The organism is Cytobacillus sp. SAFR-174 (genome assembly GCF_051964675.1).
Lineage (GTDB): Bacteria > Bacillota > Bacilli > Bacillales > Cytobacillaceae > Cytobacillus.
The window spans coordinates 1-56,146 of sequence record NZ_JBQCMZ010000017.1; the positions used below are offsets into that span (position 1 = coordinate 1).

Annotated in this window: 65 protein-coding genes (1 of these 65 cut by a window edge); 10 read left to right on the plus strand and 55 right to left on the minus strand. The window is 41.0% G+C overall.

The features are described from left to right. Positions 1-167: 167 nt before the first annotated feature. The 6 genes from ACTHRG_RS16620 to ACTHRG_RS16645 all read right to left on the minus strand — a co-directional run bounded on the left by ACTHRG_RS16620 (position 168) and on the right by ACTHRG_RS16645 (position 5,290). Positions 168-923 carry a CAP domain-containing protein gene (locus ACTHRG_RS16620; protein WP_076261068.1) on the minus strand — a complete coding sequence of 252 codons (756 nt, stop codon included), beginning with the start codon at positions 921-923 and terminating at the stop codon, positions 168-170. Positions 924-1,372: 449 nt separating this feature from the next. Next, positions 1,373-1,831, minus strand: coding sequence for a FixH family protein (locus ACTHRG_RS16625; protein ID WP_076261066.1), 459 nt, complete (start codon positions 1,829-1,831; stop codon positions 1,373-1,375). 18 nt (positions 1,832-1,849) lie between these two features. After that, entirely contained in the window at positions 1,850-3,253 is a 1,404-nt protein-coding gene (locus tag ACTHRG_RS16630; RefSeq protein ID WP_076261063.1) for a sensor histidine kinase, read from the minus strand. Then, the gene (locus ACTHRG_RS16635; protein ID WP_076261060.1) at positions 3,250-3,924 is read right to left on the minus strand and encodes a response regulator transcription factor; all 675 of its coding nucleotides are present in this window, start codon (positions 3,922-3,924) and stop codon (positions 3,250-3,252) included. Before ACTHRG_RS16635 ends, ACTHRG_RS16630 begins: the two co-directional genes overlap by 4 nt. A gap of 1 nt (position 3,925) precedes the next feature. Then, a complete protein-coding gene (locus tag ACTHRG_RS16640) occupies positions 3,926-4,906 on the minus strand; it encodes a YncE family protein (protein ID WP_076261058.1) in 981 nt (326 codons plus the stop codon). Between the two features lie 117 nt (positions 4,907-5,023). After that, entirely contained in the window at positions 5,024-5,290 is a 267-nt protein-coding gene (locus ACTHRG_RS16645; RefSeq protein WP_076261080.1) for a hypothetical protein, read from the minus strand. 117 nt (positions 5,291-5,407) lie between these two features. Between ACTHRG_RS16645 and ACTHRG_RS16650 the strand changes: the two genes are divergently transcribed. Further along, the gene (locus tag ACTHRG_RS16650; RefSeq protein WP_009332565.1) at positions 5,408-5,650 is read left to right on the plus strand and encodes a hypothetical protein; all 243 of its coding nucleotides are present in this window, start codon (positions 5,408-5,410) and stop codon (positions 5,648-5,650) included. 35 nt (positions 5,651-5,685) lie between these two features. Here ACTHRG_RS16650 and ACTHRG_RS16655 read toward each other — a convergent pair whose 3' ends face one another. From ACTHRG_RS16655 to ACTHRG_RS16665, 3 genes are all read right to left on the minus strand, one after another. Continuing rightward, positions 5,686-6,519: a hypothetical protein gene (locus ACTHRG_RS16655; protein WP_076261055.1), complete on the minus strand. Its 834-nt coding sequence runs from the start codon at positions 6,517-6,519 to the stop codon at positions 5,686-5,688. Positions 6,520-6,649: 130 nt separating this feature from the next. After that, positions 6,650-7,570 (minus strand): CobW family GTP-binding protein, encoded by a 921-nt coding sequence (locus ACTHRG_RS16660; RefSeq protein WP_076261052.1) that lies wholly within the window; start codon positions 7,568-7,570, stop codon positions 6,650-6,652. Next, positions 7,563-7,964 carry a hypothetical protein gene (locus tag ACTHRG_RS16665; protein ID WP_076261049.1) on the minus strand — a complete coding sequence of 134 codons (402 nt, stop codon included), beginning with the start codon at positions 7,962-7,964 and terminating at the stop codon, positions 7,563-7,565. The genes ACTHRG_RS16660 and ACTHRG_RS16665 overlap by 8 nt, the downstream gene beginning before the upstream one ends. Positions 7,965-8,078: 114 nt before the next feature. Here ACTHRG_RS16665 and ACTHRG_RS16670 point away from each other — a divergent pair, with 114 nt between their 5' ends. Beyond that, positions 8,079-8,696 carry a class I SAM-dependent methyltransferase gene (locus ACTHRG_RS16670; protein WP_440231659.1) on the plus strand — a complete coding sequence of 206 codons (618 nt, stop codon included), beginning with the start codon at positions 8,079-8,081 and terminating at the stop codon, positions 8,694-8,696. 36 nt (positions 8,697-8,732) lie between these two features. Here ACTHRG_RS16670 and ACTHRG_RS16675 read toward each other — a convergent pair whose 3' ends face one another. From ACTHRG_RS16675 to ACTHRG_RS16685, 3 genes are all read right to left on the minus strand, one after another. After that, the gene (locus ACTHRG_RS16675) at positions 8,733-9,659 is read right to left on the minus strand and encodes an LCP family protein (protein WP_286149045.1); all 927 of its coding nucleotides are present in this window, start codon (positions 9,657-9,659) and stop codon (positions 8,733-8,735) included. A 165-nt stretch (positions 9,660-9,824) separates the two neighbouring features. Next, positions 9,825-11,303: a S41 family peptidase gene (locus tag ACTHRG_RS16680; protein WP_076261041.1), complete on the minus strand. Its 1,479-nt coding sequence runs from the start codon at positions 11,301-11,303 to the stop codon at positions 9,825-9,827. Between the two features lie 144 nt (positions 11,304-11,447). Beyond that, positions 11,448-11,654 carry a heavy-metal-associated domain-containing protein gene (locus ACTHRG_RS16685; protein WP_076261038.1) on the minus strand — a complete coding sequence of 69 codons (207 nt, stop codon included), beginning with the start codon at positions 11,652-11,654 and terminating at the stop codon, positions 11,448-11,450. Positions 11,655-11,909: 255 nt separating this feature from the next. Here ACTHRG_RS16685 and ACTHRG_RS16690 point away from each other — a divergent pair, with 255 nt between their 5' ends. After that, entirely contained in the window at positions 11,910-12,158 is a 249-nt protein-coding gene (locus ACTHRG_RS16690; RefSeq protein ID WP_286149044.1) for a hypothetical protein, read from the plus strand. Positions 12,159-12,178: 20 nt separating this feature from the next. On the opposite strand, the gene ACTHRG_RS16695 is transcribed toward ACTHRG_RS16690, so the two are convergent. Together ACTHRG_RS16695 and deoD are read right to left on the minus strand one after the other, a co-directional pair. After that, complete coding sequence (locus tag ACTHRG_RS16695) at positions 12,179-13,051, minus strand: M15 family metallopeptidase (RefSeq protein ID WP_076261034.1); 873 nt, start codon at positions 13,049-13,051, stop codon at positions 12,179-12,181. 176 nt (positions 13,052-13,227) lie between these two features. Further along, complete coding sequence (gene deoD, locus ACTHRG_RS16700; protein WP_076261031.1) at positions 13,228-13,932, minus strand: purine-nucleoside phosphorylase; 705 nt, start codon at positions 13,930-13,932, stop codon at positions 13,228-13,230. 153 nt (positions 13,933-14,085) lie between these two features. Between deoD and ACTHRG_RS16705 the strand changes: the two genes are divergently transcribed. After that, positions 14,086-14,214 carry a hypothetical protein gene (locus tag ACTHRG_RS16705; RefSeq protein WP_268745125.1) on the plus strand — a complete coding sequence of 43 codons (129 nt, stop codon included), beginning with the start codon at positions 14,086-14,088 and terminating at the stop codon, positions 14,212-14,214. A gap of 15 nt (positions 14,215-14,229) precedes the next feature. Continuing rightward, entirely contained in the window at positions 14,230-14,379 is a 150-nt protein-coding gene (locus ACTHRG_RS16710) for a hypothetical protein (protein ID WP_175609146.1), read from the plus strand. 51 nt (positions 14,380-14,430) lie between these two features. On the opposite strand, the gene ACTHRG_RS16715 is transcribed toward ACTHRG_RS16710, so the two are convergent. Further along, positions 14,431-14,739 carry a YodL domain-containing protein gene (locus ACTHRG_RS16715; RefSeq protein WP_076261029.1) on the minus strand — a complete coding sequence of 103 codons (309 nt, stop codon included), beginning with the start codon at positions 14,737-14,739 and terminating at the stop codon, positions 14,431-14,433. Positions 14,740-15,030: 291 nt separating this feature from the next. Between ACTHRG_RS16715 and ACTHRG_RS16720 the strand changes: the two genes are divergently transcribed. Next, complete coding sequence (locus ACTHRG_RS16720; RefSeq protein ID WP_440231661.1) at positions 15,031-15,894, plus strand: glycerophosphodiester phosphodiesterase; 864 nt, start codon at positions 15,031-15,033, stop codon at positions 15,892-15,894. Positions 15,895-15,966: 72 nt separating this feature from the next. On the opposite strand, the gene ACTHRG_RS16725 is transcribed toward ACTHRG_RS16720, so the two are convergent. Then, positions 15,967-16,737 carry a sporulation protein gene (locus ACTHRG_RS16725; protein ID WP_076261026.1) on the minus strand — a complete coding sequence of 257 codons (771 nt, stop codon included), beginning with the start codon at positions 16,735-16,737 and terminating at the stop codon, positions 15,967-15,969. Positions 16,738-16,987: 250 nt separating this feature from the next. Further along, complete coding sequence (locus ACTHRG_RS16730) at positions 16,988-17,161, minus strand: YozD family protein (RefSeq protein ID WP_009332582.1); 174 nt, start codon at positions 17,159-17,161, stop codon at positions 16,988-16,990. A gap of 164 nt (positions 17,162-17,325) precedes the next feature. On the opposite strand from ACTHRG_RS16730, the gene ACTHRG_RS16735 reads away from it, so the two are divergent. Beyond that, a complete protein-coding gene (locus tag ACTHRG_RS16735) occupies positions 17,326-17,487 on the plus strand; it encodes a hypothetical protein (RefSeq protein ID WP_175609145.1) in 162 nt (53 codons plus the stop codon). Between the two features lie 24 nt (positions 17,488-17,511). On the opposite strand, the gene ACTHRG_RS16740 is transcribed toward ACTHRG_RS16735, so the two are convergent. From ACTHRG_RS16740 to ACTHRG_RS16810, 15 genes are all read right to left on the minus strand, one after another. Continuing rightward, positions 17,512-18,207, minus strand: coding sequence for a hypothetical protein (locus ACTHRG_RS16740; RefSeq protein WP_076261024.1), 696 nt, complete (start codon positions 18,205-18,207; stop codon positions 17,512-17,514). Between the two features lie 392 nt (positions 18,208-18,599). After that, positions 18,600-18,821, minus strand: coding sequence for a YozE family protein (locus ACTHRG_RS16745; protein ID WP_076261018.1), 222 nt, complete (start codon positions 18,819-18,821; stop codon positions 18,600-18,602). Between the two features lie 123 nt (positions 18,822-18,944). Next, the gene (locus tag ACTHRG_RS16750) at positions 18,945-19,238 is read right to left on the minus strand and encodes a YokU family protein (protein WP_076261015.1); all 294 of its coding nucleotides are present in this window, start codon (positions 19,236-19,238) and stop codon (positions 18,945-18,947) included. A 58-nt stretch (positions 19,239-19,296) separates the two neighbouring features. Then, positions 19,297-20,679 carry a lysine 2,3-aminomutase gene (gene ablA / locus ACTHRG_RS16755; RefSeq protein WP_076261012.1) on the minus strand — a complete coding sequence of 461 codons (1,383 nt, stop codon included), beginning with the start codon at positions 20,677-20,679 and terminating at the stop codon, positions 19,297-19,299. A 155-nt stretch (positions 20,680-20,834) separates the two neighbouring features. Next, positions 20,835-22,277: a sigma-54 interaction domain-containing protein gene (locus ACTHRG_RS16760; RefSeq protein ID WP_076261009.1), complete on the minus strand. Its 1,443-nt coding sequence runs from the start codon at positions 22,275-22,277 to the stop codon at positions 20,835-20,837. A gap of 87 nt (positions 22,278-22,364) precedes the next feature. Then, complete coding sequence (gene ablB, locus ACTHRG_RS16765; RefSeq protein WP_076261007.1) at positions 22,365-23,222, minus strand: putative beta-lysine N-acetyltransferase; 858 nt, start codon at positions 23,220-23,222, stop codon at positions 22,365-22,367. A gap of 117 nt (positions 23,223-23,339) precedes the next feature. After that, the gene (locus ACTHRG_RS16770; protein WP_076261004.1) at positions 23,340-24,761 is read right to left on the minus strand and encodes an aldehyde dehydrogenase family protein; all 1,422 of its coding nucleotides are present in this window, start codon (positions 24,759-24,761) and stop codon (positions 23,340-23,342) included. A gap of 12 nt (positions 24,762-24,773) precedes the next feature. Further along, entirely contained in the window at positions 24,774-26,105 is a 1,332-nt protein-coding gene (gene gabT / locus ACTHRG_RS16775) for a 4-aminobutyrate--2-oxoglutarate transaminase (protein WP_076261002.1), read from the minus strand. Between the two features lie 2 nt (positions 26,106-26,107). Beyond that, positions 26,108-27,385, minus strand: a complete 1,278-nt coding sequence (locus ACTHRG_RS16780; RefSeq protein WP_076260999.1) for a peptidase — start codon at positions 27,383-27,385, stop codon at positions 26,108-26,110. Positions 27,386-27,424: 39 nt separating this feature from the next. Continuing rightward, complete coding sequence (locus ACTHRG_RS16785; RefSeq protein WP_076260996.1) at positions 27,425-28,087, minus strand: 3-oxoacid CoA-transferase subunit B; 663 nt, start codon at positions 28,085-28,087, stop codon at positions 27,425-27,427. Then, positions 28,072-28,764, minus strand: a complete 693-nt coding sequence (locus ACTHRG_RS16790; protein ID WP_076260993.1) for a CoA transferase subunit A — start codon at positions 28,762-28,764, stop codon at positions 28,072-28,074. Before ACTHRG_RS16790 ends, ACTHRG_RS16785 begins: the two co-directional genes overlap by 16 nt. 2 nt (positions 28,765-28,766) lie before the next feature. Next, the gene (locus ACTHRG_RS16795; protein ID WP_076260990.1) at positions 28,767-30,125 is read right to left on the minus strand and encodes an aspartate aminotransferase family protein; all 1,359 of its coding nucleotides are present in this window, start codon (positions 30,123-30,125) and stop codon (positions 28,767-28,769) included. A 246-nt stretch (positions 30,126-30,371) separates the two neighbouring features. Then, positions 30,372-31,349 (minus strand): S66 family peptidase, encoded by a 978-nt coding sequence (locus ACTHRG_RS16800; protein ID WP_076260987.1) that lies wholly within the window; start codon positions 31,347-31,349, stop codon positions 30,372-30,374. A gap of 123 nt (positions 31,350-31,472) precedes the next feature. After that, positions 31,473-32,939 carry an NAD(P)/FAD-dependent oxidoreductase gene (locus ACTHRG_RS16805; RefSeq protein ID WP_076260984.1) on the minus strand — a complete coding sequence of 489 codons (1,467 nt, stop codon included), beginning with the start codon at positions 32,937-32,939 and terminating at the stop codon, positions 31,473-31,475. 217 nt (positions 32,940-33,156) lie between these two features. Next, positions 33,157-33,321: a YjcZ family sporulation protein gene (locus tag ACTHRG_RS16810; protein ID WP_076260981.1), complete on the minus strand. Its 165-nt coding sequence runs from the start codon at positions 33,319-33,321 to the stop codon at positions 33,157-33,159. Positions 33,322-33,514: 193 nt separating this feature from the next. On the opposite strand from ACTHRG_RS16810, the gene ACTHRG_RS16815 reads away from it, so the two are divergent. Continuing rightward, positions 33,515-34,609, plus strand: coding sequence for an SGNH/GDSL hydrolase family protein (locus ACTHRG_RS16815; protein WP_076260978.1), 1,095 nt, complete (start codon positions 33,515-33,517; stop codon positions 34,607-34,609). 84 nt (positions 34,610-34,693) lie between these two features. On the opposite strand, the gene ACTHRG_RS16820 is transcribed toward ACTHRG_RS16815, so the two are convergent. From ACTHRG_RS16820 to rsgA, 4 genes are all read right to left on the minus strand, one after another. Beyond that, positions 34,694-35,191, minus strand: a complete 498-nt coding sequence (locus ACTHRG_RS16820) for a PTS sugar transporter subunit IIA (protein WP_076260976.1) — start codon at positions 35,189-35,191, stop codon at positions 34,694-34,696. Between the two features lie 18 nt (positions 35,192-35,209). Beyond that, a complete protein-coding gene (gene msrB, locus ACTHRG_RS16825; RefSeq protein WP_076260973.1) occupies positions 35,210-35,650 on the minus strand; it encodes a peptide-methionine (R)-S-oxide reductase MsrB in 441 nt (146 codons plus the stop codon). After that, the gene (gene msrA / locus ACTHRG_RS16830) at positions 35,650-36,186 is read right to left on the minus strand and encodes a peptide-methionine (S)-S-oxide reductase MsrA (RefSeq protein ID WP_076260970.1); all 537 of its coding nucleotides are present in this window, start codon (positions 36,184-36,186) and stop codon (positions 35,650-35,652) included. The genes msrB and msrA overlap by 1 nt, the downstream gene beginning before the upstream one ends. Positions 36,187-36,325: 139 nt before the next feature. After that, entirely contained in the window at positions 36,326-37,384 is a 1,059-nt protein-coding gene (gene rsgA, locus ACTHRG_RS16835; protein ID WP_076260968.1) for a ribosome small subunit-dependent GTPase A, read from the minus strand. Positions 37,385-37,706: 322 nt separating this feature from the next. Here rsgA and ACTHRG_RS16840 point away from each other — a divergent pair, with 322 nt between their 5' ends. Continuing rightward, on the plus strand, positions 37,707-38,480 hold the full coding sequence (locus ACTHRG_RS16840) for a DUF4397 domain-containing protein (RefSeq protein ID WP_076260965.1): 774 nt from the start codon (positions 37,707-37,709) through the stop codon (positions 38,478-38,480). Positions 38,481-38,546: 66 nt separating this feature from the next. On the opposite strand, the gene ACTHRG_RS16845 is transcribed toward ACTHRG_RS16840, so the two are convergent. The 9 genes from ACTHRG_RS16845 to ilvA form a co-directional block, all read right to left on the minus strand. Continuing rightward, positions 38,547-39,128, minus strand: a complete 582-nt coding sequence (locus tag ACTHRG_RS16845) for a YpmS family protein (RefSeq protein ID WP_076260962.1) — start codon at positions 39,126-39,128, stop codon at positions 38,547-38,549. Then, positions 39,118-39,957 (minus strand): SGNH/GDSL hydrolase family protein, encoded by an 840-nt coding sequence (locus ACTHRG_RS16850; protein ID WP_076260959.1) that lies wholly within the window; start codon positions 39,955-39,957, stop codon positions 39,118-39,120. Before ACTHRG_RS16850 ends, ACTHRG_RS16845 begins: the two co-directional genes overlap by 11 nt. Positions 39,958-40,079: 122 nt before the next feature. Then, positions 40,080-40,661: an SCO family protein gene (locus tag ACTHRG_RS16855; protein ID WP_076260957.1), complete on the minus strand. Its 582-nt coding sequence runs from the start codon at positions 40,659-40,661 to the stop codon at positions 40,080-40,082. 127 nt (positions 40,662-40,788) lie between these two features. Continuing rightward, positions 40,789-41,787 carry a nucleoside hydrolase gene (locus ACTHRG_RS16860; protein WP_440231669.1) on the minus strand — a complete coding sequence of 333 codons (999 nt, stop codon included), beginning with the start codon at positions 41,785-41,787 and terminating at the stop codon, positions 40,789-40,791. 137 nt (positions 41,788-41,924) lie between these two features. Beyond that, on the minus strand, positions 41,925-42,773 hold the full coding sequence (locus ACTHRG_RS16865) for a DegV family protein (RefSeq protein ID WP_076260951.1): 849 nt from the start codon (positions 42,771-42,773) through the stop codon (positions 41,925-41,927). A 140-nt stretch (positions 42,774-42,913) separates the two neighbouring features. Then, positions 42,914-43,159, minus strand: coding sequence for a DUF2535 family protein (locus tag ACTHRG_RS16870; RefSeq protein WP_076260948.1), 246 nt, complete (start codon positions 43,157-43,159; stop codon positions 42,914-42,916). A gap of 89 nt (positions 43,160-43,248) precedes the next feature. Continuing rightward, positions 43,249-43,986 carry a twin-arginine translocase subunit TatC gene (gene tatC, locus ACTHRG_RS16875; RefSeq protein WP_076260946.1) on the minus strand — a complete coding sequence of 246 codons (738 nt, stop codon included), beginning with the start codon at positions 43,984-43,986 and terminating at the stop codon, positions 43,249-43,251. A gap of 86 nt (positions 43,987-44,072) precedes the next feature. After that, on the minus strand, positions 44,073-44,270 hold the full coding sequence (locus ACTHRG_RS16880; protein ID WP_035331398.1) for a twin-arginine translocase TatA/TatE family subunit: 198 nt from the start codon (positions 44,268-44,270) through the stop codon (positions 44,073-44,075). A 144-nt stretch (positions 44,271-44,414) separates the two neighbouring features. Further along, on the minus strand, positions 44,415-45,683 hold the full coding sequence (gene ilvA, locus ACTHRG_RS16885; protein WP_076260943.1) for a threonine ammonia-lyase IlvA: 1,269 nt from the start codon (positions 45,681-45,683) through the stop codon (positions 44,415-44,417). 172 nt (positions 45,684-45,855) lie between these two features. Here ilvA and ACTHRG_RS16890 point away from each other — a divergent pair, with 172 nt between their 5' ends. Beyond that, positions 45,856-46,092 (plus strand): hypothetical protein, encoded by a 237-nt coding sequence (locus ACTHRG_RS16890; RefSeq protein ID WP_048009397.1) that lies wholly within the window; start codon positions 45,856-45,858, stop codon positions 46,090-46,092. Between the two features lie 41 nt (positions 46,093-46,133). Here the strand turns inward: ACTHRG_RS16890 and ACTHRG_RS16895 are convergent, their stop codons facing one another. The 10 genes from ACTHRG_RS16895 to ACTHRG_RS16940 form a co-directional block, all read right to left on the minus strand. After that, a complete protein-coding gene (locus ACTHRG_RS16895; RefSeq protein WP_076260940.1) occupies positions 46,134-46,865 on the minus strand; it encodes a lysophospholipid acyltransferase family protein in 732 nt (243 codons plus the stop codon). Positions 46,866-46,980: 115 nt separating this feature from the next. Next, the gene (locus ACTHRG_RS16900; RefSeq protein ID WP_076260937.1) at positions 46,981-47,466 is read right to left on the minus strand and encodes a dihydrofolate reductase; all 486 of its coding nucleotides are present in this window, start codon (positions 47,464-47,466) and stop codon (positions 46,981-46,983) included. After that, positions 47,463-48,257 (minus strand): thymidylate synthase, encoded by a 795-nt coding sequence (locus ACTHRG_RS16905; RefSeq protein WP_076260934.1) that lies wholly within the window; start codon positions 48,255-48,257, stop codon positions 47,463-47,465. The genes ACTHRG_RS16900 and ACTHRG_RS16905 overlap by 4 nt, the downstream gene beginning before the upstream one ends. A gap of 90 nt (positions 48,258-48,347) precedes the next feature. After that, complete coding sequence (locus ACTHRG_RS16910) at positions 48,348-49,049, minus strand: anthrax toxin lethal factor-related metalloendopeptidase (protein WP_076260932.1); 702 nt, start codon at positions 49,047-49,049, stop codon at positions 48,348-48,350. Between the two features lie 232 nt (positions 49,050-49,281). Beyond that, complete coding sequence (locus ACTHRG_RS16915) at positions 49,282-49,893, minus strand: TerD family protein (protein ID WP_035331391.1); 612 nt, start codon at positions 49,891-49,893, stop codon at positions 49,282-49,284. Between the two features lie 52 nt (positions 49,894-49,945). After that, a complete protein-coding gene (locus ACTHRG_RS16920) occupies positions 49,946-51,052 on the minus strand; it encodes a toxic anion resistance protein (protein WP_076260929.1) in 1,107 nt (368 codons plus the stop codon). A gap of 2 nt (positions 51,053-51,054) precedes the next feature. Beyond that, positions 51,055-52,698 (minus strand): YceG family protein, encoded by a 1,644-nt coding sequence (locus ACTHRG_RS16925; RefSeq protein WP_440231662.1) that lies wholly within the window; start codon positions 52,696-52,698, stop codon positions 51,055-51,057. Between the two features lie 535 nt (positions 52,699-53,233). Further along, positions 53,234-54,031, minus strand: coding sequence for an HAD family hydrolase (locus ACTHRG_RS16930; protein ID WP_076260924.1), 798 nt, complete (start codon positions 54,029-54,031; stop codon positions 53,234-53,236). After that, a complete protein-coding gene (locus ACTHRG_RS16935; RefSeq protein WP_076260921.1) occupies positions 54,028-55,137 on the minus strand; it encodes a cysteine protease StiP family protein in 1,110 nt (369 codons plus the stop codon). Before ACTHRG_RS16935 ends, ACTHRG_RS16930 begins: the two co-directional genes overlap by 4 nt. Beyond that, positions 55,130-56,146 carry the 3' portion of a phosphoribosyltransferase family protein gene (locus tag ACTHRG_RS16940; RefSeq protein WP_286149042.1) on the minus strand. Its footprint extends 357 nt past the window's final position, so only the last 1,017 of its 1,374 coding nucleotides appear in the window; its start codon lies off the right edge, out of view — the gene reads right to left on this strand; it ends in the stop codon at positions 55,130-55,132. Before ACTHRG_RS16940 ends, ACTHRG_RS16935 begins: the two co-directional genes overlap by 8 nt.

Here is a 56,146-nt window from a genome sequence, read left to right on the forward strand (position 1 = left end):
TCCAGAAATGGCCTAGAAGATGACCTCGGAGAGGTCTATAATCCTCTGAAAATGATTCAAATCCAGTAAAAAATCAAAAAAGGGGTTCGGAATGAGACTATTCCGAACCCCTTTTGTCTACAAACTGAAAGACAGCCTAAAGAGGCTGCCTTTGTTTCGTTCAAATATTATTTCCCGATGAACATTTGTGTCCAGTAGTTACCGTCAGCAACATGGCCAACACCAAGGTGTGTAAAGTTGGCATTCATAATGTTTTTACGGTGGCCTTCACTATTCATCCAAGCTTGTACAACTTCTTCAGGAGACTGCTGGCCCATAGCAATGTTTTCGCCTGCTGTTGTGTATGAGATGCCGAATTGCTTCATCATATCGAATGGTGAACCGTAAGTTGGGCTGTTATGGTCAAAGTATCCTTTAGACTGCATATCACGTGATTTTTCACGAGCTACTTTGCTTAGTTCTTCGTCCAATTTAAGTGCAGGCACTCCAGCTTTTGCACGTTCCTGGTTTGTTAATTCAAGGACTTTTTTCTCGTAAGCACTTACTGCAGAAGAAGCAGGTGCTGCTTCTTTTGTCTGCTCTGCAGGTGCTTGCTGCTGTGCAGGTGCTTTTGCTGCTTCTTGTGTTTTGGCAGGTGCTTTTGCAGGCTGTTCTGCTGGAGCTGGAGCTGCTGGAGCTGCTGGCTTTTGAGCTTCCTGTTTATTTACTTGTGCATTTCCCCAATTAATATTGTAGTCTTTAAGGTGTTTTTGAAGAATGTTATTGATTTGTTCCTGGCTTAGGTTGCCAGATTGAGAGATTGCAATTTTTTTAGCTTGTTCAGGAGTAGGACAATTTGAAGCTGCGTCCGCTTGGTTTGCTCCTGGTGCTGATACTAATAATGCTGCTGCCGCTGCTACTGAGTAAATAACTTTCTTATTCATATATATAAATCCTCCCTGTGTTTGTTTTCTTTGTTGTGTGGTGCTGTGTGACTTGCACAATCATCATAACACAGGGTTTTTCGTAATATTTTTGGTCAGATTTTACAAATTCTTGAATGTAGCATATCCGATAGACTTAGAAACTAGTAAAAATCAGCCTGCAAGTTTTCATAAATACTTATTTTATTGGGTTTATGTATACTTGAAAATGGGTAAATAACCTTCTGTATTTTTTTGTCTATATTGGAAGCTTCCTTTATCATGTACCATTTATATACTAAAAGATCAGTATTGACAGGTTTTTAGGCTGATACTATTTTTTACTTTTATTACATCAATGTAACAAATATGATAGGTATATGTACCCGAGAATGGGTATATATGCCCCTGAAGGAAAAATTACTGCAGGATTACTCGATTCCAAAACAAAAAGCAGCCTATGCTGCTTTTTAATGGCTGCCATGATCATCGTCATCCATATTTTCTTCCTGGCTGCCTGATTCTTTTTCAGGTGGACTGGGCTTGCCGATAACAAATTCTTTTTTAGGCATATTATGCATCCTGCGCGCCGTTACATGTGAATATATATAATAGGTGCCTTCTTCTTTAAAGCTTTTCTCCAGGCGATAGATCCCGTTTTCAGCATGTTCAACAAGAATTTTTTCGTGTTCTTCGGCATTCGCTCTCCAGATCTCAAACTTGACTTCGTCTGCATCTGTAACCTCTTCTTCTCCATATGTAACTTTTGCTTCAAAAACAACCGGTTCATTCACTTTTGCTTTTTCAGGGTTTATCGATAACTCGACATCCAGGAATTGCGGCTCTTCTTCAGATGCATTATTATTGCTGCAGGCTGCCAGGCTAATAATTATCATTACCGCAAGCCAAATAAACATTAGTTTTTTCATCATTAATCTCCTCTAAATTTACTTTATTTCGAGCAGCGGAAGCATGATTCTAACTGTCGTCCCCTTATTTAATTCACTGAACACAGTCAGCTCTCCTTGATGAAGCTTAACCAGCTTTTCTGCAATTGCCAGACCAAGCCCTGTGCCTCCATCTGATCTTGTTCTGCCTTTATTCACTCTATAAAACCGTTGTTTGATTTTGCTCAAATGTTCTTCTGAAATCCCTATGCCTGTATCCTCTATTTCTATCAGGCATTGATCTCTCTCTTGAGATAAACGGATGCTGATTCTGCCTTTTGCTGTATATCTGATGGAATTGTCCATAATATTTTGGATAACCTGCTCAATCCTGCCTTCATCACCGTTAATAATTACTTCAGGATCCAGGCGATATTGCAGATCCACATTTTTTTCACGGAGGACCGGCTTGTATTTTTCAATAGCGTCCTCTATTAACTGTGCCAATGGCAGCGGCATTTTTTCGAGTTTGTATACGTCAGATTCAAGTTTGGATAAATCAAGCAAATCTCCAACGAGACGTTCCATCCTTCCTGATTCTCTAAGTATCAGCTGTAAGTATTTTTTTCTGTCCTCCCCGGATTTTTCCATTCCGGAAATGAGCGCCTCACTGTAGCCTTTTACATAGCTGATAGGGGTTCTTAACTCATGAGATACATTCGCGAGAAAATCCCTTTTCTTTTCGTCTTCTTTTCGTATAGATGAGGACATATAATTGAAGGCATTGGCCAGCTGGCCAATTTCGTCCTTTGAATCAATGTTTAAATGAATATCATAGCACCCCTTTGAAACATGTTCAGCTGCATCCTTCATATCCAGTAAGGGCTTTGTCAATTTTTTAACCAGCATCGTTCCTAAAATGATGCTGATAACAGTAAAGACCGCCGCAGCTGCGAGCCACAGATAGGCAAAATCCCGGGTGAACTCTGAAATCTTCGCTAGGGGAACATATAAATAAATAATGCCTTGAAGCCGATTATCATCAAGAAGCGGAATAATGACACCCATAATTTTCCGGTCAAACCTTTTTTCATAGCCCAGTTTTTCAACTGTAATGCCTTTGAGAAGCTCTTCACGCTCTGATTTGCCAATTAGTGTCTGATAGTCAATTTCAAAGGGCAGACAGGCACTAAGCTCTCTGGGATTACTGACTATAAAAACCTCTGTTTCGGATTTTGAATTATACCAATCGATTTTTTTCCTGAGATCCTCTGTCAATGCCCCTCCATGGTACTCTGACGCCAGGCTTCTCCCTTCAGTCAGCAGGGAATCCCTTACATTTTCCACATAAATCTTTTCATAAAATAAGTAAGACAAAAAATAGGAATATAAGATCGTAATAATAATCGCAGCTGTTACGGTCAGCCACATTTTTTTAGCCAGGCTATTGGTCAGGAATTTCATTCATCCGGCACCTCGAATTTATAGCCAACTCCCCAGACTGTTTGAATATAGTCTCCAAACCCAAGCTTCATTCTCAGCGTTTTTATATGAGTATCCACTGTTCTTAAACTGCCTGTATAATCAATGCCCCATATATATTCAAGAAGCTGTTCCCTGCTTAATGCCTGGTTTTTATGTTCGATAAAAAACAGCAGCAATTCATATTCTTTAAGAGTAAGCGTGACATGCTTTCCCTCAACTGAGACTTTTCTCGCTTTCATGTCAATTGCGATCTTTCCAATTTGAATAGAATCCATATCACTTTTTAAGCCGCCTGTTCTTCGAAGGACAGCATTGATTCTGGCGACAAGTTCTCCAGGACTGAAAGGTTTGACAATATAGTCATCCCCTCCTAACTGCAGGGCTTTCACTTTATCCCATTCCTCTCCCTTAGCAGAGAGAAATATAATTGGCACATTTAATTTTTCCCTTATTCGGGAACAAACTTCAAATCCATCCTCCCCAGGCATCATGATATCCAGAATAACTAAGTCCATCACATTATTTTCAAGTATCCCATATGCTTCAAAGCCGCTTTCTGCTGAAAAGCACGCAAATCCTGAATTCCCAAGATACATCTCAATTAAATGCCTCATATCTGCTTCATCATCTATAATCAGGATATTCAGCATGTCATTTCACACTCTCCCTAATGACTATTTTAAAAGGACCCTCTCCAACCTTGATACTTTTAAGGGTTTTTAAATTTTCCGGCTCCAGTATATGCAAGTCATTGCTGTCATAGCCGGCCACTAATAGTTTATGTGCTGCAAATGCCATTTCAAAAGGATTTGCCGCAATCGAAACAGAGGCTCTTTCTTCCCCTGATTCATTCATTTTATATAACATATTTGATCCATGGCTTAGGACATACACTTGATTTTCTTGTCCCAGAAAATTAATCGGCATAGAAGCAGCTGGAATTTTCTTTTTTAACTTTCCCGTTTCTTCATCATATACATGTATATTTTGTTCAATCTCTACACCTTCTCCATGTCCGCCAATCCAGATTTCACCGTTTTTCTCATTAAGCCACGCACCGGCTGCTGAAGGATGGATCGTAAATTCCCCGCTTTTTTCTTTTGATTCAAGGTCGATAATTCCCATTTTTTTATGATTGAAGCTTAGAACAAATAACTTATTCTTTTCACGGGATTCCAGCAGGGTAAGCGGATCTATCTCAGATTCCACCTGTTTTTCTTCTTCTCCATTTGAATGAAAGAACCTAATTTTGTTTAAATGCTGATCTGCAAAAACGATTTCATTCGTTTCAAGCAGGATTCCATTTACGATTCCTTCTCCTGTTTCCCAGCTGTCAATCAGTTTACCTTCCTTTAAGGAATAAAGATCAGCCGTTTCAAGCTGTTTTCCATAAAGAAGGATGGAATCATTGTCCGGGAGAATTAAAGCGCCTGTGTAAGGTTTCTCCATAGTCCATTCTGCCGCCAGCTTCTTTTTTTCCAGGTCGACAAAAGATATGGTCATATCCTTGATATTTACTGTGGCAGCAAAGCTAATATCCTCGGGTATTGCAGGCTGTTTCTTTTCTGAGCAGGAAGTAAGGATGGCCGCTATAATACATAAAAAGAAAAGCCAATACATTTTTTTTGACATACAATTTCTCCTCATGACTATCTTATCTTTATCTTACATTAATATTGTGAGATAAATGTGAAAGGATCTTGAAATCTGCAGTAAACCTGTTAATTTAAAAAAGGAGGCTTAAACCCCCTATTTCAAACCTTCCGCTTCATGGATATGCATATGGATAAGTGCTGCTTTGGATGTATCATCCAGGTCTGAATGTGCAATTCTCTTAACCGCAAGGTAAAATTTTTCATAGATAGTCTTACGGACTCTTGGATGGGAATTTTCATCCCTTAGTTCCCTGGAGATTGCTTCCTTCAAAATGTTTTCTGCGTTAGTATCATCTTCGAGTTTCCGGTTATTCCATAGCTTCCGGTATTCATTCAGAAGCTTTTCATAGTCTGGACTCATAACTTGCCACATCCCTTCCAAAACAGGAAACAAATATATTTCCTTAGATGTATTTTTACATAAATAAATTTATAAATGCAAAAAATACAGCTAATATGCGAGAAAGGAGAATGAGTTATGAATTCACCTTACCGGTGCCCAAACTGTAAAACAAACAGAAGCCGATTTAATATTATTCAGCAGGTGCCTCAATCCATCAAAATGGATCCTCAGACAGGGAATGTTTTGGAAGAATACAGCAGTGAACAGCTGTCCCCCTTCCATATGCCTTACAAAGGCCCTGATAAAAGAGTTCAATGTGCTGCTTGCGGACTTGTAGAAGACGAGCGGACGTTCATCAAATTTGGCGAAAAACAGTAAAACAAATAAAGGCCTGAGAGTCTATTCTCAGGCTTTTATTCGTTCAATAACATATTTTCCTTTAAGAACCTTTTATTATCCACTTTCCATGGGTCTGCCTGTGAAAAGCGCACAAGATAGATGCTTCCTCGAAAATGCTGTCTGCCGCGGTTTTTTATAAACCAATCCGCTTCTACCGGCACCTTCATGCTCAGCTCATCTGTCAGATCCTCAGCTGGAAGGACGGGCATCCCGCTTAGCCTTACATTCTCAATTCTGGGCAGGAGTTTATTCCATGCTAAAGGCTGGAGGGAAATCGACTGGACAATCCTGGAATCCTGCTGTTTTAGTCCTGCCATAAATGCACTGATCACTTCATATGGATTGGCATTATTGAGATATCCATCAAGCTTTCCTGCCGCTTTCAAAATCATAAGCTTGTGTGATAGATCCATAAAGTTTGTTCGATGTGTGGTACTGCCGTAAAAATGAATGCAAAAATGCCCTGGAAAATTATTTTTCAGTGCACCTCCTCCATGGGGCATACCATGCATGGAAGCCGCTATCCACTGATTTCCATTAATAACAATGATGGCGCGCCGCTTCCAGCTCCATTTTCCGCCATAAATGCTTTTCATTATTTTTGTTTCTTCAGCATTTAATGGCTGAACATCTGCATGATGGCTTCCGGCACGCCGCTGGACCCTAAACTTCTTGCCTGTTTCAACATCCAGAACGGTAAATTTACTGTATTTCAGCAATATCCCATTCACTTTCTCCCATGCCAGCATCTCAATCCGCCAGCTAATCCCCTCTTCATCTGCAGAAATGTGTGTGCCTCCTGCAAAAAGAAAAAAGATGAATACCATGATTACGTTTAAAGTTTTCATAAATTCCACTCATTTATAGGTATTTCGGTTAGGCATTATATAATGAGTTTCCCAAAAAAAGGTTTTCTTCATTCATTCAGGCAATAAAAAAATCACACCATATGAGTGCGATTTTCTTTAAATAACCTGATTAATTAGATGCTTCCAGATTTGTTAACCTTTGTTCGATTTCTGCCCAATCAAGATTCTCCCCAATAAACACCATATTAAGGGGCATATTGATGTTTTCCTGCATATAAAGCGGCATTCCATAAGAAAACTGAAAAAGATACGGGTACTTTGAAGAATTCAGCTTCATATACCCTTTTATTCTGTACACAGTGTCTGGAAGTCCTCTAAGAAAATTCTCAAAATCAGTCTGATTGACAGGTTTTTGAAACTGATAAACGAACGTGCTAAGCTTTAAATCAGAAAAAACATGTGATTTGGAAGCCTTGCTCTTTTTCCCGGAGGACATACCTCTTACCTGCTTCACAGCGATCTTTGAATATGAAGTTAAGATGGTGAACGCCTGGCTGTTAAGACCCTGAATCTCCATTGTAAGCCGCGCCTGTTCTGCCTCGGAAAGTTTATCTGCTTTATTCAAAATTATTAAGTCTGCATGCCTTACCTGCTCAATTAAAAGCTGCTGCACCTGAGGGCTTAACACATTTCGATTAAGCCATCTTGGACTGTCTACAACAGAAATAATGCCTTTTACCTGCATCCTGTCTGCAAAAAGAGGGGAAAGGATGCTATCCAGAACTTCAATGGGATGAGCAGCACCTGTAGTTTCAATATAAATCGCTTCCGGCTTTTCAACCATCAATAATTCCTGAAGCTGCGCCTCAAGCTTATCTGAAATGGTACAGCATATACAGCCGTCAAGCAGCTCTTTTAATGGCACACCCTCATCGACTGCGTCCGAGTCAATTGAAACTTTCCCAAGCTCGTTCATCATGACTGCCACTTTTCTGCCTTGCTTTTTTTCATCCTGGAGCAGCTGCTTTAGAAGCGTCGTTTTCCCGCTCCCAAGAAATCCTGATAATATATATATTTCTGTTTTATTCATACTTTTCCCCTTCTGCACGGTCTGCCAGCATTTCTTCAATCATAAGCATCATTTTCTTCTCTATTGAATCAATATCCAGATTGGTTAAATAACCAACGGAATGAAACATTTCCTGTTTGCATTTCCAGATGGGAATATAAGCATTCGGAAAAAATTCATCCTCCGTCTCAATTCCCAGTTCCAGAATGGATTCATAATCATTTTCAAACACATCGTTTTCTGATGCTTGCCGGCCTTTTATCGTTCTGACCAGGTCCACTGCCAGATTTTCCTCTTCAGTTTGAAAGTTTGTTTTGTACTTATTAAGAAGTTTTTCTGCAAGCTTTTCACATTTTTGTTCAATATCTGATATTTGCCTGCGGGTCTCTTCATTAAGCTTTACTACCTGCTTCAAAGGATCACCTCTTTATAGCTATCCTGTCTAATGACCCATTGTATATGATTTTACCAGTCCATACAAACCATAAGACATATTTGCTATAATTTCTATTAAGGATGGTGGAGAAAAATGCTCGAAAATACCGGAGAAAGAATCATACTGGAGGAAATGCCGGTTACTAACGGAATGCTTCTGGAACATTTGGCACGTTACTATTTCGCCCTTTATTACGCTAAAGGAAGAGTGCTTGATATTGCCTGCGGGACAGGGTACGGTTCAAAAATCATGGCAAAGGCCAAGAAAAAGGAAATTAGTGAAATTGTTGCTGTGGACATTGATGAGGGAACACTGAACTATGCCAGACAGCATCATTATCATCCTCTCGTGCAATATATTAAGGCCAATGCGGAAGATGATTCCCTCTCTGAACAATTAGGATTCTTTGATGTGATAACGAGCTTTGAAACGCTTGAACACCTGCCATCAGAAGAAATATTCCTTAACAGTCTTTTTAAGATGCTAAAGCCAGGCGGGACTCTCATTTTATCCACGCCTTTCGGTGCCGGGAGGGGAAAGCCAACAAATGAGCCCTTCCATTTTCACCAGCTGACGGAAGATGAATTTATTGAACTGTTCAAGTCTTACGGAGAGACGGAATTTTACTATCAGAGAAGTGTTCTCATTGAACCAAAAAGAGAAGGTAAACACTACCCTTTCGGGATTGCAGTTTGTGTAAAAAATAGATGAGGAGCCCGCGGGCTCCTCATCATTTTTTCCTTTACACTATTTCTTTTCAGCATCCAAAAACTGCTTAAGCGCTTCTGAGTTTTCTTCAAAATCAAGCTGGAGAACCGAACCGGCATGTTTATATGTTTTATTCTCATAACTATCTTCAACAGGTACCCTGAGTGTTTCAATGTCAGTGACAGGATTCATTAAAAACTTCACACCGAGTGATAATGCTTCTTCCATCTTTAAGTCGGTTTCAACATACTTCATTGCCTGGCTGATTACTTCCGGAAACCTTGCTAAACCGGCAGGTGATGAGAATTGGTTCATCACTTCATCTTTAAGCCCAATCAAAATTTCCTGCTGCCGGTCCACTCTCCCGAAATCACTTTGTCCATCATGGCGAAATCTCACATATGATAAAATGTCGCTTCCCTTAAGCTTTTGTTTTCCCGGCTCCAGATCCAATCCCATATCTTCAATCATGGCGGCACTGACTTCTGCTTCAATTCCGTCCGGGGCAATCGCATCAAGCATCGCTGTAAATCCCTTAAAATCAATAATTGCTGTATGATCGATTTGGACTCCGAAGTTTTGTTCGATGGTATCCTTTAATAAATCCTTGCCGCCTATATAATAAGCATGATTCAACTTGCTGTACATATATTGGTAATCCGGTATTTTTACATAGCTGTCCCTCATAAGAGAGACCAATTTAATGGATTCCCCGGAAGGTTCATAGCTGGCCAGCACAATGGCATCCGAACGTGAATCCTCTTCTCCTCTGCTGTCGACACCAATCAGCAAAAAGTTTTTCGTTTCATTTACAATCGCCGAGGGCTCTTTATTCTCCTTTTCGGACTCGACGATCTCCGTTTCCTGCTCTGCATTATTGTTATCTTTCTGCTGAAAAGACGTGCAGCCGGAAAGTATAGCTGCAGCCACTACAAATAGAATCATAATTTTTTTCAAGCATATCACCCCTGCGTTGCTTTATAGTTAAGTTTACTACCATTGTGGGAAAGAGAAACGCTTTCTATACCCACTTTCTGGAACAGTACTTGAACAGTACTTGAACTGTCCCCACCTGCCGCTAATCGCTTGAGAAATGATGAAAAAAAGCTCTCCGGATCGGAGAGCTTTAGATTAAGACCCTATTTGTTTTTTCAGCACTTCAGCTGCTTTTTGAATTTGCGTATCATTTTGGTCGATTTTTTCACGGAGTTTTTCCATCAGCCTAAGAGTAGACTGCCCTGATAATACTCCATTTTGATCAAGCTTTTCAGCAGCCTGGAATTCCTTTACAGCTGCTTCCGTCTTTTCATCAAAGAAACCGTCTTCCCTTCCAGGATTATATCCCAGAGCTTTCAGCATAGCTTGAGCTGCTTTAACCTGAGCTGAAGAAGCAGAAAGCTTTAATTCAGTGTCTGGATTAATAAATGGCAGTGAAGCGTATTCCGGCAAGGCCACTTTGTGGTCAGGTGTAATTCCCTTTTTATGAATCCAATTCCCATCCGGTGTCAGCCATTTTTCAGTAGTGAATTTCATGTTTGACCCATCTGAGAAGTCCTGTGCACGCTGGACGGTGCCTTTCCCAAACGATTTTTCACCGACAAGCGGCACATCTGCGGATTCGTGTACTGCCGCAGCCAGAATTTCTGATGCACTGGCACTTCCTTTATCAATCACAACGACTAAAGGTATATTCGGGTTTTCTTCTCTCTTTGATTTTACTTCTTCTCTGTTTCCATTGCGGTCTTCAATTTGGAATAATATCTCGCCATCCGGGACAAACAGGCTGGAGATTTCCACTGCCTGATCCAGAAGGCCGCCTGGATTCTGGCGAAGATCAAGGATTAATCCTTTCATGCCCTGCTTCTGCAGTTCATTCAGAGTTTTCACCAGTTCTTTAGAAGTATTTTCCGAGAATGTAGTAATCTGTACTTTTGCAATACCATCTTCCAGCATTTCGCCATAGACGGTTTCAAGCGGAATCGTATCGCGTGTAATGGAAATATTCATTGGCTCATCTGTGCCGGGACGCTGAACTGCAAGTTCCACTTTAGTCCCTTTTTCGCCTCTGATCAGCATAACGGCCTCTGTAGAGCTCATCCCCTGAAGGCTTTTTCCATCAACTGAGAGAACCTTGTCATTTGGCCTTAGCCCGGCTTTTTCAGCAGGTGAACCTTTCAATGGGGATACAATGACTATGTAGCCTTCCTGTTCCTGGATTTCAGCTCCGATTCCTTCAAAAGAGGACGAAATACTCTGATGAAAGTTTTCGGCTTCTTCTTCATTCATATAGTCCGAGTATGGATCATCCAGCGCTTCAAGCATACCGTTAATAGCGCCATTTATAAGGCTACTTTGATCCACTTCCTGGAAATAGTTTGCTTTCAGGGTATCATAAGCTGTATACAGCTTATCAAATTCCCTTCTTTCGCTTGATCCCACATCTACTGCCTTTTCATCTCCAAAGGCCAGTGCAAAGGTAGTAATCCCAGCTGAAAGGAACACAATAAAAAACAGCAGCATTACAAAATGAAACTTTTTCATGCGGATAAAACCTGAATGGTTATTATCTGGTGTTTCAGAAGTTTCTTTGTTTAAATCTTCATTTTGCAAACTTTTTCACCACTTTCGTCACCGTAAAATAACTATGTACAATCCTTAATGATTAGAATAACATTTATCGAATAAATAACAAAGAAAAATGTGTGCAGCGATTAAAAGAGCGCCAGCAAAATATGCATGGCGCTCTTTCTTATGTCAGGCTACCCCATAGCCCTGGTCTTCTATCGCTTTAATCAAATGTTCCTTATCAGATTTTTCAGGGTCATAGACGATTTCTGCATGTTCATCATGAAAGGCAATCGAGACGCTTGCCACTCCATCGATGGAGAGAAGGGCATTTTTGACTGCCTCTTCACAATGGCCGCAGGTCATGCCTGCAACTTTAAACGAAACTTTTTCCAAAGCATGTGCCTCCTTTTTACAAGTAAACCTTACATTATTAATACCTCATTGAAGGAGGTTTATAAACATCAGGTAAACAGACAGCCGGCCAGGCAATGCTTCACTTGAATTAAAGCGGCATTTACATCAGGAAAATAAAAGATTAATGTTTTGCCGGTATAAACATATTTTATTATAAAGCCATTTTAAAACCCTCTATCTAACCTTTCATCGTCCAGCCCTCAGCTCTCCCAGCACTTTCTTAAGGGGTGAATTATGATGTTAACCGCAATATTATGGATAAGCTTCGCATTTTCCCTAATCAGCCTAATTGCCGGGATCATGAATCAGTCTTGGAAACTTGCTCTATTAAGTTTTTTTCTGCTGCTGCCATTGGGATATTCTTTAGCAGGGGCAGAAAATGTGCTCCGTTTTCTATCAGGCCTTCCAGCTGTACCCTTCATTTTAGCGGTTATATTCTATTTTCAATCAGGAAAAAGCAGTCTGAAGGAGAAAGGCAAATAAAAAGAGGCCATTCTGGCCTCTTAGATTTTTTTAACAATATCAAAGTACTCTTCCAAAGTCCATTTCTTTTCATAAATGACTTTAGCAGCTTCATGGCCCACATAACGGAAATGCCAAGGCTCATATTTATAACCTGTGATGGCTTCTTTTCCTTTTGGATAGCGGAGAATAAATCCATAGCGATGCGCATTATTGGCAAGCCACTTTCCTTCCTTTGTTTCCCCGAATTCTTCGGAAAGCTCCAGACTTGCACTTCTGCTGGAAATATCCATTGTAAGTCCTGTCTGATGTTCACTGCTTCCGGGAATCGCCACAGCATGGACCGCTTTTTCTTTACCAACTCTATTTACTTCGGCATCAAAAACTTCCGATTGCCGTGTAAATGAGCGATAGCCGGATACAGCAAATAATTCCACACCTTCATTCAATGCTCCTGTAAACAGCTTTTCCAGCTCTTCAGCTGCGTCCTGACGCATATAGCTCTTTTCCAAATCTAACTTTCCGTAAGAAAATGCGACATCCGGGATCATTAGCTTGGATGGTTCATAGCCATCCGGAAGGCTGAATTGTTTATTCACCAGGACCATCACATTATCAGGGTTCTGAATAATATTTCTGCCATCCACAGTTTTAATATCATTAAAATATGAAGCTTCCAATGAAAGAGGATCCTTTTGAATATTTTCTTTGCCTTCATTGCCTGCTTCCCCGGCACTGTTTTCTTCTCTATTTAGTGATTCATTTTCTTGAGAAGGTTCATCGAGGCTTTTATCTTCCCCAAGGAACGGAATTTTTTCAATAAGCGGCTTTGCTTTATCCAAATACGGATCAAGCTGGCTGCAGCCGGAAAGCAGAAGGCTGAGGGTCCCTGCCATAATTATGATCTTCTTCATTCAAACTCACCTGTCTTTTTATTTCTTTGCAACATTACTATTTTAACACTACACGTCAACTAGTCCATAATTGTGTTAAAAACAGGACAAACGGCACAAATATCATTTTTAATAATTTCAAAATTACACTCTTCAAAAAAAATAAAACTGGCTCAGGTGAACCAGTTTCATCTATATTATTCCTTAATAGCAGCTTCAAGTGCCACTTCGATCATTTCATTGAAGGTGGTTTGTCTTTCTTCAGCAGTCGTTTCCTCACCTGTCAGGATGTGATCACTGACTGTTAGGACAGATAGTGCTTTGCGGTCAAACTTCGCTGCAAGTGTATATAGAGCGGCTGTTTCCATCTCAATTGCCAGAATCTGATACTTTGCCCATTTTTCAAGTTCCGAATTGTCATTATAGAACATGTCAGCTGTGAAGACATTTCCGACTTTAAGGTTTAATCCTTTTTCAACACCTGCATCATAAGCTTTTTTCAATAGATCAAAATTGGCTGTCGGCGCAAAGTCAACCCCTCCGAAAGTGAGCCTGTTCATTTGGGAATCTGTAGAAGAGCTCATCGCAAGGATTACATCGCGAACCTTTACATCTTTTTGAATCGCACCACACGTTCCTACTCTAATCAGGTTTTGGACATTATAGCTTTGCATCAGTTCATTGATATAGATGGAAATGGATGGAACTCCCATGCCTGTACCCTGAACTGATATGCGCTTCCCTTTATACGTTCCTGTATAGCCAAACATGTTGCGGACTTCATTGTAGCACTCCGCATTTTCTAAAAATGTTTCTGCAATATATTTTGCACGCAAAGGGTCTCCAGGAAGCAGGACCGTTTCCGCAATTTCATTTTCTTTAGCACCAATATGTACGCTCATAAATCTAACCTCCAAATTAATTCTGAAGCTGATGTAAATGCTTCCAAGTCACACTATACCATATGTGCCACCAGTTAGAAACAAATAAGGCAGGGCATGTTTTTTCCCCGTGCGGGAAAGCTAATTTTAGCTTTTCCAAAGGAGGTTGTAATCATGCCGCAAAAAGGAATGAGCAAAAAACTCAGGCAGGCAGTCCAGCATGCCAATGAGACAAATCCATCTTCCAGGGCTAATACTGAGCCTAATACATCCAAAACAGTCAAAACAAAAAGCAATCGATAACCGGAGGGACTTAATATGGGCAAAAAGCACCGCAACCGTATAAATTCACCTAAGAAGAATAATCATATTCCTGCTGAAGCCATTGCTGCAGAGCAGGAAGCGCATGGCAAGGAATTCACAGCCAACAAGCGCAAAAACAGTCCGGGATCAAACATAACCGAATAGACTTTTAATAAAAATTAACAGGAGAGCTATTATGCCCTCCTGTTTTCTTATTTATCTAATATGTATCCTATTAACTTCTTCCCAGCCGCCAGGCTTCAGCTGATAATAAAATTGCCCTCTTCTGCCTTCATCAATATAGAGTATATCTCCTGTGGAAATAAACCGGCCATCGAAATCCCCCGGGATCCGATCATGCACATTAAACTTTCTAAAAACTGATTCAAGACATTCATCATGAGTCAAAGCTTCTACATTAAGGCGATATACTTGCTGAAAGCCTTTTTTGCCCCTGAATTCAGGTGTTTGAAAGATCGTAACATCATACTTTCTTCTTTTGATCCTTGTTAATTCCTTCAGCATATGGCATCTCCCTCTTATTCCCAGCATCCGTTATTTTTTGGCTGATTCTAATTCACCAAGTGACCTGTCAACTATCGAATAAGGTCTTCAAAAGCATTCTTATGACGATTTCCTGCCAGCTGCCTAAATTTTAGTGAGCAACTTTTCATTACTGTTTAATTAGCCATTTTTCTTGTCGTTTCCTCCATCAAAAAAATTCTATTTTTGTCGATTAACGGATGTTTTCGTTAAGTAAACGCTTTCAAAAATGTTTATTCTGCATATTATGTATAAAAGTCTTATCTGGAGGTGATGAAATTGCTGGTATCCAAAAAGCCTGTTTTGCTTTCAATCATAATTGGAATGTTATTAATGACTATTTCTTATTTTTTTCAGCCTCTCATGCCATTTAAGTCCATCGCACACAGAGGCGCATCGGCACTTGCACCGGAAAACACGCTTGCCTCGTTTGAAAAAGCGATTGAAATGGGTTTTGACTATATCGAGTTAGATGTAAGGCTGAGCAAGGATAAACAGCTGGTTGTTATTCATGACGCTAATGTTTTGCGAACTACCGACGGTGAGGGGCTAATTGAGGAATTAACGGTTAAAGACTTAAAAAAACTGGATGCAGGCTCATGGTTTTCTCCTGCGTATGCCGGTGAAAAAATCCCTTTATTGACTGAAGTATTAAAACAAGCCAGCGGAAAAATAGGAATTATAATTGAAATGAAATCACCTGAAAATCAGCCTGGCATGACAGAAATTCTCGCAGACGTATTAAACTCTTACAAATCCGACAGTCAGATAAAAGTCCAATCTTTTCATATTAATGAAATGAAAAAGTTTCACAAGCTGGCTCCCGAGATTCCTGCTGGCCTGCTGCTGAGCAAACACCTGGACTTGTTTCATTTGGCATCCTACCGCGATTTTGCCTCTTTTCTATCTGTTCACCATCTCCTGCTTTCCAAGTCCTTCATTAATCAAACTGAATTATTCGGTTATGAAATCTACTCGTGGACCATCAGTAAACAATACCAATTTGCAGACATGCAGAGGCTTGGTGTTCACGGCATTATTTCCGATGATGAGAAGAGAATCCCGGATTCAATCATGTACGTGCTCATTACCCCATTTTTAAAAGGACAGGATTTAATTAGAACACTTCTGGCATAACAGCCATAGCATTTTCACTGCCGCAGCCAAAGCAAAAAAACGATGGGTGATGCCCATCGTTTTCTCAATGAATTAAGCATATTTTGCAATGACCGACTGAAGCTTTTGCTGCATATAAGGAATATCTGCATTTGTAACAGTGAAACGGACAAATGTTTCATCCATTTCTAATGCTTCTGCCAGAAATCCGCCTATCCCTCTCGCTTTACGGTCTACTTGCATCATAACCTCGGTCTCTCCGTTTGACAGTGGAGAAAAGACCACTTCCAGTTCATCAAGTTTTCCTCTGAAAGGACCGGAGACTGGAACAAATTCAAACTCCTGGATAAACGGTAGCCTTCTGCGAAGGCGGTGCGGAGCCTGTTCACATTCTGCTTCCCGCAAACGGAATCCCATACTTGAAACAGCGTTCAATACAGAATCCATCAGCGGGGTAGCAGCAACACGAATATAATCCTTATCTGCAGGATCCACCGCGTTTTTTATATCCAGTCCTGTCGTCACCCAAATTTTCGTTTTGCCAAAAGACAAAGGTGTGTCAGCTGGAAGGTTAAAGGTAAAAGGAATTTCCTTTCGTTCATTGGCTGCCAGGGTAAAGGATTGGGCAAGCCTGAAACGGTCAATCAGACCGGAGACTGTATATTTTTTATCATCTGATTCTTTAATATAAGTAGTATTCAATGAAAGGTAAATATCATCAATTTTCTGTTCAGTGCTGCCCCCTGTAATCTCAACCACGCCTCTGAGGGCTTCGCCCGGAACTGCTGAATCCTTTTCAAGTTTCGTATCCACTTTTGCTGATCCAATTCCCACACTTGCCAAAACCTTATTAAAAAATGACATATGCTTCTCTCCCTGTTTCTTTTTTTATTTTTACTGCCATATATAAAGCAAAGCACTTATTTCTCTTAGATATACGTTCTTATTAACAAGAAGGTTTCATTTTCAGTGGTGGCAGCACATATTTTTTTTCGGAATTGCTGCGTTCACTGCGTACCCACAGAAAATGCTGTGATTAGAAATATGTATGTGTAAGATGTTCCTGCTGCTCCGCAAAAAAATGACGAGCATCGTTCCTCGTCATTTTTCTATATCAGTCATCTTCAATTTCTTCATCAATGATGCACTTTTGCAGCAGGTACTCAAACGTGATATCTGCAAGTTCATCCAATTCTCCTTCAGTAGGCACATATCCCCTTTTTGCCAGCTCATGAAAGAAAAACTCAGCAATTTCTTCTGTATCTATTACGACTTCTATTTCCTTCACAGCAACGCCCCCTTTGTACAAAATGTATGAAGCACTCCCTGGATTCATGCAGAACAAGCCATATTCTTTATTTTATTTTCGATGCATTTTTCTCCAGTCAGGACATACATATAGGATAAATAGCCAGCAGCAATCCATTTTATACAAATTGAGGAGGCAGCGACATGTCCAGTATATCCAGACTAGCCCTACTAATTAAAGAAGATGTCAATCGTGAAGAAAGCTCAATAATAAATCTTTATAGCAATCTATTAAATGCCTGGTTCAAGCTCGTCATATGGTTTGGCGTCCCATTTTTACTGTATCTCCTGGCCACCTGGCTCTAAAAAGCGCTTAAATATCTGTGCTTTTTACACAGTGCTCTTATCATCATTGTTGGCAATATGCTTCAGCTTTCTGAGTATAACCCGCATGATATGCTTATACTCATCATCCTGAAACATTTCATAAAGAATACGATAATCATTGTATATATCAAGCAAGCCATCAATCAGCACTTTTCTTTCTTTTATCCCATCGAGCAATTCCTTTTCTGCCTTGCGGAATGAATGTGCCGTTTCCCTTAATTCAGGAAGCTTTTCTTTTTTATTGATCATATAGAGGAGCCCCAGCTTTTGAATAAATGCATCAGCACTTTCAGCATCCGCAACGAGTGTCAGCTCTTCTTCCCCTGCTTCCAGCCATTCCCCGTCATTAATTCTTGAGAGCTCATAAATAACATCTTCCCATGCATCTTCTTTGTATCTCCAAATTTCCGTCCTGAAGCCTACGATTTTGAAAAGATCCGAACCATACCCCTTGACTTGAACAAGGTCGCCAAAAAAGTATTTATATTCGATGTCAATATGCTCCTTTTCCATGATCTCACCTTCATACTCAGACAGCATTTGAAGGCTGGATTCCATATATAGACCTTCACTTTTATTGACTTCATAGACGTACATATCATCTAGCCACTTTACATCTGTTACTTTTCCGACTGTACCATAAATAGTGATCACGACTGTATCACCGATTTTGTACTTGGGTTTTTTCTTTTTGCTCATTTCCTCCATCCTCTCAATGACTGAGTCGTGAGTAGTGAATACAATAGTATATGCACTTTTTATGAAAATCGTCCGTACGTTCATCACAAACAGACACCTCAAAATAAAGATGAATTTTACATTTAAATTCATCCCGTTGCTTTCCGCGGGGAGGAACGGGAGCCTCCTCGGCTTCGCCTGTGGGGTCTCCCGCTCCCTCTCCTCCCGCAGGACATTGAATAAGCTTCCTCGAATGAACACCGCACGAAGGAAATGCTTCAGCATTTTCGAGGATCAAGTGTCCACAGCGAAGATCGACTCAGTAAATTAAACTAAGATATTAAAACAAGAGATTTTAAGAAAACAGCATAAATAAAAAACACTCCAGAGCAGGAGTGTTTCAATTTGTCCGTTCAGCTTTCAGATAGTATATACAACTGCCAGGCTTCATCGAAAATAGACATGGTTTCCAGATAGCTTCCGTTCAGTTCAAGATAAGAGCTTACCTCATCATAATCATAAGCTGTTTTTGGAAAGCTGTGGTCCTCATATGCGTCATTGGCAAAACGGCTGATGTTATCTTTTGGTGCTGGATGTCTGTATTTCATTAAAAAGTGATAGAAAGTTTTTGACATATTAACGCCTTCCTTTTTATTCTGTCGTACATTAATTTATTTTCTACTATAATCGAATTGTACCAAGCTCGTCTACTTATACATATTAAAGGCAGCCCGCATATCGGCGGGCTGCCCTTTTCCTCACTTTTCATAGGAAGAGAAATCAAAATAATTTCGCTTCAGCAGCCTTGGCTGCTCCATCAATTTTTCATAATTTATTTCTTTTCCGATCTTCTTCACATCAATCAAAAATAGCTGGTCCTCAATCGACTTAACAAGCTCATCTGACTGGTAAACCATATCACAATCCCTGCAGGAAATGGAAGGTGTCTCATTTATTTGGATGGCTCTTGTTCCATCAGGCAGCTCCCAATAAACCGTTTCACTGCTTTCACTTATATTTTGGCTTTCACACCAGGCACATTTATTTCCCATTCCTGTCCTCCTATTCCTTGGCAGCTGCAGCTTCTGAACCTGCCTCTGCTGCAGGGCTCTACTTTGTCTGCTGGGCATTGAATTTCTTTTCCTTTAGTTCATCCCGTTTACCACGCTTATCTTTCAAAGAACTATGCTGTGGGTCGCTGTCATATTTTTCGCGGCGATCCAGCCTTGCCAGGCCTTCAGGCACCAGGTTGAACTGCTGGTCATTCATTAGCGCGGCAATGCCCACATTTGATTTTTTCTCATCCATATCAGGATAAATTTCTTTAAAGTAGCCTTCTGCACGGCCTGGGACATAGTTTTCAGGCTCAGGATACGTGGTGATTACACCTTCGAAATTGCGGAGGATCACTTTGTCTGCACTTTGAGAAATCAAATAATTCGGCTGCAGTGAAATCTTTCCGCCTCCGCCAGGCGCATCGACCACAAAAGTCGGAACAGCATAGCCCGATGTATGCCCCCTTAACCCTTCAATAATTTCAAGCCCTTTCGAAACCGGAGCACGGAAATGGCCAATGCCTTCAGAAAGATCACATTGGTAAATGTAATAAGGGCGTACCCGGATTTTAACAAGGTCATGCATTAGTCTTTTCATAATAGGAACGCTGTCGTTTATGCCTGCCAAAATAACGGATTGGTTGCCAACCGGAACACCTGCATTTGCCAGCATCTCACATGCTCTCTTGGAATCTTCGGTAATTTCAATAGAAGTATTAAAATGTGTATTCAGCCATACGGGATGATACTTCTTCAGGATATTGCATAAATTCTCGGTAATCCGCTGGGGAAATACAACAGGTGCCCGCGTACCGATTCTGATGATTTCGACATGATCGATTTCCCGCAAATTTTTCAGAATGTATTCAAGAATATTGTCATTGATCAAAAGTCCGTCTCCGCCGGAAATGAGAACATCTCTAACCTGAGGAGCACTCCTGATATAGCTGATCGCTGCATCCAGCTGTTTTTTCGGTACACCCATGCCGATTTGTCCGGAAAATCTTCTTCTTGTACAATAACGGCAATACATTGAACATTGATTTGTTACCAAAAATAAGACCCGGTCAGGGTAGCGGTGTGTTAATCCCGGAACTGGGGAGTCTTCATCCTCGTGCAGCGGATCTTCAAGATCATATTTAGTTTTATAGATTTCATTTGAAATAGGGACGGATTGCATCCTTACCGGACACCGGGGGTCATCCGGATTCATTAGTGAAGCATAATAAGGTGTAATATTTAAAGGTATGGTTTTTGCAGAAATCCTGACTCCTTCCTCCTCTTCAGGTGTAAGGTTAATCACCTTTTTCAAATCATCAACTGTCCGAATGGTGTTCGTCAGCTGCCAGAGCCAATCATTCCATTGTTCTTCTGTGACGTCCTTCCATAGCTCAATATCTTTCCAATGCCGATCCGGTTTATATAAAAAGCTCTTCATCTCTATTCCCCCTATATGAATTTCTATATAATACACATTGCAAGTTTCATGCCAATTCTGAATATTTCGTACTATCATATGAAACCCCTTCCGGATTGGCGATTGTTTGCAGCTCAAGGGATCCTTTCATTTCCGCTAAAACAAAAAAGTGCCGATTACTCGGCACCTTCATGAGTGTTACTCACCAGAATTCTGTTATTCATTTCAATATTATACTTGGCCAGTTTATATTGCAGTGTCTGACGGGGCACCTCTAATAGCTTTGCGGCTTTTTTTATATTTCCGTTTGTTTCTAGAAGAGCTTTTTCGATTAAAGCTTTTTCCTGCTTTTCCATACTCGCCTTTAATGGCTGGACTTTTACTGAAAAATCCTGTTTATTCTTTTGAAGCTGCTGTTTCATTATAACTGGCAAATCCTCAGCTTTAAGAAAGTCTTCTTCACAGACATTTATCATGTACTCGATTGTATGCTTTAATTCCCTGACGTTTCCGGGCCAATGGTATTGTCTGAAAAAGGCCAGCACATCCTCTCCGATTCCTGAGAGATTTTTTTGCAACATCTGATTAAACCGTCTAATAAAATGATGGGCAAGAAATTCAATATCTTCCTTTCTCTCCCTTAGAGGAAGGAGCCCGAATGTGAGAACGTTTAAGCGGTAAAATAAGTCCTTTCTCATTTGGTTCTTCTCAAGTGCTTCCACTGGATGGATATTCATGGCTGCAATCACCCGTACATTGACCCGTGAGCTCTTCGGGCTTCCTACTCTTCGGACAATGCCATCCTCAAGCACTCTCAGCAGTTTAGCCTGCAGCTCAATCGGCATGGCATGTATTTCATCGAGAAAAAGTGTCCCGCCATCGGCTAATTCAAATAGCCCCGGCCGATCTACCGCTCCTGTATAGCTTCCTTTAGCAGTCCCAAAAAGAATGCTTTCAAGCAAGGACTCCGGTATTGCCGCACAGTTCTGGGCAATAAATGGGCCTTCAGTTCTTGAGGAAGCATGATGAAGCCCCTGAACAAAGAGCTCCTTTCCGCACCCGCTTTCCCCAAACACAAGAATGGAAGAATCAGACTTTGCCAGTTTGGCTGCTTCCTTTTTAATATTTTTCATTTCCTTATTTATTGTAAGAAGGCTATCCAATGTATACTGTACATTATTGGCAGCAGCCGCTTTTTTTGGGGGCTGTTTTATTTTTTTGCGCAAATCAAGAAGGCTTTCAGAAAGAAGCTTCAATCTGGAATAGTCCTTGGCAATCTCGACAGCTCCCGCTACCTTCCCATTAACAGTTATAGGGAGAGTGGTATTGATGGTTTCTATTTGTGCACCATGGAGGTTTACATAGGACTGAGTCTGATTATATATCGGTGTTTCTGTTTTCATAACCTTTAATAAAGTGCTTGTCTCTTTATCCAATGAAGGAAAGACTTTCAGAACAGATTTTCCGATTACCTCAGAAACCTCCAGACCATCATGTCTTGCAGCTATTTCATTATAAAATATGGTAATTCCATTCAAATCCACTACATGAATCCCTTCATCAATGCCTTTTAATATGGCGGCCAGAACTTCTTTAGAAATACTTTGAGTTTCAATCATTAAATCCCCCCTGCTTATGTATATGACAGGGTGCCGAAAACCTGTCAGGATTGTGCCGAAAATCCGGCATTTCTTTTTGAGGATCCGTTAATCCGAATGGGCCAAATTCTTTACCCAGACATTCATATTTTCAAGTTTATCGAAAATATAGCAGTTGTTAAGAAGACGGCCCCGATAGGAATAGCCAAGCTGATGCAGAACGGCATTCATACCGAATGACAGCGCTCTGGCGATGGAGTAGGCACAGAATACACCCTGCGATTTTAGATCTTTTTCCAATTTTTCGAGGAGTATTTTCATTAAACCATGTTTACGGTGTGATGGGAGTGTCGCACAATCTGTCAGTTCTGCGTTTTTATAAAAAAGATTGACCTCCGCTGATGCAGCACTGACAAGTTCACCTTTATACTGAAATGCGTAATAAATGGTGCCCTCCCGGATTGTCTTTTTTATATATGAGGGATCATGGAGAGGTGTTGGATAAATCTTAAATACTTCACGGTATAGTTCAGCCATTTTTTCAGCATCCTGCTCCGTTATTTTTATAAGCTGATATTCAGAGGGAGGCATAATGACATCGGGGTTTCTTTCAAGGGCGGTTACATTTTTAACGATGCTGTCTTCAGAGATCCAGTGTCCATTATTTCTTCTTTCATCTGAAAAATACTTGCAGAAAAAGTATTGATCAGAACCGTGGAAATACCCGTCAATAACAGCCTCGCACTGAAATCCCATCGAAAGAAGATCTATATAATTCTCAACTCTTCCCCTGAAAATTAATTTCTCACACTGGTGTTCTTTTGCTGTTTTCTCTGCTTCATGGACGGCACCTGCCAATTCACCTGCATAATCGTCAACCCTTAATCGTTTATTGAATGGATCCAGGTAGAGTTCGGCCACAAAGTCTTCTTTTTTTATTGTTTTTATTGAAGCAGTATTATTCATTGCTATGACCCCCTTCTATTAATAAAACTGCCCGGCCAAAGGGCCAGGCATTATGAAAACTTAAAGAATAACGGCCAAAACAGCAACTTTATCAGCTAAGTATTCTTCCTTTTCATCTTAGTCAATTTTAAAGCTGATCAGCTTCATCTCTGTCATTTCTTCAACAGCATATTTGATTCCTTCACGTCCCATTCCGCTCATTTTCACTCCGCCATATGGCATGTGGTCTACACGGAAGGTTGGGAAATCGTTCACCATAACCCCACCCACATGAAGCTCTTTTGCGGCTTTGAAGGCTTTGTTCACATCATTGGTGAAAACACCGGCCTGAAGGCCAAATTCTGAATCATTCACAAGTGCCAGCGCCTCTTCAAAGCTGCTGAATGAATTAATATGAACCACTGGTGCAAATGCTTCCTCACATGAAATTTTTTCAGATTTGTCAACATTCAGCAGAACGGTCGGATACAGGGTATTATCTGTCGCATTCCCGCCAAGAGCAAGCTCCGCTCCGCTTTCTATGGCACTCTTGATCCAGGTCTCTGCGCGTTCAGTGTCACTCCTTGAGATCATCGCTGAAATATCCGTATCCTCATTAAGCGGATCGCCGATTTTCAGCTTTTTGGCTTCCTCTACAAAACGCTCGGCAAATGTCTGATACAGAGACTCATGTACATAGATGCGCTGCACGGAAATACATACCTGACCCTGGAAGGCAAAAGCCCCGGCTGTAATACGCGGGACAATTTTCTCCACGTCTGCATTTTCATCCACAACAACTGCCGAATTGGAACCCAATTCAAGCGTTACTCTCTTCAAGCCTGCATGTTCGCGGATCTGCCTGCCTACTGCAGGGCTGCCTGTAAAAGTAATCATCGATATACGTCCGTCGGCAACAAGTACATCCCCGACCGTTCCGCCGCTTCCGGTTACTACATTCAGCACTCCAGCAGGAAGTCCTGCTCTGTCAAAAATATCAGCAATTTTGTATGCCGACATTGGCGTTTGAGAAGCAGGCTTTAAAACAACCGTGTTGCCGGCAGCAATAGCCGGTCCCACTTTATGCGCAACCAGATTCATAGGAAAATTAAATGGCGTGATGGCTCCGATAATCCCGAGAGGCTCCCGTACTGTATAGGAGACCCTGCCTTCGCCTCCCGGAGCCGCATCCATCGGGATTGTTTCTCCATAAAGTCTGCGAGCTTCCTGGGCAGCGAATTTATATGTCATGATGGTGCGGTCAACTTCTCCTCTGGCAGCCTTTATCGGCTTTGAAGCTTCGAGCGCAATAATTTTTGCGCACTCCTCTTTTTCCTCCTTCAAGATGGCGACCACATTTTCCAGTATTTCCGCCCGTTTATGGGCAGGCATATCAGCCATTATTTTTCTGGATTGTTCTGCAGCATCAATTGCTGACTTCACATCGGAAGGAGCTGCCATGGCAACTTCTGCAATAACATCCCCGCTATAGGGGCTCTTTAATGCTTTGTAATTTTCTGTTTCCTTGAACTTTCCGCTGATCCATAAATGTTGTTTCAATGGAATTCCTCCTTATGTGCAGCATTCACCTATTACTTCTTCCAGTACAGAAAATCCTTCATTAAGCTGTTCATTGGTTGTCACAAGCGGGCTGAGCAAACGAATAATATTGCCATATAAGCCGGCGCTCATTATGATGAGGCCGCGCCTGTGTGCCTTTGACAAGATCTCCTGAACGATTTCTTTATTGGGTTCCTTTGTTTCCTGATCTTTAACAAATTCAATGGCACACATTGCTCCTAAAGAACGTACTTCACCCACTTGCTTATATTTTATAGGAAAATCAGAAAATTTTTCAGTGAAAAGACTTCCGATTTCATTTGCTCTTTCTAATAATCCTTCTTCCTCAATTGTCCGAATCACTTCTAATGCAGCGGCACAGCCTAGCGGACTGCCTCCGTAAGTGCCGCCGATTTCACCAATATTCGGTGAATCCATTATGTCTGACCTTCCAGTTACAGCACTGATCGGCAATCCGGCACCGATCGATTTAGACATGGTCATAAGATCCGGTACAACATCATAATGCTCCATGGCAAACATTTTGCCTGTCCTGCCAAATCCAGTCTGTACCTCATCAGCAATAAAAAGGATTCCATGTTTTTCACAAAGTGCTTTAACACCTTTTACAAAATGGGAAGACGGCATAACAAAACCTCCTTCACCCTGAACAGGCTCCATAATGACAGCGGCGACTTCTTCAGGCGGCACCTCGCTCAGAAAAAACGTTTCGAATCTTTTAAGCAGGGCATAATCATGGTCTTTATCCTTCAGGCCCTCGCTGCGGTAATAATAAGGATAAGGCCATTTATACGTTTCCGGCGCAAATGGCCCGAATTCATATTTATATGGTTTTACCTTGCTCGTTAAACTCATGGACATATAGGTCCGGCCATGAAATCCCCGCTCAAATGATATAATTCCTTTTCTGCCTGTATATTTCCTTGCTATTTTAACCGCATTTTCTACTGCCTCTGCTCCGGTGCTTAAAAAGAAGGTTTTTTTGCTGTGATTGCCGGGTGTAATGCTGTTGAGTTTCTCTGCCAGCTTGATATAAGGCTCATACATCATGACATGAAAGCATGGGTGAAGATATTGGTCAATTTGGGCATGGAGCGCTTCAACAACCCTTGGCGGACAGTGTCCAACATTCAGTGTCCCGATTGCCCCCGCAAAATCAAGAAAAGTATTCCCATCTATATCTGTCAGAAGTGCTCCATCCCCTTTAGCAGCAAATGTCTGCATCGTGTTAAAGGGCCCCTTTGGGACATTCTTCTCTTTTTTAGCCAATAACTCCTTCGCTTTTGGTCCCGGCAGCTCTGTTCTTATATTAATTAATCCCATCCTTAATTCCCCTCTCCCTGATTAGTGCCGCACCATTCCAGTATGGCCAGAGCAATAATTTCAGCCGCATCAAAAACTTCCTCTAAGGAAATAAATTCGTTAACATCATGGGCGGCTTCCGTTACACCTGGGCCGAATACCACAACAGGTGTATTTCCAATTTTAGATATTATGCCTCCATCCGTGCCCCATGGTGATGCCTCAACTGCCGGCTGTTTACCCTTTACAGTTTCAAAGGATTCCGATAATACAGCCATTAAAGGATGATCCTGCTCCAGATCTCCAGGCAGCCAGCGCCCGCCAAACCATTCAACTTGAGGAGGATTCTTTTTAAGCCACGGATCATTTTGTGCTGCTTCCTTCAGGCAATCCTCCAGCTCTTTTTCGGCCGATTTCATCTCTTCATCCGGCGCTACCCCCATCCTTCCCTCTATGACAGCAATATCCGGTACGGAAGATGGCCACTCTCCGCTGTATATTTTTCCGATATTAATAGGAATCGGAATAGGGATTTTTGAATAGAGAGGGTCTTCAATGTTAAGGTTCCTTAACTTCTCAAGCTCCTGAAGCTTTGTCATCACATACATAGCTTTTTCGATGGCATTGACGCCCTCATATCGGGTTCCGCCATGAGCTGAACGTCCTTTGACTGTTATCCGAAACCACATCGAGCCCTGCTGTTTTGGAAATAGTTTCATATTTGTCGGTTCGGGAATGATTGCCCCATCCGCTGAATACCCCCTGAGGACTGCTGCCAATGTACCCGCCCCGCCGCTTTCTTCTTCTATGACACTTTGAAAAATCACATCGCCTTTAACCTTGATTCCAAGCGCAATAATGGCTTCCATAGCAAGCAGGAGCGAAACGGTGCCGCCTTTCATATCGGTCGAACCCCTGCCAAATAGCTTTCCATCTTCAATTCTGCCGCTAAATGGATCATGTTCCCAATCATTTCGGTCTCCCTCCGGAACGACATCAATATGGCCATTGAGGATGATGGACCTTCCTCCGCCTGTTCCTTTCAAAACAGCCACTACATTGGGATTTCCGGAAAAATCCTTTCGATCTGAACAAAAAGCAGGGTGCTTAATCAATTGTTCCTTGCCGATTTCCCAAATATCAAGGGTTAGTCCAAGTTTGCGGCATTTTTCTATGATGACGGCCTGTGCACTGCTTTCATTTCCGCGGATGCTGCCTTCCTGGACCAGCTGCTGAAGAAGTCTTGTTCCTCTTTGCTTATTCTCTTCCATCCATTGTTTAATCTTTGCATGAGTATTCATATTCTCACTCCTTTTTTAAGGCCAAGGCAAATAAATCTATCAATTAATCACTCTCACATTCTCAGCAATAGTAAAACTGCAGCCGGTTTTTGCCCTTACTTCATTTATAGAGTGTGGCGCAAACAAGTCAGTCAGTGTGAGTCCATGAGCTGATATTTGAAAGACAGCCATCTCTGTAATAATCATGTTTACACAGCGTGCTGACGTAAGAGGCAGGGTGCACTCGTTCACAATTTTGGGGTTCCCGTACTTGTCTGTCTGGTTCATAAGGACAATGACTTTTTTTGCTTTTTGGGCAAGCTCCATTGCACCGCCCATACCAGGAACTTTTTTTCCCGGCACAATCCAATTGGCCAGATCCCCTTTTCCGCTTACCTCCAGGGAGCCAAGAATCGTCATATCAACTCTTCCTCTGCGTATCATCCCGAAAGCAATAGTGCTGTCGCAATACGAAGCACCTTTTACAACGGAAACTGGAAAACCTCCTGCATTACAGAGATTTTCATCTTCCTCCCCTTTCTCCGGACTAGGCCCCATGCCTGTAATGCCATTTTCCGCATGAAACATTACATTTGTCCCGGCAGGCAAATGATTGGGCACAAGCGATGGGATTCCAATGCCGAGATTAACAATCATCCCGTTCTTTATTTCCTCTGCAGCACGTTTGGCAATACGATTTCTAATTTCTACTCCCATGCCCATTCCCAATTCACTCCTTTCGAAGGAACGATATAATCGACGAAAACGCCCGGTGTTATAATTTCATCTGGATCCAGGCTGCCAAGCGGGACAATTTCCTCCACTTCCGCAATCGTCATATCACCAGCCATGGCGACAAGAGGGTTTGTGTTTCTGGCACTTTTGTCATAAATCAAGTTCCCGTAAGGATCAGCTTTCTTAGCGAAAATAATCGATATATCAGCAGTCAGGGCAGTCTCGACAAGATACTTTTTTCCGCCAATGCTGCATGTCTGCTTATTGCCGGTCACAATGGCGTTATCAAGGCCAATATCGGAAAGTATGGCAGGTATGCCGACTCCGCCAGCACGTATTCTTTCTGCCAATATCCCCTGGGGTGAAAATTCCACTTCCATTTTTCCATCTGTCATGAGTTGGCCGGCAACGGGATTTGAGCCAATATGAGAAGCAATCATTTTTTTTGCCCTTCCCTGGCTTACCACCTTCCCGATTCCAATATGGGGAAATCCTGAATCATTGCCAATAAGCGTTAAATCTTTGAATCCATTATCCAAGATGCCGTCGATAAGGGATGGAGGGGTGCCAATTCCGCCGAAGCCGCCAAACATAATGATCATGCCGTCCCGAAAATGCTTCATTGCATCATCAAGTTCAATAATCTTATTAAATGTGTTCTCCATTGTTATTCAGCCTCTTCCTCACCAGGGATCAAATGATTTTCCGAGAAAATCTGCAAAGTCTTTTCAAACCTCTTTACCAGATCATCGATTTCCCTTTTGGTAATAGTCAGCGGCGGTGCAATCAATACGGCATCCCCGTCTGTACCATTTATGCCCGCACCTGCAGGGTAAATAAGCAGGCCATGTTCCTGTGCTTCCTGTATTAACCTCTGAGTCAGACCGAAGCTTTTTGTAAACGGCTCTTTTGTCAGAGGATTCATTACAAATTCAAGTCCGACCATCAGCCCTTTTCCCCTTACATCACCAATAAAGGAAAATTTGGATTGCAGCTTAGTCAATTTATTTCTTAAATACACTCCTTTGCTTTCTGCTTCCGGGATAATATTATTTTTCTCAATATATTCAAGCACTGCGAGGGACACTGCACATGACTGCGGATTGGCACTCAAGGTATGACCGCTCATAATGCTTTTTGAACCTGCCAGTATGGGCTCCATTACTTCATCGCTTACAAGTGCAGCCGCAATCGGAGCATACCCGGCGCCCATTCCTTTTCCAAGTGCGACAATATCAGGCTTTACATTCCAATGCTCACAGGCAAGCATGGTGCCTGTTCTGCCAAAACCAGTCATCACCTCATCAGCAATAAATAATATGTCATTCCGCTCACAAATTTCTTTGATTATCCGGTAGTAATCCTTTGGAGGTGTAATAGCCCCCCCTGCAGCCCCAATGACCGGCTCTGCGATAAACGCAGCAATATTCTCTGATCCTATCCGTTTAATGACGGTTTCAAGTTCATGTGCACACAGATAACCGCATTCAGGCGCTTCCAGATTGTAGGGGCACCTATAGCAATATGGAGGATGAATGACAGGGAAATCCTCAAGCAGCGGTATGAAGCGAGCCCTTCTGCCCGTATGTCCTGACATTGATAAAGCTCCAAGGGTTATGCCATGATAGCTCATCCACCTTGAGAGCACCTTTGTTTTTGTCACAATGCCTTTTTCCTGCCAATACTGAATCGCTATTTTCATAGCTGTTTCAGTGGCCTCAGACCCGCTGTTCACAAAAAAGCTCCAATTCAAATCACCAATCGCAGCCTCCGCTATTTTACGGGCAAGCTTTTCAGCTGCCCCGCTCGTAAATTGCGATCGATATACAAACGAAACTTTTTTTGCCTGTTCATGCATTGCCTCAATGATTTCCTCCACACCATGGCCTATATTGGCCGTTATTGCACCGGATGATGCATCCAGGTATTCCTTTCCGTCCGTATCATATAAATAAACTCCCCTGCCATAATCGATGATCGGGTACTGTGCATCAAGCATCGGCTTAATTAAGTTCGACTGGTTCATCAGCGTACTCCCTCCAACTATAATTGCGAAATTTGCCTGCGGCTAATCAATATCCGCCGATGGCTTCATGAGCTTTCACAGCAAATCTTCAATTCTACAAGCCAAATACTCTCTACCATTTGGCAATATAGTAAATTGTATGAAGTCACTTAAGAAATCTTTCATAAAAGAATTTTGCAGAGTGATCTATTTTTTCGCTGCAAAAAAAAACAGCCGCTGGATAGCGGCTGCTGAAAATTCATTTTCCTAATTCTGTTCAATCCAAATTTCACTTTCAAAACCTTGTGCTTTTATAACTGCTTTCCCTCCAATTGGGATAGTGGCATAGGGCTGTACATGGCCGAAGTTCACATTTGCGATTACAGGGATGTCTCGAAGTTCTTTTTTGGATACAATAATTTTCTTCAGTGCTTCATCTGTCACTTGAGAATTTTTCTGAAATCTTCCAATGAGGATTCCTTTGATGTCACAGGCATCAGGCAGGTGCAGAAGTGATTGAAGATTCCGATCAAAGGTGAGAGCATGTGATTCCTCATCATCTTCAATAAATAAGATTGAATCCTTTAAAGATGGCATGAACTCTGTTCCCTGCAGCAAATTAAGCGTGCATAAATTCCCTCCAATTAATACGCCTTCTGCAATCCCTTCCTGGATTACCGTATACCCATTATTTTTGATGAAATGCCTGTCTTCCTGATCGAGATACCATGGATCATCACTCCATTGTGATGATGCTGTAATCTCATATGGGGCATCGTTTGTTACTGCGTTAATAAAAGATTCCAATGTGTACTCAAACCCATGCTTTACACCGAAGCTTGAAAAATGCGGGCCAGAATAGGTGATCAAACCTGTTTTTTTATAAATGGCACCCTGCAGTGCTGTGATATCACTAAATCCGCAAAATATTTTTGGATTGTTTTTTATTATCCCGAAGTCTATGTAATTTAAAAGCTGGTTGGCGTTATAGCCGCCGATCACCGTCAGGATTCCCTTTACATTAGGATCAGTAAAAGCATCATGGAAATCTTCAATTCTTTCTTCTATAGAAGTACTGAAAAACTCATCATGCTCTTCTGCATTTTTGCCGTATGTCACTGTGAATCCCAGCCGATTCAGCCGCTCTTGGGCAATTCGCAATTGTTCGCCTTTTATGATAGCCATACTTCTGGACGGTGCAATGACCCGGATCTCATCGCCGGGCTTTAATCGCTCTGCAAGCATTGTGTCCTCTCCTTTTTCACTTTCAGACTTAGATTGTTTTACATTTTATCAAATACGGGGTCGTTAGGAAATAACTGTTTTTTATATAAAAAAAGGCCTGCTTTTCAGCACGGCCTTCTGTTCTTATACTAATGCAGGTTCTTTTCTTGGTGCATTACTTGTCTTTTCGATAATATCCCTTGCAATCCAGACACCGCAGGCACCCGCCTGTGCAAGTCCTCTGGTAATGCCTGCACCATCCCCGCCGACATAAAGTCCGCTGATTTCCGTTTCGAAACGGTCATTCAATCTTGGACGTGCAGAGTAGAATTTCGCCTCCACTCCATAGAATAGGGTGTGTTCTGATGCAAGTCCGGGAGATACATGGTTTAAAGCCTCTGTCATTTCAATCAGGCTTTTCATTGTATTATATGGCAGCACAAGGCCTAAGTCTCCTGGGACCGCTTCCTTTAAGGTTGGCTCAAGGAAGCCTTCTTTAATCCTTTTCTCAGTAGACCTTCTCCCTTTTAATATATCTCCATACTTTTGGACAATGATTCCCCCGTTTGAAAGGCTGTTGGCAAGCCTTGAAATTTCATGCGCATATTCATTTGGCTTATCAAACGGTTCCGAGAATGTATGGGATACCAGCAGCGCAAAGTTCGTATTCGGGCTTCCCAGCTTAGGGTCTTTGTAAGCATGGCCATTCGCAAGCATGATTCCTGAGTGGTTTTCCACTACAACATGGCCGGAAGGATTGCTGCAGAATGTCCGCACTCTTGTACCGACGGATGTATTAAATGTGAACTTTCCTTCGTAAAGATGTTTATTGATCTCTTCCATGACAATATCCGAAGTTTCAACCCGCACGCCAATATCTACCTGATTATTGATCATCTTCAAGCGGCGTGACTTCAGGAGGTTTGCCAGCCAAACTGATCCATCTCTCCCTGGTGCTGCAACTACCTTATCAGCATAAACTTCATTTCCGGACTTAAGCTTAACTCCCATTATGCGATTGCCATCAGGGGTTTTCTCTGTTATGAGATCTTCAACCTCTGTCTTATAGGACATATCAATTTTTTCTCGTAAATATTCATAAATGCTCTTTAGGATTTCAAGATTCTGCTCGGTGCCCAAATGTCTGACCTGCGCACGAAGCAGTTTAAGTCCTGCTGCATATCCGCGGCGCTCGATGTCCCTCACTTCCTCTGTCATTGGGTCTGTAATACTTTCAGTCGCGCCATGCTTCAAATTAATTTCGTCTACATATTTTATCAATTCAACAACCTGGGAGTCAGGGAGATAATCGGTCATCCAGCCGCCAAACTCACTCGTTATATTGAATTTCCCATCTGAATAAGCCCCTGCTCCGCCAAATCCATTCGTGATAGAACAAGCAGGCAAGCAGCCGGCAAATTCCTTTCTTCCTGCTGCCGGCGGGCATTTCGAGATCTTTTTCTGTAAAATCGGACAATTTCTTTTATAAATATCATGGCCTTTATCAATTAATAAAATTTTTGCTTCAGGCATTTTAAGAGTTAATTCATAACAAGTAAATATTCCAGCCGGTCCAGCACCGACAACAATAACATCATAATTCGCATTCATCGTCCTATTCCCCCAGACGCATTATTCGTTAATTTCTTCTGCCAAAGGTAACTATATCAAATACAGAAAAAAAGGTCAATATTTTTACGAACTATTAAATGATATTATTAAAAAACGTTCGTCTTTAAGCTACTTTATGTAAAATTCCGTTAATAAGTTCCCGCCCAATAAACAAAAGACTGCTCATTACGAGCAGCCTTCATAAAATCCATTTATATTACCAATTTCCGCAGCAGCATGCTCCGATGATAATCAATAGAATGAACAATACGACGATCAATGCAAAACCGCCATATCCTCCACAATGGGCACCAGCAACAGGATAGCCATATCCTGGATAACATTGGTCGTAGCCAGCACCGGCAACTGCACCTTTATACATAAATAATCACTCCTCAACAAGATTTCTTGGGCATTTTCAATATTAATGTATGTAGGGTAAACTTGACCCGCATGTGCATATGCCCATTTTTATAAAAAAACGCTCTAACTCCATTTTAAAACCTTCCCCCTTTGCCATTAATAGGGTACGATAAACGTAAGAGATTCAGATAAGAAGCGGAGGATTCAAACCAATGAAGAGAAGGAAGATTGGCATATATTTTTTTATCATCACTTTTATATATGGTTTGTATCATTTGTTTGATAGCCTATCTAAAGTTGAAGGGGCAAATCCAACTAACGTGTATCAAAAGCTATCGTCAAAAGAAAATATCAATTACCTGATTATCGGGGACAGCATTGGCAGAGGGTCAGGTGCGACCTCTAAATCATCGGCATGGTTTACAAGGCTTGAGAAGCATCTGCATAGTGAATTTGGGATTAAAGCCAAAAGGCATTCAATCGTCCAAAGTGGTGCCACTGCCTTTGAAGGTTTATATAAGCTTCAGCAATCCGAACATTTAGGGAAAATTGATTTAACTTTTATTGTATTTGGGGAGAATGACCGCAAATATATGGATGAGAAGCAATTTTCATATTTCTACGAAGGGCTTATCCGGAAAACAAAACAGCTTTACCCTGATACCGAGATCATAACTATTACAGAAAACCCGCTTGATAATGAAGCGTTCGTTCAGGCGATTTCTTTTATTTCCAGCCATTATGGCGCAAAAAATGTGGATATGAAAAAGCCTTTTGAACTATCGGGATTACCTGCAGAGGAACTGACAAAGGATTTAGTCCATCCAAATGATGATGGCTATGAAATATATGCAGATACCTTGATAAAGAAAATAAGGGAGCTTACCGGCAGGCATGCAGAAATTGCAGAGCTTTCTGCCCCCATTCATGAAAATGCGGACATCGAAATATCATCCATCCCTCATGTGACAGACATATCTGGATCATTTATTCACAAAGACGGCATTTGGGAGAGCCGCAAGGCGGGTGACAGTCTTGAATATCAATTTAGCGGCCCTTTCCTTGGGGTCGATATGATTCGAAGCGAAAAAGGCGGGAAGATGGATGTGTTTATAGATGATGTGTATATTACATCCTTATCCGGCTGGTGGCCGCTGACTAAAGAAAGATATCAATATATTGTCAGCGGTCTCGAAGACGGACAGCATTTAGTTAAATTTATTGTGGCCAATGAAAAATCAGTGAATAACAGTACTGACGATGCCGTTATTCAAATTTCCTCCATCCTCACCAGGGCAGACCAATAAAGATATGGACAGAAGCTGGTCTGTGAACAAATACTGTAAAAAATGACTCAAAAAAAGCCGCTTAATTTTCAGCGGCTTTTTCTATTATTTTGCAGTAACTGTCATTACTGCAGATGTTCCTCTCGTTACGGCTCCCGCTGCACTTTTCTCGATAGAAGCGACCTGGTCGCCATTAGTGATTATCATTGGCGTTACTGTGCTCTTTGCCTTTGCTTTAACCAGCTCTAAATCAAACGTGACAAGCTTATCACCTTCACTGACCCTTGAACCCTCGGAAATATGGGTCTCAAATCCTTCCCCTTTCATGGAGACCGTTTCGAGGCCAATATGGATTAAAATCTCGGCACCATTCTCAGCACGAATACCGATTGCATGCTTGGTAGGGAACACTTGAACTATTTCTCCATTTACCGGGGAAACAACCACCCCTTCTGAAGGTTCAATTGCAATACCGTCTCCCATCATTTTTTCTGCAAATACAGGATCAGGCACCTCTTCCAGATTAACCGCTGTACCCGTCAAAGCAGCCTTAACTTCAATTGTTTTGACTGTTTCCTTTTTGCCAAATAATTTCTTGAACATAAAAACACCATCCGATTCTTAGTTTTCATTATTAAATAGATGCAGATATTCTTTGTAGCCTTCTTCCTCGAGTTTTTCCTTAGGGATAAACCTGAGTGCAGCAGAATTAATGCAATAACGGAGGCCCGCAGGTCCAGGCCCATCATCAAAAACATGACCAAGATGGGAATCGGCTGATTTGCTTCTTACTTCTGTTCTGACCATAAAGTGGCTGCGGTCTTCTTTTTCAACAACTTCTTCATCCTGTATGGGTTTTGTAAAGCTGGGCCAGCCGCACCCTGCGTCATATTTATCTTTTGAGCTGAAGAGAGGCTTTCCGGAAACAATATCCACATAAATCCCATCTTTAAATTCATTCCAATACTCATTGCGGAAAGGCGGCTCTGTGCCATTATTCTGAGTTACTTCATATTGCATGGGATCAAGTTTCTGCTTTAAATCTTCTCTATCTTTTGCCATTATTCTTCACCCCAATGTTTATTAATAAATGCTTTTCTTCCAGAGCCGGTTTGATAGGCATTGTATCTTTCCGGATTTTTTTTGTAATAGTGCTGATGATATTCTTCTGCAGGATAAAAGTCTGAAGCAGGCAGAATCCTGGTAACAATCGGTTTTGTAAATGGACCAGTTTCTTCAAGCTTTTGTTTTGATTTTTCTGCTAACTGCTTTTGTTTTTCATTGTGATAAAAAATCGCTGTCTGATAGGATTGGCCTCGATCATAGAACTGGCCGCCTGCATCTGTAGGGTCAATCTGCTGCCAATATAATTCAAGCAGCTTTTCATATGGGTAGATTTCAGGATCAAATGTGATCTGAACCGCTTCATAATGGCCAGTTGTTTCCGAACAGACTTGCTGGTAAGTCGGGTTTTCTACACTCCCTCCGGTATATCCGGATAGTACTTCTTTTATTCCAGGCTGTTCATCAAAAGGCTTTACCATGCACCAAAAGCAGCCTCCTGCGAAGCTTGCCTTTTCGTATTGTTTCTCTGTCATTCTGCTCCACCTCTTTCCGGCACTTTTCTATCTTTTACTTTTTCCCTTAAAATGATGATTTAAAGCTATATACATAAGATTAATGAAAAGATTCATTTTATGCAAAAGAAACCTCTTCACTGAAGAGGTTTCTGAATCTTTATATTCTTTTGTTCTTTGCACCGGCACTTATTTTTTTCCAGCGCTTGCGTTCTTCAGATTGGGCCCGCTTATCCTGCTTTCTATCCAGATAAGCGAGTTCCTTGAGAAGCTTCTTATAGCTGTTCAGACGCGCCCTTGATATGCTGCCTTCTTCTATTAGCATATGCACAGCGCACCCTGGCTCATTTTCATGTGTACAGTCCCTGAATCTGCAGTTTTCAGCGGCTTGTTCAATATCTGTGAAGCTTTCTGAAAGACCGCTTTCACTTTCCCACAGCTGAAGCTCCCGCATTCCTGGAGTATCAATCAATATGGCGCCTTCAGGAAGAAGGATGAGTTCCCTGTGAGTAGTTGTATGCTTTCCTTTGTCATCACTTATTCGAATATCCTGGACCTTTTGCTTTTCCGCGCCAAGAAGGTAATTGGTCAGTGTGGACTTTCCAACACCTGAAGAGCCGAGCAGTGCGATTGTTTTTCCAGGCTCCAAAAACGGCTTTAGCAGGTCTATTCCCTTCTCTTCCATCACGCTGATTGAGATAACAGGAACACCCATGGCGACGGTATCCACCTCAGCAAGCTTTTCCTCCAGATTCTCACAAAGGTCAGCCTTGGTAAGAACAATCACTGGAGCAGCACCGCTTTCCCATGTTAAAAGCAAATAACGTTCCAATCTTCTTAAGTTTAGATCCTCATTAAGTGAATTAACCAGGAATATGGTATCTACATTAGCAGCTACAATTTGTTCTTCCGTATTCACCCCTGCTGCCTTCCTTGAAAATTTGCTTTTTCTTGGAAGGACAGCATGAATAGTCCCCCGCTGTTCATCCGCTCTTTCTTTGATGACAACCCAGTCACCTACAGCAGGAAAATCCTCCCTTGATGATGCATCGAAAGAAAATTTTCCTGATACTTCACAGAGCATTTCACCCTTATCTGTCCATACACGATACATTCTTTTATGCTCTAAAGCCACCCGGCCCATTTGATATTTTTTTTCTTCATACGCTGAAAAAGCATCTTTAAAAAAGGGATCGAATCCAAGTTTATTAATTGACAATGTTTGTTCCTCCATGCTTATCGAATATTTTTTTACATACAAAAAACCATAGGCAATCAGCCCATGGTTTGATCATGCATGTTCAATAAGCAGAAAAAACAATCTAGTCCGCTCGATTAAACGAATTCCATTTGGGCTGTGCCTGAATTATTTACAATGGACGTATTTGCGTAAAGTTCACTTGTCATAGCACATCACCCGCTTTCGTTTATTTGTTTATATTATATGGAATTTTGATCCAGATGTAAAGTCCTTTTATTTCTTGTGGCATTCACCCATGAAGAAGCATATGGTATTAAAGCAGATTTTAGGAGGGGGAATTATGCCTACTGAGAGAAATCAGCAGTGGTACTTACAAAAAGCGGCAAAATATGATCTTTTGGCTCAGTATTTTAAATACATTGATGCAGCACAGCATATTGCATATTATCATAAACATTTATATTGCCTCAATCAGGCTTTTCGAATGATGCGTACAAATAATAATACTGTGCCTGCTGAAGAAGTTCATCAGGAACAGCAGGCAAGAGTACGGATGTTCCATGGTTCCCCTGATGCCGGTCCAATTGATATTTATATAAATGGCACGCAAATTTTAAAGGACTTTTCATATAAAGAAGCAAGCGGTTATGCTGCACTGCCTGCCGGCAAGCATCAGATAGACATATATCCGGCTGGCAGCATGGTTTCCACTCTTTTAAGCAGAAAAATCACTGCCGCTGCAGATAACGTGTATACAATTGCGGCTGCAGGAAATGCAGCAAACTTAAAGCTTGTCCTATTAGAAGATCAGCCTGAAGTGCCTGCCGGCGAAACAAAAGTCAGATTTATCCACCTGTCACCCGATGCTCCTGCAGTTGATATTGCCGTAAAAAACAGGGATGTTGTTTTCCCCAATATCGCTTTCAGGCAGGCAAGCAAATACATGGCATTAACTCCAATGACTGTCGACCTGGAAGCCAGGGTAGCGGGAACCCCAAATTCAGTGCTGTCCATCCCCCGAATGCAATTTAAAGCAAACCAGGCCTACACTTTAGCGGCTGTAGGTTCCGTGGCCAAAGAGCCTGAGCTCGAAGCAATTATCATTGCAGATTAAATGCTTTCCCGATTATCAAGCATCAAAAAAGGGAACCCTCCAAAGCTGCGGAAGGATTCCCTTTTCTCATTTAACCGGAACAAGAAGGGTAAAACGAATATCATCCTGTTTCAGATTAAATTCATCCACTTTTACTTTCACATCACTTTTCAGCTTCATTTGCTGCAGTGACACATAGATTCTTTCTTTCTGCGGCTGAATGGTAACACCTTCCGGAAGCTTGTAGCGGTCTTTTACCAGCTTCAGAACATGTGAAACTGGAAGATTCAGCTGCCCAACAGATATAGACTTTTGCTGAAGGACAACATCCCCATTCTTCAAGGCTTCTGGTTCAAATGACAGTTTCATTTGCAGATCCTGGCTGAAGAAAGGGATTGTGCCATATAAATCAACTTCTTCGTTTAGGAGGACCTTATAATCTATTGCTCCTGTCAGCCCTTCTTTTTCAAGGTAGTGGTTAATGACTCTATTCAAATCTTCTTTATTGGCTTTTATGTTAAAAGGAACGTAATTATCACTATTCTCTGTGATCGCTGTGTATTCTTCGTCATCTGCCGGTATACTGATAAAAATAAACAGCACAGCTAAAACGAGTGCATTAATCGCCAGCAGTGCAAAAAACAGCTTTTTCCATTTTCTATCTTTCAATCAACTTCTCTCCATTTCCTTCAGCTTTCCTTTTATACGGAATATCTTTCAGCACTTCCTCTGTGAGTATTTGATGGACCCGTCCAGCTATTAATTCATAGCCTTTATCATTTGGATGAAAATAGTCTGTATATAAAAGATTATCATCGGTATTTTCAAATATATCATCTATTTCAACAAAATAAGTCCCTGGATAATTTCTCAATATATCCCTGCTTGTGTCATTCCAATCTCCAAGAATAGCATTAATTTCCGTTATTTCTGAAAACCATTTTAAAAAGGGATTATATAAGCCTATTAAAACAATTTTACTATTTGGGTTTACCTCTTTTATCGTATCTAAAACCTCAGTCAGATTTTGTTCATAGGTTTCTTTTTCCTTGGCAAAAGCCCTCAGCTTTAGGTTTGAAAAGTTTTCACGGACTACTTTCATAACGTCATTGCCGCCAATGGTTATGATCACCGCGTCTGCATTCTTCACAACACCTTTTACCTCATCTGTCCCCAGCTTTTTCAATAATTGATCGGAACGATTTCCTTTTACACCGAAATTATAAAAAACAGCGTCTTGAACACTTTTGTCTTTTTCCAGTGACATCTCAAGATATGGCACGTACCCTCCACGTTCAGTACTGTCTCCTACCCCCTGGGTTAAAGAATCACCCACAGCAGCAACAGTAAGGTTTCGAGGGAAAAAATCCAATGGAATTTCTTCTTTAACTGTCAGGCGGGATTCTTTTTCAGAATGAATTATATCGCTGTGGTTAACTGAACTGCAGGAGGCGAGAAGCAGCATGACCCAAAAGATGAGGGTGAATTTTTTTATCATACTATCACCTGCCCATTTTTCTCATTCATATTATAACATGCAACTTAAGTTTAAAAATAATTAGCATTGTTCCTGCAGCAGCAAGGACTAAACAGAAAAGAAAAATAGACCTTATCCAAGGTCTATTGCAATGCTTTAATATCATTCATAATTTCATCTAATGGAATTTCATTAAGACCAGTATAATATTTCATTACTTTACCATTCTGGTCAACAAGGTAAAAATCTGTTCCATGGATTACCTGATCACCTGTTTGCGGCTTTTTCACAATGGTTTTGAAGTATTCCATAGCATATTTCTCAATTTCTTCCTGGTCATATCCGGTCAGAAAATGCCAATTGCTGAAATCTGCATTATATGTAGATGCAAATTCCTTTAAAACTTCAGGTGTATCCACTTTTGGGTCTACACTGAATGAAACAAATTCAATATTTTCTATGCCTTCCTCCTCAGCCAAATCCTGAAGCTTCTTCATATTAGCTGTCATGGGCATACATACATCTTCGCAATTGGTAAAAATAAAGTCGGCTACCCAAACCTTGCCTTCAAGATCCTTTAAGCCAAATTCTTTATTATCCTGGTTTGTATACGTAAAATCAGCCAGTTCCCAATTTAACGCGTCCTTTATGCCACTCTGTCCGCATGCTGCAAGAACTGCAAGCATAAAAGCAGCAGCCATTACAGCAAAAACTTTTTCCCTCATACATTCACCTGCTTTGATTAGTTACGATGCTAATTTTAGCAAATATTCATGAAAGAAGAAAGAAGTACTTATGACAAACTTGTGAATAGGAATCTTATTATCTCGAATTAATGGATGATAAAAACTATTAAGTCGGTTTAGTTTTATGGTTAGTCATAATTTCATAAAATGTTCTGATAAAATTTGAATAATTAAATTGCACAGCAATCCGATGTATCCGGTATTTCATCTTATCTTCCGGAGGGACATTTCTAAAGTCTCCAATGCTCTGGCCAAACGCCTCCCCTTTGTCAGTAATTATCTTTACCGGTACATCCAGATATTGTATGTCAGCCCCGTCAAGCATTGCCCACAATGTAAATAAATCGTGCATGGGGCTTCCGCTTATGCCTGGATAGGTTTCCTTATAAAAATTGAAATAATAATCAACCATAGGCTTAAGAATTAAGCCGACTTTATTCTGCACTTTCTGATAATAGGCATCAAGAGAGTCGATAAGTGCAGGAGTAATGATTGCAGACATCGTTACATCCAGAGGAAAGACATGAATTTTCTTTGGTGCATTGGCAAACACAACATTAGCCGCATACGGGTCCCCGTAAAAATTTGCTTCAGCCACTGGAGTCACATTGCCTGGAACATTGAATGCCCCGCCCATAATATAAAAGTCACTGACTTTACTCATTAGTGCCGGATAAAGGATAAAGGCCGTTGCCAATGAAGAAAGTCTGCCTACATTAACGATTGTTATATCATTTTCATACTTCTCGATCAGTTCCTTAAAATCATCGAAGTTTTCAAACAAATTATTGGAATTCTCCAGGTTTGGAATAATCGGACCCAGCCCTTCTATGCCGTGAACATCCGGGTAAAACACCGGAACCTCTCCGGTTAAAGGCAATACGGCTCCGCTGACTACAGGAGTATTTTGTCCGGTTAATTCACGAAGGTAAGCAGCGTTTCGGACGGCATCCTCTCTGGAAACATTTCCATAATCAGCAACAATTCCAACGATATTGATTTCCACTGAGAAAAAAGCAAATATAACTGCAACAAAATCGTCAATTCCAAAGTCACTAAAAAACAAGACATTTTTCCTCTTCAACCCTACACCCCCATAATTCATTTTATTCCGGGGATAATCAAGAATGGCAAATATTTTCAAATAGGATAAAAGTCTTTGAATCTGACTATTCCTTACCATGATTAGAGCAAAACAGACCCCGCAAAAAAACGCATAGCGTGGTGAGCTATGCGTACTTTTTATTTATCTTCCAGATGATACATGAACCCAATTGCACCTGGTCCTGTATGTGTACTGATAATTGGAGTTGTTTCTTCGATTTCAACCTCTGCACCAGCATCCAGCTCTTCTATCATTGTTTTCAGCTTAGAAGCTAACTCAATGCCTTCTGCATGAACAAGACCTACACCTTTAATTGTTTTCCCTTTAATATCTTCTGCAAATTGCTTGGCCAAATATTTTGCAACCTGGGTATGGCTTCTTACTTTGGCGACAGGTGTATAGACACCGCCTTCAAGCGAGGCAATTGGTTTTATATTCAGCAGGGACCCGATCATGGCCTTGCCTTTGCCAATTCTTCCGCCTTTTACAAGGTTTTCCAGCGTGTCCACTACTACAAATAACTTAGTATTGGTGCGAATGGTTTCCAGCCGGCTGACAATTTCCTGAATGTTTTTCCCTTCTCTGGCCATTTTCGCAGCCTCCAAGACTTGAAAAGCCAGTGCTTTGGATATATATCTGGAATCTACCACTGTAACATTTGCATGTGACATAGCTGCTGCACTTTCTGCTGATTGAACAGTACCGCTCATTCCGCCAGTCATATGAATAGAAAGAATTTCATAGCCCTGGTCACCAAACCTTTCATACACCTCGGCGAATACTCCCGCAGGAGGCTGTGAGCTTTTAGGCAGCTCGTCCGCTTCTTTCATTTTCCTCATGAATTCAGATGGAGTAATATCAACCCTGTCCAAATATGTATTACCGTCGATGTGAATAGATAGCGGGACTACTTCAATATCGAATTTTTCAAGCAATTCGCTGGATAGGTCAGCTGTAGAATCTGTAACAATTTTAATTTTAGCCATTATGCTTTCACTTCCCCTGCATTTACAATTAGTTCATATTATACATTCAAGTAAAATACAAATAAAGCAATAAATATATAGCTTGTTTTTCTCTTCCAAGTGGCCAAAAAAATACCGGCTGGCTGCCGGCATCAATGTTGTTAAGCGTTATTTTTTAATTCTGGAGTTTTAAAAATCTCTTCATAGACTGGCCACTTTAAAACTCGCTTTAGATATTCTCTAAAAGAATGGTTCTTAAGTGGATTGGCATTAGTGGCCGCAATAAAAGTTTTTAAACGGACTTGGATCATAAAATAATAAGGGCTATCTTTTGCCAATACAGGAATTTCAATAATTTTTACCTTCTGTCCAACAGCATTTTTGAACTCTAGGCTTTTAAATAGCAAAATATCAATCCTCTTTTTCACCCGTTTGTTAATATTATACCCCAAATAACGCTCGAAATGTGTCTGATTATGCTATCACATTAATTTTTTTATGAAGATGCTTCTCCTGTATTCTCTGCCTTTTTCAGCTTTTTTTTGTAGACAATTTTTGATAAGTTGATGCTTATTTCATAGAGCAGAAGCAATGGAATAGTGACAAGAATATCGGACATGAAGTCAGGAGGTGATATAACAACCGAAATCACGACAAGGACAAAATAAGCATATTTCCTGATTTTAGTAAGCACATAAGGATTTATGATTCCCAGCGAAGTCAGGAACATGATGACTACCGGGAGTTCAAACAAAACTCCAAAAGGCAAAGTCATATTTAGGACAAAGCGGAAATATTTATCCACAGTGAAATTGGCCTCAAACAATTCTCCACCCAAATCAACAAGAAAACTTAATACGGTGGGGAAAATGACAAAATAGCCAAAGCAAAGGCCAATAATGAACAAAATAAAAAGCGCCGGCACATAAGAAAGAGAAATCTTCCGCTCAGCTGCTGTAAGGGCAGGCTTGACAAACAGCCAAATCTGCAAAGCCAGAACGGGAATTGTCCCTGCAACGGCAATGACCGTAGCAAGCATAAAGTAAACCCAGATAATATCACTTGGGCCCAGGACAATCAATTTGACGTCCAGGTCTCTTACCAGCCATTTATAAATATCCTCCACAAACACAAAGCCTGCAATAAAGAACAGGATAAATGCTGATGCTGTTATAATGAGTCTTTTTCTTAATTCATCTAGATGTTCGACTAAATTTAACTCTTTTTCTTCCATACGATTCTCCTGCTAATTTTATATCTGGCCCAGCCTGTTGTATCTTAACCCAAAACAAAAAGGTGCAAGAAGTATATCCTTACACCTTATTTAACCGTTTTTTTCTTAGTATCCTGTTCGAGCTCATCCATCACGTCACTGGTCAGGTCTCGGGTAGATTTTTTAAATTCTCTTAGTGTTTCACCAAAAGCACGGCCAATTTCCGGCAGCTTTTTTGGACCGAATATGATTAACGCCAAAACAAGGATTAAAATTAATCCTGGTACACCGATATTTGAAAGCATATTCACATCTCCTTTAAAGTACTTCCCTTTTGAATCTAATACGATTATAGTACTTTTCAAAGGAAATGTCACAGATATCATAAAAATTCATATTTCAGTCACATATCTTATTAAATAATAGGGATCTGCATGTCATCCGGATACTTATACAAGAAGATGAAAAAGATTGCTGTCTTTGTTTATCTCCTTGTAAGAGAATCCCTTTTTATTCATTCTCACAATGAGGTCGCTATAGTCCTCTTTATGCTTCAGCTCAATTCCTACAAGGGCCGGACCATTTTCTTTATTATTTTTTTTCGTATATTCAAAACGTGTAATATCATCCGTCGGGCCAAGCACTTCATCAAGGAATTCTCTTAATGCCCCTGCCCTTTGGGGGAAATTCACTATGAAGTGGTAAAGCAGGCCTTCATAAAGGAGGGAACGCTCTTTAATTTCCTGCATGCGGCCAATATCATTATTGCCCCCGCTGATCACACATACAACATTCTTACCCTTAATTTGATCTCTGCACATATCCAATGCAGCAATCGGCAAAGCCCCGGCAGGCTCTGCCACAATCGCATGCTCGTTATATAATTCAAGGATTGTCGTGCACACTTTCCCTTCCGGAACCATGAAAATATCATCAACCAGCTCATTACAGATGTCATAGGTTTTTTCACCGACACACTTTACCGCAGCACCATCTACAAACTTATCAATCTCCCCGAGGGGTGCTACTGTTTGAGCCTTGATTGCTTCGCTCATAGAGGGTGCTCCTTCAGGTTCAACCCCAATCATCTGCGTTTCCGGCGAGATGCTTTTTATGTATGTGCTGAGTCCTGCCATCAATCCGCCTCCGCCAATGCTGGCAATAACAAAATCGACTTGCTCTTCACAATCGTTAAGCATTTCAACCGCTACTGTTCCCTGTCCCGCTATCACCATTTCATCATCAAACGGATGGATAAATGCCATGTCCCCCTCAGTGGCACATTTAAGAGCTTCATGATAGGAATCATCAAAAGTGTCTCCAACGAGTATGATCTCCACTGAATCTCTCCCAAACAGCTCTACCTGGCTCACCTTCTGTCTCGGCGTGGTCGCCGGCATGAAGATCTTCCCCTGAACCCCAAGGTGTCTGCATGCATAGGCAACTCCCTGCGCATGATTCCCTGCACTTGCACAGACAACGCCGTTTTCAAGCTCCTCTGCAGTTAAAGATTTAACTTTATAGTAGGCACCTCTTAATTTAAATGAGCGTACATGCTGAAGATCTTCTCTTTTCAAATAGACATTGCACTCATACTTTTCTGATAGGCGTTCATTTTTCTGTAAAGGTGTATGGGCAACAATATCCTTTAGCTGCTGGTATGCAATCAAAATATCTTCCAACTGCACCCATTTTTTTGTCATTAGTTTCTGTTCCATTTTGCCACCCTCTTCTTTACAAGTTATTAATTTGTACATTATACCATGACAAATCACGATTTCAATCCGGTATTTTTAAAATTTACATTTTTCGAATTATTTTATGGATAGAAACAGATAAGACTGACATATAATAAGCAAAAGTTAATTTATATCTCAAAGGGGTGCAGGAATGGAGTTTTCTTTATGCAGTCTGGATAGCGCTTTGCCTGTGGAGGTAACAGTGGATGAAGATAACGGCAGGTATATGATTCGGAAAAGCGACACGAGTGGAGAGTACTTCAACAGTGCAGATGAATTAATAGAGTGGGTGAAAGAGAACTTTACCGCAGAAGAGTTTTGCGATCCCAGGGAATACCACGGAATGATTCAGAAGCTCACAGATTATTTAGTGAATCCCAATTTATAATTTATCGCTTAAAAGGCCCCTGACAGACTGGGGCCTTCTTTTTATGAAGCGATTTTTCTATCCGAGAGACTGCTGCAGATTATCCCTCTTACTTCCTGTGCAAGAAACTTTGCATCCATATCTTTAACAATCCTGGAATTCACAGGCTTGCACACCCTGATCTCTATTTTAGCCGGCTTTATGAGTCTCCCATTCTTTTCAAAGGCATCTGCTGTCCCTTTTATGGATATTGGCACAATCGGAACACCTGCATCCTGTGCAAGCTTGAATCCGCCTACTTTAAAAGGCGCTACCTGCCCTCCCCTGCTTCTCGTCCCTTCCGGGAAAATCAGGAGAGAGTGTCCCTGTTTTAAAAGCTCTGCAGCATTCTTTAAAGAATTGATAGCACTTCTGCGATTGCTGCGATCAATAAAGACACAATTCATGACTTCCATCCATGATGAGATAATGGGTGCTTTCTTCATTTCTACTTTCGATATAAAACCAAAAGGTTTATTAATGAATGCAAGAAGGACTGGAATATCAAAATCCCCTTCATGGTTGCAGACAATGACGACAGGCCCTTCCGGAATTAATTCCTGCCCCGTAATTTTTACTTGAGAGCCTGATATTTTCATAATCGTCCTGGACCACTTTTGGGGCACTTTATGGATGATGCGGTCGCGCTCTTCAACAGGAAGTGCCGAATTCAAGTTTCTCATCCGGGATAGTGCAGGAAGGCTATAAACTAAATATCCGCCCATATAAAGAAAAAAGATTATTAGTCGAAGCATACATACCTCCAAGGGTTGGGATGTTTTACATTATATATTAATCAGGATCCTTTCACTATATGTTACAGTTTAATAATTTTAAAAAGCAGCCCGCCGGCGCGAGCTGCTGTTAAGGTTATTTTCTTTTATAAATGAGGAATTCAAAATCATACGGATTTTTTTCATCCCTGGTGCCCTTCTCCCTTGAAAGAAGGTCCCATTCTGACATGTCCAATTCCGGAAAATATGTGTCCCCTTCAAATTGGTCATAAATCATAGTCAGATATAGCCGATCAGCTGCAGGAAGAATGGCTTTGAAAATCTCGGCACCGCCAATGACAAAGATTTCATCTTCCCTCTCACCGCTGTACTTCAGCAGCTCCTCAACTGTATGTACTACTGTACATCCTTCACAGGAAAAGGATTTATTACGGGTTATCACAATATTTTCTCTTCCCGGCAGAGGTCTCCCGATTGAATCCCAGGTTTTGCGTCCCATGGCAATCGGATGCCCCATCGTCGTTCTTTTAAAAAACTTTAAATCCTCAGGCAAATGCCAGGGAAGTTTATTATCCCTGCCGATCACACGATTCTCATCCATTGCCCACATTAAAGAAATCATACACTGACAACTCCTTTAATATGAGGATGCGGATCATAGTCTTCAAGCTGGAAATCGTCAAACTTAAAGCTGAAAATATCTTTCACATCTGGATTAATCTTCATTTTTGGAAGCTTTCGGGGATCACGGCCCAGCTGGAGGTTTACCTGTTCAAGATGATTCTGGTAGATATGCACATCACCGAAAGTATGAACAAATTCACCAGGCTCCAGATCGCAAACCTGCGCAACCATCATAGTCAGTAAAGCATAGGAAGCGATATTAAACGGCACGCCGAGAAAGACATCTGCAGATCTCTGATAAAGCTGGCAGGATAGCTTTCCATCTGCAGCGTAAAACTGGAATAGGCAGTGGCAAGGCGGCAAAGCCATCTTTTCAATTTCTCCAACATTCCATGCATTTACAATCAGGCGGCGGGAATCAGGATTTGTTTTGATTTGCTCAATCAGGCTGGTGATCTGATCAACTGTATTTCCATCAGCACCTGTCCAGGATCTCCACTGATGTCCATAAACGGGCCCTAGATTCCCTTCCTCATCAGCCCACTCATTCCATATCCGCACACCATTGTCCTGAAGGTATCTCACATTTGTATCTCCATTTAAAAACCATAATAGCTCATGGATAATGGATTTTAGATGCAATTTCTTAGTAGTAACAAGCGGGAAGCCCTCCTGCAGGTTAAAGCGCATCTGATATCCAAACGTGCTTATTGTACCTGTGCCTGTACGGTCTTCTTTTTTTGTGCCATTTTCCAGAACATGCCTGCAAAGATCCAAATATTGTTTCATATCAACCCAACCTTTTTAAAATACTCATTGCTATTGTACACAATTTCCGATTGTTTAACATTAGTTAAAAATTATAAAAAAAAGGGTATATCAGTTTAACTTTTTTATAAAATCATAGGTTTTCGGAGCATTCTCTCTTAATAATTCCCTCGATTCCCCTTCTGCAAAATACATCGCAAAAGCCTCAGCGAAATATTCTTCCGGGAAGGAAAGAAGATAATTTTGGCCAGGGAACAATTTAGCTTTTTCCGCTTTCCACACAGAGAGAAACTTCTGATTAAATCGAATGCCATCGTACACATGACGATCAACAGAATGGGCAAGTTCATGAAGTTCCAGATTAATGGATCCATGACCTTTCCCCTTCTCACTGAAGCCTATTTTTACAAGGACTGTTTTTGCTCCGCCAATCCCCGGGACATCATCCCAAGTGGTATCCCCTGTATAGCCTCGTGGTATTATCCCTGCGAGATGCTGCGCTGTAGGGTTATCAGTAAGTTTCCCCGTGAATAATTTCACCCTGATATCTTCATCCTCTATTTTGGAGAGCAGGGAAGCCGGCAGATGATCCACCCGGGAAATCATCTCTGCAGCCTCCCTCTCATCAAAAGGTTCGAGAGGCACAATAAAGATTTCACCAAGCTGGCGTGGAGATTTCAGACTGAGAAACTCTTTAAGCTGGGAGGAATGCGGGTAATCCTTTAGTTTTATGCCGCCCATGGCAGCCTGAGAATTCCCAAGCAGTGCAAGGGAAACAATCATAATTGTAAATGTAAGTGCCATTTTGCGCATGTTAAAAGCCCCTTCTGCTAGTCTAAGATGTATAATTTGCGGGCAACAGAGCTCTTTGAAGTATATAAGCTGCGGAACTGCCTGAATGGAGAAAAAATCTTTAACCGATCTGATAATCTATTAAAATTATAACATATGAAAGGATGATTAAAAGGAAACAAATGATGGGAAACTTTTATGAAAATTCAAAAAGGGCCCGAGTAATTTCGGACCCCTTCGAAGTTGATTTTTATTAAGAATAAGAGCGCACTACATCTGAAAGGCCTGGAGAAGCCGTCCCAGTACCCACTGCTGCAAACTTCCAATCGCTTCCATGGCGATAAATCTCTCCAACTATTAAGCTGGTACTTCCGCTGTAGTTGTCAGTCAGGTTGTAATGAATCAGTTCCTGATTGTTGCCGGAGTTTACTACTCTGATGAAGGCATTTTGGATCATTCCGAAATGCTGCTTTCTCTTTACACTGTCATAAATGTTTACAACGAATACCATTTTGTGAATGTGTGCAGGCACTCTGCTTAAATCAATCAGCACCTGCTCGTCGTCTCCATCTCCTGCTCCTGTCAGATTGTCCCCCGTATGCTGGACACTTCCGTCGCTGCTTTTTAAATTGCCGAAGTAAATGACATCTTTATTGCTTTTAAGCTTTCCATTTTCACCAAGCATGATTACAGAAGCGTCACAGTCGATATTTGCTCCGCCGCCGCCTCCGAATAAAGATCCCAGGAGACCGCCGCCTCCGCTTTTTTGAACTGGATCCCAGCCTAATCCTACCATAATTTTAGATAATCCCGGATTTCCTTTAGTTAAGTCAACACGCTGGCCTTTTTGAAGATTTATTGCCATATCAATTCCACCTCGTCAATAATTTATATTTTATTTAAAAATGTGCAGCTGACTAACCCTGCTGCTTCATTTTTTTAAAATTGTCCTGGAGCTGTTCCAGTCTCCTGGTTCCTTCTTCCCGCAGACGTTTGTTTTCTTCTTCTATTGATTTTGTCTCCTGCATACCTTTCATGATGATATTCCAGGATTCCTCAATCGTTTCAATCTTAATGCTTGGACCGCCTGCCAATCTTGCAATATCAGCACTTTGGTTTGAAATATTCTGCGCATTGCGCACCAGCATTTCATTTGTCCGTCTGTCCAGCTCGCTCATAGAATCAGCAACAAGCTTTTGTCTTTTCGCTGCGACTGCCTGAATCAGACCGTTTTTAAAGATTGGAATAGTGGTTACAAAGGCAGAATTAATCTTACCTATAAGCTTGGTATTTCCTCTCTGAAGCAGCCGGATTTGCGGTGCTGTCTGAAGGGCAACCATTTTAGCCATTTCAAGATCATAAACTCTTTGCTCGAGTAAATCGACGGCATTTCTTAACGTATCAAGCTGCATCGAAGCCATCTGATCCCCCTGAGCCGCCCGCGCTTCCAGCTGTGGAAGCTGATTGGCCTTTAAATCATCGGCTTTCATTTGTCCTGCAACAGCATATTTTTCGAGCGTCAGATAGTACTGATAATTCTGCTCATACATTTGTTCAAGCATGGTTGTAGAATCGACCATTTCACTTTGGTATTTGGAAATTTCAACATACACTTTATCAATTTCCGCACCCATTGTCTGGTATTTTCCGAAAAGCTTCTCAATCATTTTTTCTCCGCGCTTGAAAAGCTTGCCAAATATGCCTTTAGGTCCCTGCTCGAAATCCTTCTTGTCAAATTTGTCCATGATTCTGCCGAGCTGCTTTAAAAGTTCACCTGAATCTTCAACCTTCGTTGTTCTCATGTTGCTCAATATCTGGTCAGAGAAGCGGGAAATCTGAACAGCAGGCTCTTTGCCGAATTCAAGTATTTGAATTTGATCCTTCTCATCAATGGACCTGGCCAGATTTTGCACCTCAGGCTCCTGTCTTAGAGCAAGCTTAATTTCTGAAACGTTATTTTCGGTTAATTTATCATCCTGCAGCTGGGCTGTTAAATTTTGTTCTGCTGATTTGGTCGGATTCATTTTCAATCACCCTTTAAATTTTTTAATAATCCTTGAAAGAGAACCTTTTTAAGAAAGGATGGCTCCTTAAATTCCTGTTCAAAAACAACATCCTCAAGCCAGTGAACATCATATAAATCTTCCTCAATGAAGTTTTCAATGTCGTTATGGCCCGGCGGATTATACAGTACAATATCTATCCCAAACTGATTAAGCAGCAAAAGGAGTGCTGCATCCGATCTTACCATCGTCCCGTTCAGTTCGTTATTATAGAGGATAATCTTAGGAACTTCCTGCGAGTAATCAAATTGCTGCATTAATTTTAGAATGCTCGGCGGAATTTGCAGGCTTTGGCTGAACAGATAAATCTTCAATTCTTCTTCCGATTCACCAGGCAGCGGCTTTAATCGCGGACGTTCACACATATTTCTAATGGCCTTTGCAATCCCATTTTGAAGACCGCCAGGAAGCTGCTGATACCTCCAATAGTGCCCTGAAATGATTTTTTCAGGGTCTAGTTTTCCTTCCCTGTTCAGTGCATTGCGATAATGGAACCGAAAATCATTGTTGACGCTGTTTGTAAAAGGAAATCTCCTTATCAGCAGACTTTCTTCATATTGGCTGATCGTTTGTATTCGATCCCAGTATTCCTTGCGGTTCCTGCTTACTCCCTGGATCTTTGAAAAAATGGACGGTATCATGACCCTTCCATCCTTCACCTCAAAGTTTGGACGGATCATGGCTTTCTCTTTAATTAAAATAAAAAGTTCATCATAAGTAGTTTTCAGGGTCACAGAAGAAGGAGTATACTCCCTAAGCTGCCAGGGTTTATAAAGGCCTGAACCCTCATGGTTAAGGATGGTTTCTATTTCCCTGGATGCCCTATAAGCGACTGTAGCACTCCTTCTTCTCTTTTCCTGCGGGAAAGGTTCAGGCTTTTTCTTTTCTGGATAATGATGTACAAAAGAATCCTGAACTTCCTGACCCATCTCTGCAAAAAGGTCTTCTCCTGAAGGAGAAAAATAAAGAATATCGCACCCGATTTGTATTAGGTAGTACAAAAAGTAATAATGACTCTTTTTCCCATTCCCGTACCAAAGGACTTTTGGCATGCCCAATTTCGGATCAATATCTTTAAGTTCTGTGCCAAAATGATTAGCGGACCACTTAATCACATCAACAAGCACTCTTCTTATATCCTGGTTTTTTAAGCCGCCCGTTTCCTTTTCAGAAAAAAGGTTCAGCATACTAATCATCGCTTCTCTTATTTTCCTGTGCAGAGAAGGTGAGGAAGATTTGAGCAGCAGCTGTTCTCCATCTAGAAAAGCAGCAAATCGGTTTATGGATAAATTCTGTTCCCGGTTAATATTAAGGACTTTTTGTATCGCCTGAAACTGCTGGTTATTAATGGTTTTATCCAGATGTTCTTCACTGAGGAGGAGAAGCCCTGAATTCTGTGTGTGAATTAGATCAAAAAGACGATTATAATATTCATCTTCATCAAGGGGAACTCCAAGAAATCTGGCAACAATTTGGCCAACATGCAGCGTTTGCTGTTCCTCTCTGTAACTTTCACGTTCATGATTAGGCTTTGTTAACTGAGAGCTCCAGTTCTCATATGTAACCTTTAAGATGTGAGTTTTAATTTGACTGTACGACAAGTTCAATTTTTATCCCTTCCCTCTATGAGCGAAAGATGCATTCTTATCATTTCATTCAAAAATTGCGTTTCAGTTCCCGGATAATGGCACGGGACAATAAATATGTAAACTTATTACCATCATATCATAGGAATACAGCCTTTTTCTAAAATGGTTTACTTTCTTTACGAATTAACAGGCAGAAAGTTTCATTTCAGTATTATTTTTCATTGCTGAATGAACTCAGATGGACTTTTTCACCTTTATTCCTGTCCCCGCATAAAGTGGAGTACCCTGGAAGAGGAAGGTGAATCAGCATGAGGCTGCTTTTTCGAAGAGTGAGATATCGGGGGATTGATCATGATCTGGATATAATCAGGAATACTTTATGTTCAAGTTCCTTTGTTTTTATAGACATCTTTTTCTTGTCAATGATCCTTGCCATCTTCTCTTTTGCCAGTTACCAGTCTATTTCCATCAGCAGTTTAATCTTTACAGGAAGCTATACTTTTTGCTTTTGCTTATTTATCGTTTTAAAAAAATGGCTGAGGGACCAGCCGGACTAAACTTTTTCTTTAATACTATTTGATATATTTTTTAGAATTTCTTCCCCTGCCGCTGTCCCTACATTAGCAGTAATCAAGTATGGAGATGTGATGGACTTTTCGGCTACGAGTTCTCCGTGGCTGGGGACAAATGCATAGTCGCAGTACTTTAAAAAGTCATGATCAAGCATGGAATCGCCTGCCCCAAAAACTATATTTATATCTTCCCGTTCCTGAATGAATTTCACTGCCTCGCCCTTACAGATGGGATTTGGCATAAAATACAGCTTCCTTCCCTGATGGGATATCCTCCACCCAAAGGATTCTGCCAGATCAGCAATTGCTTTTTTGGCTTCAGCTGTTAATTTTTCTTCAAGAATATAATAAAAGAAAAGATTTTCAGCCATTTTTATTTTCCCGTTCAGTTCCAGGCTTTTTAATCTGTCCATCATTTCCTCAAGCAAAGCACACTCCGTCTTCAGACGCTTTCGGACTATGACAGACCACTCCTCAAGAGGTTTTCCATAATAATGGATATTGGCACCATTGGATGTGACAGCGTAAGGAATGTTAAGGGCATCTTTAAAAATGAAAATACGTTTATATTGCTCATAAGTTCTCGTTGTAACAGGCACAAAGAGCATTTGAGCAGCTATCTCTTCCAGTAATCTTCGAGCTTCTTGTGTCATAAAGGCAATTTCCCTGCCATCTTTACGCTCAACACCTATTAAATCTTCTCCTGACTGCCCAAAATCAGCGAGTGCTTTATTTGAGTAGATCAGTGTCCTGTCCAAATCTGATGCAAACATCCTCATGAATTTTCTCCAGTCTTTTTAATTAATCCGCAGCAGGTATAACTCATATCAGGATAATGAATAACCTCAACATTCCGCTCCCGGGCCAGCATGACAATATGGCCAACATATGGACTTTCCGGATCTTTCATCAAAATTTTCCATGGAAGCCTTCTTAGAAGAACTCTGGTTGTTTCGCCTACTCCCGGCTTTACAAAGTTAATAGATTCAATATTAAATTCTTCTTGTATTCTCTGAATCTCTTCCATGCCCTTAAAACTTGCTTCCCCCGGGTTTTCCATAATCCTTTTCGCAAGTTCGAAAGCTTCCTGCTTAATAGCCGGGAACTCCTCTGCTACAGCTGAGAGATAATGGTTTGAAACATCTGCTTCTTCCAGCTCGCTATAATATTTGGCGCCATGGAAATCTTCCGGCCCAATTAAGGATTTATTGAATACTGTTCTGCTGACTAATCCTGAAACAGTTGAGTTGAGACAGGCACTTGGAATCAGAAAATCTTCCCTCGTTCCATATAGGGTTGTGCAATAACCAGGATCAGCAAGAACGGCCAAGGTATCATCGAGAATAACACCATAAGTTTCCTGGAATTGTCTGCAGGCCTTGGTTAATTCAATGGAAATAGCCCCTTTTCCTGTCCATCCGTCCACAAATTGAATTTCACATCCGGGATGTGAGTTCAGAATATGCTTTATGGCATTTTCGTCAATCCCCCGGTCCCTGATAATGGATATGCTGTAATGCGGCAAACTCACACCATAAACTTCAGAAAGATACCTCTTTATCAGAATTCCAACAGGTGTTCCGGCTCTCGCGAGAGAAACTAAAACAGTATTTTTTCCTTTTTTCTTCCAGATCTGCTCAGAAACCGCTCCTGTTGACAATGCTGTTTTCCGTTTATAAACATCAAGTGTCTCCCAAAACAGAGAAAGGTATTTTTCAGGCGGCTGATATTCAATAGGAAGTGTTTCACTATAATGCTGACCGGACTGAATGTTTTTTTCTCTTTGCTCAATGGATCCTTCAAGTGAATATCCGCTTAAATCCTTCAATAAAAAGACAACATCATCTTTACTATATGAACCAAATTTATCTGCTGTTTTATTCATTTTTTCCACCTCCGTTAAAGTAGACTACTTTTACATTTTTAATATATTTTTTTAATTGATTGATAAAAGGCATAAGGGAATCTTTTTCCGGTTCTCTTTCAAAAAACAGGAACACTTCTTCATAACAGCCGTCTGGAATGTTATAAACAAATTGTGCCATTTCAGGGTCTTCAGGATTTTGAAAGGAAATGCCGTATTGCGCTCCATAGTCTTTATCATTTCTTACAAAGATGGGACTGCGTGTTGTTGAGTGGAACTTTACGCCTTCCCCCATTAAGGAGGCAACCTTCATAGGGATATACATGAACTCCCCGGTTCCAAGACATAATGTATTTCTTCCATCCCGTTTTCGGGATAAGGATTGGCCGATCTCAGCTAATGACACACTTAATCCGGCCTGGCGTTTTGCATCCAGCCCGAATCGGCCCGAATCTTTTAAATAGGGAATATTTCTGATCTCACCGTTTAAAGTAACTGATGGTTCATTCGTCCGGCTTAATAATTCAGGGAATTCTTTACTTATATCAATATAGGAAATATGAGCAGTTTGTCCTGACAGCTCGTCTGCTGACTGACCATTATTCACTTTAGGAGTCCCATATACATCGATCTCCCCTTTTAGAAGAGACACATTGTTAATAATAATGCCCAGCTCTTTTTCCAAATCATCAAACAGTATCTGATCTTTTTGGGAACGCCAATCCAGGATGGAGACGACTGTATACATCTTTCTTGGAAAGCGTTCATGAATGGAGCGGATGATATTAATAGCTGTTTTACCAGTAGTCATTTCATCATCGACAAGTATAATCTCCCTCTTATTATCCAAAAGATCTGCATCTGCATAGCATCTGTGTGAAGTAGCATGAGAATGTTCTTCTTCAAATGTTATGACTGAATTCTGATCTGCCAGCTGCTCTCTAGTTGTATGAAAGTAATCGGCACGTTTAAATGATTGAAAGAAAGCATGTCCGAGTGCAGTTGCTGTTTCAGCAAATCCAATGATAAC

What these genes read in the sequence shown, in the direction of transcription:
- ACTHRG_RS16620 (WP_076261068.1), bottom strand. Translation starts at nt 923, where the DNA reads ATGAATAAGAAAGTTATTTACTCAGTAGCAGCGGCAGCAGCATTATTA.
- ACTHRG_RS16625 (WP_076261066.1), bottom strand. Translation starts at nt 1,831, where the DNA reads ATGAAAAAACTAATGTTTATTTGGCTTGCGGTAATGATAATTATTAGC.
- ACTHRG_RS16630 (WP_076261063.1), bottom strand. Translation starts at nt 3,253, where the DNA reads ATGAAATTCCTGACCAATAGCCTGGCTAAAAAAATGTGGCTGACCGTA.
- ACTHRG_RS16635 (WP_076261060.1), bottom strand. Translation starts at nt 3,924, where the DNA reads ATGCTGAATATCCTGATTATAGATGATGAAGCAGATATGAGGCATTTA.
- ACTHRG_RS16640 (WP_076261058.1), bottom strand. Translation starts at nt 4,906, where the DNA reads ATGTCAAAAAAAATGTATTGGCTTTTCTTTTTATGTATTATAGCGGCC.
- ACTHRG_RS16645 (WP_076261080.1), bottom strand. Translation starts at nt 5,290, where the DNA reads ATGAGTCCAGACTATGAAAAGCTTCTGAATGAATACCGGAAGCTATGG.
- ACTHRG_RS16650 (WP_009332565.1), top strand. Translation starts at nt 5,408, where the DNA reads ATGAATTCACCTTACCGGTGCCCAAACTGTAAAACAAACAGAAGCCGA.
- ACTHRG_RS16655 (WP_076261055.1), bottom strand. Translation starts at nt 6,519, where the DNA reads ATGAAAACTTTAAACGTAATCATGGTATTCATCTTTTTTCTTTTTGCA.
- ACTHRG_RS16660 (WP_076261052.1), bottom strand. Translation starts at nt 7,570, where the DNA reads ATGAATAAAACAGAAATATATATATTATCAGGATTTCTTGGGAGCGGG.
- ACTHRG_RS16670 (WP_440231659.1), top strand. Translation starts at nt 8,079, where the DNA reads ATGCTCGAAAATACCGGAGAAAGAATCATACTGGAGGAAATGCCGGTT.
- ACTHRG_RS16690 (WP_286149044.1), top strand. Translation starts at nt 11,910, where the DNA reads ATGATGTTAACCGCAATATTATGGATAAGCTTCGCATTTTCCCTAATC.
- ACTHRG_RS16695 (WP_076261034.1), bottom strand. Translation starts at nt 13,051, where the DNA reads ATGAAGAAGATCATAATTATGGCAGGGACCCTCAGCCTTCTGCTTTCC.
- deoD (WP_076261031.1), bottom strand. Translation starts at nt 13,932, where the DNA reads ATGAGCGTACATATTGGTGCTAAAGAAAATGAAATTGCGGAAACGGTC.
- ACTHRG_RS16705 (WP_268745125.1), top strand. Translation starts at nt 14,086, where the DNA reads ATGCCGCAAAAAGGAATGAGCAAAAAACTCAGGCAGGCAGTCCAGCAT.
- ACTHRG_RS16710 (WP_175609146.1), top strand. Translation starts at nt 14,230, where the DNA reads ATGGGCAAAAAGCACCGCAACCGTATAAATTCACCTAAGAAGAATAAT.
- ACTHRG_RS16715 (WP_076261029.1), bottom strand. Translation starts at nt 14,739, where the DNA reads ATGCTGAAGGAATTAACAAGGATCAAAAGAAGAAAGTATGATGTTACG.
- ACTHRG_RS16720 (WP_440231661.1), top strand. Translation starts at nt 15,031, where the DNA reads ATGAAATTGCTGGTATCCAAAAAGCCTGTTTTGCTTTCAATCATAATT.
- ACTHRG_RS16725 (WP_076261026.1), bottom strand. Translation starts at nt 16,737, where the DNA reads ATGTCATTTTTTAATAAGGTTTTGGCAAGTGTGGGAATTGGATCAGCA.
- ACTHRG_RS16735 (WP_175609145.1), top strand. Translation starts at nt 17,326, where the DNA reads ATGTCCAGTATATCCAGACTAGCCCTACTAATTAAAGAAGATGTCAAT.
- ACTHRG_RS16740 (WP_076261024.1), bottom strand. Translation starts at nt 18,207, where the DNA reads ATGAGCAAAAAGAAAAAACCCAAGTACAAAATCGGTGATACAGTCGTG.
- ACTHRG_RS16745 (WP_076261018.1), bottom strand. Translation starts at nt 18,821, where the DNA reads ATGTCAAAAACTTTCTATCACTTTTTAATGAAATACAGACATCCAGCA.
- ACTHRG_RS16750 (WP_076261015.1), bottom strand. Translation starts at nt 19,238, where the DNA reads ATGGGAAATAAATGTGCCTGGTGTGAAAGCCAAAATATAAGTGAAAGC.
- ablA (WP_076261012.1), bottom strand. Translation starts at nt 20,679, where the DNA reads ATGAAGAGCTTTTTATATAAACCGGATCGGCATTGGAAAGATATTGAG.
- ACTHRG_RS16760 (WP_076261009.1), bottom strand. Translation starts at nt 22,277, where the DNA reads ATGATTGAAACTCAAAGTATTTCTAAAGAAGTTCTGGCCGCCATATTA.
- ablB (WP_076261007.1), bottom strand. Translation starts at nt 23,222, where the DNA reads ATGAATAATACTGCTTCAATAAAAACAATAAAAAAAGAAGACTTTGTG.
- gabT (WP_076261002.1), bottom strand. Translation starts at nt 26,105, where the DNA reads ATGGGATTAATTAATATAAGAACAGAGCTGCCGGGACCAAAAGCGAAG.
- ACTHRG_RS16780 (WP_076260999.1), bottom strand. Translation starts at nt 27,385, where the DNA reads ATGAATACTCATGCAAAGATTAAACAATGGATGGAAGAGAATAAGCAA.
- ACTHRG_RS16785 (WP_076260996.1), bottom strand. Translation starts at nt 28,087, where the DNA reads ATGGGCATGGGAGTAGAAATTAGAAATCGTATTGCCAAACGTGCTGCA.
- ACTHRG_RS16790 (WP_076260993.1), bottom strand. Translation starts at nt 28,764, where the DNA reads ATGGAGAACACATTTAATAAGATTATTGAACTTGATGATGCAATGAAG.
- ACTHRG_RS16795 (WP_076260990.1), bottom strand. Translation starts at nt 30,125, where the DNA reads ATGAACCAGTCGAACTTAATTAAGCCGATGCTTGATGCACAGTACCCG.
- ACTHRG_RS16800 (WP_076260987.1), bottom strand. Translation starts at nt 31,349, where the DNA reads ATGCTTGCAGAGCGATTAAAGCCCGGCGATGAGATCCGGGTCATTGCA.
- ACTHRG_RS16805 (WP_076260984.1), bottom strand. Translation starts at nt 32,939, where the DNA reads ATGAATGCGAATTATGATGTTATTGTTGTCGGTGCTGGACCGGCTGGA.
- ACTHRG_RS16810 (WP_076260981.1), bottom strand. Translation starts at nt 33,321, where the DNA reads ATGTATAAAGGTGCAGTTGCCGGTGCTGGCTACGACCAATGTTATCCA.
- ACTHRG_RS16815 (WP_076260978.1), top strand. Translation starts at nt 33,515, where the DNA reads ATGAAGAGAAGGAAGATTGGCATATATTTTTTTATCATCACTTTTATA.
- ACTHRG_RS16820 (WP_076260976.1), bottom strand. Translation starts at nt 35,191, where the DNA reads ATGTTCAAGAAATTATTTGGCAAAAAGGAAACAGTCAAAACAATTGAA.
- msrB (WP_076260973.1), bottom strand. Translation starts at nt 35,650, where the DNA reads ATGGCAAAAGATAGAGAAGATTTAAAGCAGAAACTTGATCCCATGCAA.
- msrA (WP_076260970.1), bottom strand. Translation starts at nt 36,186, where the DNA reads ATGACAGAGAAACAATACGAAAAGGCAAGCTTCGCAGGAGGCTGCTTT.
- ACTHRG_RS16840 (WP_076260965.1), top strand. Translation starts at nt 37,707, where the DNA reads ATGCCTACTGAGAGAAATCAGCAGTGGTACTTACAAAAAGCGGCAAAA.
- ACTHRG_RS16850 (WP_076260959.1), bottom strand. Translation starts at nt 39,957, where the DNA reads ATGATAAAAAAATTCACCCTCATCTTTTGGGTCATGCTGCTTCTCGCC.
- ACTHRG_RS16855 (WP_076260957.1), bottom strand. Translation starts at nt 40,661, where the DNA reads ATGAGGGAAAAAGTTTTTGCTGTAATGGCTGCTGCTTTTATGCTTGCA.
- ACTHRG_RS16860 (WP_440231669.1), bottom strand. Translation starts at nt 41,787, where the DNA reads ATGAATTATGGGGGTGTAGGGTTGAAGAGGAAAAATGTCTTGTTTTTT.
- ACTHRG_RS16865 (WP_076260951.1), bottom strand. Translation starts at nt 42,773, where the DNA reads ATGGCTAAAATTAAAATTGTTACAGATTCTACAGCTGACCTATCCAGC.
- tatC (WP_076260946.1), bottom strand. Translation starts at nt 43,986, where the DNA reads ATGGAAGAAAAAGAGTTAAATTTAGTCGAACATCTAGATGAATTAAGA.
- ACTHRG_RS16880 (WP_035331398.1), bottom strand. Translation starts at nt 44,270, where the DNA reads ATGCTTTCAAATATCGGTGTACCAGGATTAATTTTAATCCTTGTTTTG.
- ilvA (WP_076260943.1), bottom strand. Translation starts at nt 45,683, where the DNA reads ATGGAACAGAAACTAATGACAAAAAAATGGGTGCAGTTGGAAGATATT.
- ACTHRG_RS16890 (WP_048009397.1), top strand. Translation starts at nt 45,856, where the DNA reads ATGGAGTTTTCTTTATGCAGTCTGGATAGCGCTTTGCCTGTGGAGGTA.
- ACTHRG_RS16895 (WP_076260940.1), bottom strand. Translation starts at nt 46,865, where the DNA reads ATGCTTCGACTAATAATCTTTTTTCTTTATATGGGCGGATATTTAGTT.
- ACTHRG_RS16900 (WP_076260937.1), bottom strand. Translation starts at nt 47,466, where the DNA reads ATGATTTCTTTAATGTGGGCAATGGATGAGAATCGTGTGATCGGCAGG.
- ACTHRG_RS16905 (WP_076260934.1), bottom strand. Translation starts at nt 48,257, where the DNA reads ATGAAACAATATTTGGATCTTTGCAGGCATGTTCTGGAAAATGGCACA.
- ACTHRG_RS16910 (WP_076260932.1), bottom strand. Translation starts at nt 49,049, where the DNA reads ATGCGCAAAATGGCACTTACATTTACAATTATGATTGTTTCCCTTGCA.
- ACTHRG_RS16915 (WP_035331391.1), bottom strand. Translation starts at nt 49,893, where the DNA reads ATGGCAATAAATCTTCAAAAAGGCCAGCGTGTTGACTTAACTAAAGGA.
- ACTHRG_RS16920 (WP_076260929.1), bottom strand. Translation starts at nt 51,052, where the DNA reads ATGAATCCGACCAAATCAGCAGAACAAAATTTAACAGCCCAGCTGCAG.
- ACTHRG_RS16930 (WP_076260924.1), bottom strand. Translation starts at nt 54,031, where the DNA reads ATGAGGATGTTTGCATCAGATTTGGACAGGACACTGATCTACTCAAAT.
- ACTHRG_RS16935 (WP_076260921.1), bottom strand. Translation starts at nt 55,137, where the DNA reads ATGAATAAAACAGCAGATAAATTTGGTTCATATAGTAAAGATGATGTT.